The organism is Enteractinococcus helveticum (assembly GCF_001657475.1).
Classification (GTDB): Bacteria; Actinomycetota; Actinomycetes; order Actinomycetales; family Micrococcaceae; genus Yaniella; species Yaniella helvetica.
The window spans coordinates 57672-115342 of the sequence record NZ_LXEY01000012.1 but is presented as its reverse complement, the minus strand read 5'-3'; the positions used below and the strand labels follow the sequence as shown (position 1 = coordinate 115342).

General features: G+C 55.7%; 53 protein-coding genes (2 of these 53 cut by a window edge). 24 read left to right on the top strand and 29 right to left on the bottom strand.

Translation table 11 applies throughout. The features are described from left to right. The 5 genes in view from A6F49_RS17245 to A6F49_RS04185 are tightly spaced (at most 53 nt apart) and all read right to left on the bottom strand, a layout consistent with a single transcriptional unit that may run on beyond the window. A protein-coding gene (locus A6F49_RS17245; protein ID WP_161485766.1) for a nuclear transport factor 2 family protein crosses the window boundary here: on the bottom strand, nt 1-340 show its 5' portion. Its footprint begins 92 nt before the window's first position; only the first 340 of its 432 coding nucleotides appear in the window; the start codon lies at nt 338-340; the stop codon falls past the left edge of the window. Nucleotides 341-376: 36 nt separating this feature from the next. After that, nucleotides 377-1477 carry an ABC transporter substrate-binding protein gene (locus A6F49_RS04200; protein ID WP_082911581.1) on the bottom strand — a complete coding sequence of 367 codons (1101 nt, stop codon included), beginning with the start codon at nt 1475-1477 and terminating at the stop codon, nt 377-379. 26 nt (nt 1478-1503) lie between these two features. Beyond that, on the bottom strand, nt 1504-2637 hold the full coding sequence (locus A6F49_RS04195) for an ABC transporter ATP-binding protein (RefSeq protein ID WP_052504722.1): 1134 nt from the start codon (nt 2635-2637) through the stop codon (nt 1504-1506). 12 nt (nt 2638-2649) lie between these two features. Continuing rightward, the gene (locus tag A6F49_RS04190) at nt 2650-4407 is read right to left on the bottom strand and encodes an ABC transporter permease (RefSeq protein WP_043057142.1); all 1758 of its coding nucleotides are present in this window, start codon (nt 4405-4407) and stop codon (nt 2650-2652) included. A gap of 53 nt (nt 4408-4460) precedes the next feature. Then, nucleotides 4461-6176, bottom strand: coding sequence for a thiamine pyrophosphate-dependent enzyme (locus A6F49_RS04185; protein ID WP_043057141.1), 1716 nt, complete (start codon nt 6174-6176; stop codon nt 4461-4463). A gap of 803 nt (nt 6177-6979) precedes the next feature. On the opposite strand from A6F49_RS04185, the gene A6F49_RS04180 reads away from it, so the two are divergent. Further along, the gene (locus tag A6F49_RS04180; RefSeq protein ID WP_052504721.1) at nt 6980-7492 is read left to right on the top strand and encodes a flavin reductase family protein; all 513 of its coding nucleotides are present in this window, start codon (nt 6980-6982) and stop codon (nt 7490-7492) included. A gap of 48 nt (nt 7493-7540) precedes the next feature. After that, a complete protein-coding gene (locus tag A6F49_RS04175; RefSeq protein WP_052504720.1) occupies nt 7541-9058 on the top strand; it encodes an aldehyde dehydrogenase family protein in 1518 nt (505 codons plus the stop codon). Between the two features lies 1 nt (nt 9059). Here A6F49_RS04175 and A6F49_RS04170 read toward each other — a convergent pair whose 3' ends face one another. Then, the gene (locus tag A6F49_RS04170; RefSeq protein WP_201120234.1) at nt 9060-10118 is read right to left on the bottom strand and encodes an Lrp/AsnC family transcriptional regulator; all 1059 of its coding nucleotides are present in this window, start codon (nt 10116-10118) and stop codon (nt 9060-9062) included. Nucleotides 10119-10220: 102 nt separating this feature from the next. On the opposite strand from A6F49_RS04170, the gene A6F49_RS04165 reads away from it, so the two are divergent. The 9 genes from A6F49_RS04165 (at nt 10221) to A6F49_RS18575 (ending at nt 18975) form a co-directional block, all read left to right on the top strand. After that, complete coding sequence (locus tag A6F49_RS04165; RefSeq protein ID WP_235604855.1) at nt 10221-11297, top strand: LLM class flavin-dependent oxidoreductase; 1077 nt, start codon at nt 10221-10223, stop codon at nt 11295-11297. A 229-nt stretch (nt 11298-11526) separates the two neighbouring features. Further along, on the top strand, nt 11527-12978 hold the full coding sequence (locus tag A6F49_RS04160) for a purine-cytosine permease family protein (RefSeq protein WP_082911579.1): 1452 nt from the start codon (nt 11527-11529) through the stop codon (nt 12976-12978). Between the two features lie 28 nt (nt 12979-13006). Further along, nucleotides 13007-13312, top strand: a complete 306-nt coding sequence (locus tag A6F49_RS04155; protein ID WP_043057137.1) for an EthD family reductase — start codon at nt 13007-13009, stop codon at nt 13310-13312. After that, a complete protein-coding gene (locus A6F49_RS04150) occupies nt 13309-14967 on the top strand; it encodes an amidohydrolase (RefSeq protein ID WP_043057136.1) in 1659 nt (552 codons plus the stop codon). The genes A6F49_RS04155 and A6F49_RS04150 overlap by 4 nt, the downstream gene beginning before the upstream one ends. A gap of 337 nt (nt 14968-15304) precedes the next feature. After that, a complete protein-coding gene (locus A6F49_RS04145; protein WP_268751166.1) occupies nt 15305-15859 on the top strand; it encodes a flavin reductase family protein in 555 nt (184 codons plus the stop codon). Between the two features lie 159 nt (nt 15860-16018). Next, nucleotides 16019-16354: an NAD(P)H-dependent oxidoreductase gene (locus A6F49_RS04140; protein ID WP_268751169.1), complete on the top strand. Its 336-nt coding sequence runs from the start codon at nt 16019-16021 to the stop codon at nt 16352-16354. A 27-nt stretch (nt 16355-16381) separates the two neighbouring features. Further along, nucleotides 16382-16795, top strand: coding sequence for a hypothetical protein (locus A6F49_RS04135; RefSeq protein WP_150119382.1), 414 nt, complete (start codon nt 16382-16384; stop codon nt 16793-16795). Nucleotides 16796-17430: 635 nt separating this feature from the next. Next, on the top strand, nt 17431-18678 hold the full coding sequence (gene ltrA / locus A6F49_RS04130) for a group II intron reverse transcriptase/maturase (protein ID WP_052504717.1): 1248 nt from the start codon (nt 17431-17433) through the stop codon (nt 18676-18678). 162 nt (nt 18679-18840) lie between these two features. Next, nucleotides 18841-18975, top strand: a complete 135-nt coding sequence (locus tag A6F49_RS18575) for a hypothetical protein (protein WP_268751165.1) — start codon at nt 18841-18843, stop codon at nt 18973-18975. A 242-nt stretch (nt 18976-19217) separates the two neighbouring features. On the opposite strand, the gene A6F49_RS04125 is transcribed toward A6F49_RS18575, so the two are convergent. The 3 genes from A6F49_RS04125 to A6F49_RS04115 all read right to left on the bottom strand — a co-directional run bounded on the left by A6F49_RS04125 (nt 19218) and on the right by A6F49_RS04115 (nt 21362). Continuing rightward, nucleotides 19218-19520: a hypothetical protein gene (locus A6F49_RS04125; RefSeq protein ID WP_043057134.1), complete on the bottom strand. Its 303-nt coding sequence runs from the start codon at nt 19518-19520 to the stop codon at nt 19218-19220. Nucleotides 19521-19681: 161 nt separating this feature from the next. Next, on the bottom strand, nt 19682-20065 hold the full coding sequence (locus tag A6F49_RS04120) for a LexA family protein (RefSeq protein WP_043057175.1): 384 nt from the start codon (nt 20063-20065) through the stop codon (nt 19682-19684). 508 nt (nt 20066-20573) lie between these two features. Continuing rightward, the gene (locus A6F49_RS04115) at nt 20574-21362 is read right to left on the bottom strand and encodes a sulfite exporter TauE/SafE family protein (protein ID WP_043057133.1); all 789 of its coding nucleotides are present in this window, start codon (nt 21360-21362) and stop codon (nt 20574-20576) included. A gap of 173 nt (nt 21363-21535) precedes the next feature. Between A6F49_RS04115 and A6F49_RS04110 the strand changes: the two genes are divergently transcribed. Together A6F49_RS04110 and A6F49_RS04105 are read left to right on the top strand one after the other, a co-directional pair. Then, nucleotides 21536-22600 carry an MBL fold metallo-hydrolase gene (locus A6F49_RS04110; RefSeq protein ID WP_043057132.1) on the top strand — a complete coding sequence of 355 codons (1065 nt, stop codon included), beginning with the start codon at nt 21536-21538 and terminating at the stop codon, nt 22598-22600. Between the two features lies 1 nt (nt 22601). Further along, the gene (locus A6F49_RS04105; RefSeq protein ID WP_043057131.1) at nt 22602-23939 is read left to right on the top strand and encodes an MFS transporter; all 1338 of its coding nucleotides are present in this window, start codon (nt 22602-22604) and stop codon (nt 23937-23939) included. 1 nt (nt 23940) lies between these two features. Here A6F49_RS04105 and A6F49_RS04100 read toward each other — a convergent pair whose 3' ends face one another. The 3 genes from A6F49_RS04100 to A6F49_RS04090 all read right to left on the bottom strand — a co-directional run bounded on the left by A6F49_RS04100 (nt 23941) and on the right by A6F49_RS04090 (nt 26904). After that, nucleotides 23941-24888 (bottom strand): LysR family transcriptional regulator, encoded by a 948-nt coding sequence (locus tag A6F49_RS04100; protein ID WP_052504716.1) that lies wholly within the window; start codon nt 24886-24888, stop codon nt 23941-23943. A gap of 38 nt (nt 24889-24926) precedes the next feature. Next, nucleotides 24927-25331, bottom strand: a complete 405-nt coding sequence (locus tag A6F49_RS04095; RefSeq protein WP_150119381.1) for a hypothetical protein — start codon at nt 25329-25331, stop codon at nt 24927-24929. Nucleotides 25332-25422: 91 nt separating this feature from the next. Beyond that, nucleotides 25423-26904, bottom strand: a complete 1482-nt coding sequence (locus A6F49_RS04090; RefSeq protein ID WP_043057129.1) for a lipase maturation factor family protein — start codon at nt 26902-26904, stop codon at nt 25423-25425. A 144-nt stretch (nt 26905-27048) separates the two neighbouring features. Here A6F49_RS04090 and A6F49_RS04085 point away from each other — a divergent pair, with 144 nt between their 5' ends. The 3 genes from A6F49_RS04085 (at nt 27049) to A6F49_RS04075 (ending at nt 28999) form a co-directional block, all read left to right on the top strand. Further along, a complete protein-coding gene (locus A6F49_RS04085; RefSeq protein ID WP_043057128.1) occupies nt 27049-27459 on the top strand; it encodes a VOC family protein in 411 nt (136 codons plus the stop codon). Between the two features lie 19 nt (nt 27460-27478). Continuing rightward, on the top strand, nt 27479-28312 hold the full coding sequence (locus tag A6F49_RS04080) for a CoA transferase (protein ID WP_201120233.1): 834 nt from the start codon (nt 27479-27481) through the stop codon (nt 28310-28312). An 87-nt stretch (nt 28313-28399) separates the two neighbouring features. After that, on the top strand, nt 28400-28999 hold the full coding sequence (locus A6F49_RS04075) for a cadmium resistance transporter (protein ID WP_043057126.1): 600 nt from the start codon (nt 28400-28402) through the stop codon (nt 28997-28999). A gap of 30 nt (nt 29000-29029) precedes the next feature. Here the strand turns inward: A6F49_RS04075 and A6F49_RS04070 are convergent, their stop codons facing one another. Both A6F49_RS04070 and arsB read right to left on the bottom strand, forming a co-directional pair. Beyond that, on the bottom strand, nt 29030-29464 hold the full coding sequence (locus tag A6F49_RS04070) for an arsenate reductase ArsC (RefSeq protein WP_043057125.1): 435 nt from the start codon (nt 29462-29464) through the stop codon (nt 29030-29032). Between the two features lie 5 nt (nt 29465-29469). Further along, entirely contained in the window at nt 29470-30609 is a 1140-nt protein-coding gene (gene arsB, locus A6F49_RS04065) for an ACR3 family arsenite efflux transporter (RefSeq protein ID WP_043057173.1), read from the bottom strand. A gap of 92 nt (nt 30610-30701) precedes the next feature. Here arsB and A6F49_RS04060 point away from each other — a divergent pair, with 92 nt between their 5' ends. Together A6F49_RS04060 and A6F49_RS04055 are read left to right on the top strand one after the other, a co-directional pair. After that, nucleotides 30702-31055, top strand: a complete 354-nt coding sequence (locus A6F49_RS04060; protein WP_043057124.1) for an ArsR/SmtB family transcription factor — start codon at nt 30702-30704, stop codon at nt 31053-31055. A 41-nt stretch (nt 31056-31096) separates the two neighbouring features. Beyond that, on the top strand, nt 31097-32269 hold the full coding sequence (locus A6F49_RS04055) for an FAD-binding domain (protein WP_043057123.1): 1173 nt from the start codon (nt 31097-31099) through the stop codon (nt 32267-32269). A 10-nt stretch (nt 32270-32279) separates the two neighbouring features. Here A6F49_RS04055 and A6F49_RS04050 read toward each other — a convergent pair whose 3' ends face one another. The 3 genes from A6F49_RS04050 to A6F49_RS04040 are packed head-to-tail and all read right to left on the bottom strand — an operon-like array spanning nt 32280 to nt 35162. After that, nucleotides 32280-33536, bottom strand: a complete 1257-nt coding sequence (locus A6F49_RS04050) for a hypothetical protein (RefSeq protein ID WP_043057122.1) — start codon at nt 33534-33536, stop codon at nt 32280-32282. Beyond that, nucleotides 33536-34399 carry a cytochrome c biogenesis CcdA family protein gene (locus A6F49_RS04045; protein WP_043057121.1) on the bottom strand — a complete coding sequence of 288 codons (864 nt, stop codon included), beginning with the start codon at nt 34397-34399 and terminating at the stop codon, nt 33536-33538. Before A6F49_RS04045 ends, A6F49_RS04050 begins: the two co-directional genes overlap by 1 nt. A 7-nt stretch (nt 34400-34406) precedes the next feature. Further along, nucleotides 34407-35162, bottom strand: coding sequence for a DsbA family protein (locus A6F49_RS04040; RefSeq protein WP_043057120.1), 756 nt, complete (start codon nt 35160-35162; stop codon nt 34407-34409). Nucleotides 35163-35282: 120 nt separating this feature from the next. On the opposite strand from A6F49_RS04040, the gene A6F49_RS04035 reads away from it, so the two are divergent. The 4 genes from A6F49_RS04035 to A6F49_RS04020 are packed head-to-tail and all read left to right on the top strand — an operon-like array spanning nt 35283 to nt 38517. Continuing rightward, nucleotides 35283-35846: a hypothetical protein gene (locus A6F49_RS04035; RefSeq protein ID WP_043057119.1), complete on the top strand. Its 564-nt coding sequence runs from the start codon at nt 35283-35285 to the stop codon at nt 35844-35846. Continuing rightward, complete coding sequence (locus tag A6F49_RS04030) at nt 35843-36208, top strand: BlaI/MecI/CopY family transcriptional regulator (protein WP_043057118.1); 366 nt, start codon at nt 35843-35845, stop codon at nt 36206-36208. Before A6F49_RS04035 ends, A6F49_RS04030 begins: the two co-directional genes overlap by 4 nt. Further along, on the top strand, nt 36205-37197 hold the full coding sequence (locus A6F49_RS04025) for a M56 family metallopeptidase (protein WP_043057117.1): 993 nt from the start codon (nt 36205-36207) through the stop codon (nt 37195-37197). Before A6F49_RS04030 ends, A6F49_RS04025 begins: the two co-directional genes overlap by 4 nt. Before the next feature lie 48 nt (nt 37198-37245). Next, nucleotides 37246-38517, top strand: coding sequence for an MFS transporter (locus A6F49_RS04020; RefSeq protein ID WP_043057116.1), 1272 nt, complete (start codon nt 37246-37248; stop codon nt 38515-38517). Here the strand turns inward: A6F49_RS04020 and A6F49_RS04015 are convergent. Continuing rightward, nucleotides 38501-38932: a hypothetical protein gene (locus A6F49_RS04015; protein WP_150119379.1), complete on the bottom strand. Its 432-nt coding sequence runs from the start codon at nt 38930-38932 to the stop codon at nt 38501-38503. The two genes, A6F49_RS04020 and A6F49_RS04015, sit on opposite strands and share 17 nt — an antisense overlap. Further along, a complete protein-coding gene (locus A6F49_RS04010) occupies nt 38929-40887 on the bottom strand; it encodes a hypothetical protein (RefSeq protein ID WP_043057114.1) in 1959 nt (652 codons plus the stop codon). The genes A6F49_RS04015 and A6F49_RS04010 overlap by 4 nt, the downstream gene beginning before the upstream one ends. A gap of 112 nt (nt 40888-40999) precedes the next feature. Between A6F49_RS04010 and A6F49_RS04005 the strand changes: the two genes are divergently transcribed. Then, nucleotides 41000-41425, top strand: a complete 426-nt coding sequence (locus tag A6F49_RS04005) for a hypothetical protein (RefSeq protein ID WP_043057113.1) — start codon at nt 41000-41002, stop codon at nt 41423-41425. A 22-nt stretch (nt 41426-41447) separates the two neighbouring features. Here the strand turns inward: A6F49_RS04005 and A6F49_RS04000 are convergent, their stop codons facing one another. From A6F49_RS04000 to A6F49_RS03975, 6 genes are all read right to left on the bottom strand, one after another. After that, nucleotides 41448-42821, bottom strand: a complete 1374-nt coding sequence (locus tag A6F49_RS04000; protein WP_043057112.1) for an NtaA/DmoA family FMN-dependent monooxygenase — start codon at nt 42819-42821, stop codon at nt 41448-41450. Between the two features lie 291 nt (nt 42822-43112). Continuing rightward, complete coding sequence (locus A6F49_RS03995; RefSeq protein ID WP_052504714.1) at nt 43113-43790, bottom strand: hypothetical protein; 678 nt, start codon at nt 43788-43790, stop codon at nt 43113-43115. 67 nt (nt 43791-43857) lie between these two features. Further along, nucleotides 43858-44640 (bottom strand): hypothetical protein, encoded by a 783-nt coding sequence (locus A6F49_RS03990; protein WP_043057111.1) that lies wholly within the window; start codon nt 44638-44640, stop codon nt 43858-43860. 160 nt (nt 44641-44800) lie between these two features. Beyond that, a complete protein-coding gene (locus A6F49_RS03985) occupies nt 44801-45211 on the bottom strand; it encodes a hypothetical protein (RefSeq protein ID WP_043057110.1) in 411 nt (136 codons plus the stop codon). A gap of 8 nt (nt 45212-45219) precedes the next feature. Then, the gene (locus A6F49_RS03980) at nt 45220-50646 is read right to left on the bottom strand and encodes a DUF6531 domain-containing protein (protein WP_043057109.1); all 5427 of its coding nucleotides are present in this window, start codon (nt 50644-50646) and stop codon (nt 45220-45222) included. A 132-nt stretch (nt 50647-50778) separates the two neighbouring features. Next, entirely contained in the window at nt 50779-51063 is a 285-nt protein-coding gene (locus A6F49_RS03975) for a pyrophosphorylase (RefSeq protein ID WP_043057108.1), read from the bottom strand. Between the two features lie 458 nt (nt 51064-51521). Between A6F49_RS03975 and A6F49_RS03970 the strand changes: the two genes are divergently transcribed. Then, complete coding sequence (locus A6F49_RS03970; RefSeq protein ID WP_043057107.1) at nt 51522-53498, top strand: serine/threonine-protein kinase; 1977 nt, start codon at nt 51522-51524, stop codon at nt 53496-53498. Between the two features lie 147 nt (nt 53499-53645). On the opposite strand, the gene A6F49_RS03965 is transcribed toward A6F49_RS03970, so the two are convergent. The 4 genes from A6F49_RS03965 to A6F49_RS03950 form a co-directional block, all read right to left on the bottom strand. After that, a complete protein-coding gene (locus A6F49_RS03965; RefSeq protein ID WP_043057106.1) occupies nt 53646-54212 on the bottom strand; it encodes a hypothetical protein in 567 nt (188 codons plus the stop codon). Between the two features lie 251 nt (nt 54213-54463). After that, a complete protein-coding gene (locus A6F49_RS03960; protein WP_052504713.1) occupies nt 54464-55057 on the bottom strand; it encodes a YehR family lipoprotein in 594 nt (197 codons plus the stop codon). A 165-nt stretch (nt 55058-55222) separates the two neighbouring features. Beyond that, entirely contained in the window at nt 55223-55702 is a 480-nt protein-coding gene (locus tag A6F49_RS03955; protein ID WP_043057105.1) for a YehR family lipoprotein, read from the bottom strand. A gap of 43 nt (nt 55703-55745) precedes the next feature. Next, nucleotides 55746-57671: the final stretch of an FtsK/SpoIIIE domain-containing protein gene (locus A6F49_RS03950; protein WP_043057104.1), read on the bottom strand. It continues 2406 nt past the right edge of the window; the window shows 1926 of its 4332 coding nt (coding positions 2407-4332); the start codon falls outside the window, past its right edge; its stop codon occupies nt 55746-55748.

The window sequence follows — 57671 nt, the reverse complement described above, 5'->3', positions numbered from 1 at the left end:
GATCTAAACACCTACGTACCCCTACGAATTCAGAGTCTGTATCTGGTCGAACTTGAAAAACGAGTAGTGAGTAATGTGCTTCTGCGCATACGCCAGGAATGACGGGAATATGAGCATAATTAACCACCGCGTGACACGTGATTCTTTCGGTTTCGCGCTCTCTCTCACCAAAAAGATTGAGCAATTCATCTCGGCCAACGCTGATATCCCCATAGCGGTCAAGTACCGCATCATCGGCAAAACACTCAGCAGCTGCAGAAGCTGTGCCATAATCCACGACCCGATAGCTCCTCAACGTGACATCTTGGCATCCAGCCGATTCGCTCTTATCTTCGAGCATGACAAACATTCCTTATCTTACGAAGTTATTATTTGATCAACCTAATAATGAGTTGAGTTGGCGCCGCAGGGAGACCATCTCGTTAGGGTCAGTAAGTACGGAATCATCGGTTGGTAATAGCTTTACGTCTTGGAGGTCGGGCATACCTTCACCTGCAAATCCTGGACGTATGGGGTAGGTGTAGTTTTTAGCGTATTGGTCCATGACAGCATCGCTGTAGAGAAAATTTTCAAACAAACGGGCTGCATTGGGGTGTGGCGCATCAGCATTTATGCCCATAGCTCCGGGGGTGGCTATTGCACCTTCTTCGGGAAGAACTAGTTCTATTGGGTGGCCCTCAGCCATATCAGCATATGTGCGGAAATCGGTGACGGTTCCAACTGGTGATGAACCCGACAGAATCGCGGCTTCTGTATCTCCGAAGCTTGACAAGATCACTGGGTTGTTGTCTCCGAGTTGCTCTATATAGTCTTCTCCGAAGTTCTGCATCCACGAGGCTGCGGCTTGTGTGGCAACAGTCAGGCTTGCAGGGTCACCAAGAGCAATGTTGTTCTTCCATTTTTCTTCGGTGAGGTCTTCCCAGGAAGCGGGAGCTTCGTCTTTAGTTACTTCGTTGGTGTTGTATGCGATAGCGACTAAAGGTGTGTAACCTGTACTCACCCAGTTCCCGTTAGGATCCTTGTATTTATCATCAACTTCATCTATGTTCTCCGGATAGTAAGGAGCGAAAGCTCCATTCTCCGCGAGACGCTGCACCGTGTAGCCTGGTGTGACGTAAGCAACATCACCTTCAAGGCCTGCTCCAGAGAATTCGGCTTCGAGTTTGGCGGCTATTTTTTCGCCGGGGAGTCGCAATATTTCTACGTCGATTTCAGGATATTCCTGCATGAAGAGGTCAGCAATAGCTGTAGCGTTCTCGCGAGGCTCATTTGTATACCACACGACTTTACCTTCCTCTTTCGCTTCAGCTTCTAAGCTTGCTGAAGTAGCCGTAGGGACAGGCCCATTGCTCTCGTGTTGTGCAGTCCCTGAGGTATCTTGTGTTGCTTCAGTGGAGCAGCCCGCAAGTAGAACGGTGCAGCTAGCGAAGGCGACAACAGCGGTAATTTTGATGCGAGATGTAAATTTCTTTCTCATGGTGGTTCCCTCTTTAGATGAATGAATTATGCGCTAACAAGAGAAGAACACTGATTTACTGTTCTTCCATTTGCAGGCAAAACGACAAGATGCTGTTCTGAGATATTCAGGACTACTTCCTCGTCAGCTTCAGCAGGACGCAGCCGAGAATCAACAAGCGACACTCTTATATCGTTAGCAAGCCGGACCCACAATTTAACTGCTCCATCAGTGAATTCAGTATGCTCGACAACCCCGCTTACTTGGGGTCCCTGATTTCCTACATTGTCAGCGATAGTGAGACCTTGAGTGCGGACGAAAATAGAGACTGGTTCTCCTGACGTCGTCTCGGATGAAAGCCAGTGTTGTTTGATCTGAACAACCGTGTTGGTGCCTGCGATTCGCATGCTTCCGGCTGACGCATCCTCAACAATTGCCGGAAGTTCACCAGACCAATGGCTCAGTATCTCCGCGGCTGAACGATTAGGAGGAAATTCGTACAGTTCACGAGGTGCCCCTGAGCAAAGTAGGCGTCCTTTTTCAAGCACCACGAGTTGGTCTGCAAGCGTCATTGCTTCATCTCGATCATGAGTTACATAGATGAAGGTGATACCTGTAGTACGTTGCATTTCTTTGAGTTGGAGGCGAAGGCGACCACGCAAGGCTGCATCCAGGTTACTCAGCGGTTCATCAAATAATATTAATCCCGGACGAAGAGCAATACTACGAGCCAAGGCCACGCGCTGCTGTTGGCCCCCGCTGAGTTCTGCGGGTGCACGGTGACGCAGTTCAGTCAGGCCGGTGAGCGATAGAGCCTCTGTAACTTGTTGCTGCCGTTCTTCTCGGTTCAGTTTTTTAGACTTCAGAGGCAACTCTATGTTTTGCTCGACCGACAGATGTGGCCAAAGCGCATAGCTTTGGAATACCACTGCAAGGTTACGCTCTTGGGGGGCCACGTATTTGGAGCCAGCTACGACTTGGTCGTCGATAAGGATCTCGCCGTGCGATGGGCGGATAAATCCAGCAATCAACCGCAACAAGGTCGTCTTGCCGCTTCCACTTGCGCCCAGGATAGCCGTGACTCCTCCATCCTGGATGTGTAGTGAAACGTTGCGCAAGCCACCTGATCCGTCGGTGTTGGAGTATGTGAAGTTGAGATCTTTAAGAGTAATAGACGACATGGTTTTTCCTATCTAGTCGATATCCGCGAAGGCCTTGCGTCCGGCGAGCTTGATAACCACAAGGTAGGCAATAACACTTAGAACGAAGAGCACTGAAGACAATGCATACATCTGCCCAATCAGTCCCTCCTCCTTGTAGCTCAATAAGACAGTCGCAGACACGACAGTTTCGCTGGTAATAAGCAAGATCGAAGATGACAGTTCGTTGAATGCAAAGAAAAAGCAGATGATCGCTCCGGCCAGCAGGGCCCTCTTAGAGAGCGGGAACATCACTCGTGAAAAAGTGCGCCCCCCGGACACGCCATGGCTATATGCTGCCAGTTCCAAGTCTCGGTCAATTTCGCCGATCGCTCCGTGAAGATTTCTCCTACCGAACGGCAGGAATCTGCCGATATAAGCAATAACGATAATTGCAGCCGTATTGTATAAAACTAAGGGCCCAGTGCTGTACGCCGTAATGAGACCGAACGACAATACGATGCCAGGAATCACGAACGAAAGATCCGAGATGGAGTTCATCACTTTTCCGAACCGGAATCCATGACGCTCGAAATATACCAGCGCTAAGGAGATAGCTAAAACGGTTAAGGTCGCAATGAGTGCAAATACGGCACTGTTCCACAAGGCCAAAACCGTCTGACCAAGTTCAAAGAGAGCTTCATAAGATGCGAACCCAAGATTGTCGAAAGACAATGTGTAACTTCCCGTGTTGGAGAGACTTCCAAGTAACAGAATGATTCCAGGCACGATCAGAATGATTAACATAGCCAAACTGCTCCAAGCGATGAGGAAGATATTCGCCCAGCGAGACAAGATGAGCTTCGCGCTACCACCGGATTTCCCCACGACCATGGGGTGGGTATGTCGGCCAACGTACCAGTTAGTCAGTACTGTTAAGACGATGGACACCACTAATAAAATGACAGACATGGTCGCTGCATGCACGAAATCCACGGGGTAACCGAAGTCTTGGTAAATTGCAGTAGTGAGCAAAGGAATGCCGCCAGGGATTGCGAGGGTAGCCTGAACCCCAAAAACATTGATACCCGCCACGAAGCCCAAAAATGAGGCCGAAATTAAGGCTGGTCTCATTAAGGGGAAAGTGATTTTTCGAAGCACTCCAACAGGAGAAATCCCATGCGAATACCCTGCATCTTCTAGATCACTGCTCATGCTCGACAAAGCCACTGCCAAGCTAATGAAAATTATGGGGAACTCGTGAAAGGCCGTGATTATGGCAAGCCCCCAGAAGCTGTACAGCGACGTCGTGGTACCAAACAGATTTGAGAGAAATGCTGCACCTGTCATGTTCGGACCAAACGGAATCAAATACGCTAGAGCGATGAGCATTCCTGGTGTTAGGAAGCTCATGAAGCTCAGGTGCATAAAGAGGCGACGCCCTCGCATATTGGTGCGGACTACAGCCCAGGCCATAGGCGCAGCAAAGATTAAAGCCAGTACGGTAGCTACCAAGCCCATACCTAAAGTGGTAGCAGTCGCCTCCCAAGTATAGGGATCTTGCAAGATCTGAATAAAACTTCTAGCGTCAAACGCGCCAGTATTTGGATCAAGTACTGCTGTTAGAACCACTCGGAAAGTCGGGTATACTACCGCAACAACCACTGCCGCGATGACTGCTATCCAAGCGATACGGGCCCAGGTACCGTGTACATTACGTCCGATTGGTGTACGAAAGGCACGGTGAGCCCCCGTTAAATCCAGTTTCTCAGCTAACTCTTTGCTTTCCTCAGCGAGAGTAGAATTTTTCATATTAGTTACCCGTTTCAGTCATAAAACTGCATCTCGGAAGATCTGGCTATGAATTAATTACTGTCTTCGACATATCGCGGATGCAAGCGTCGTCGCTCCTGGAGAGCATCTTTGCGTCGGGGCGGCGCCAATACCGCAAGGTCAACATGCATATCAAGCACGACAGGCTTATCAGAACTAAGTGCTTCAGAGTAGGCCGATTCCAGGTCTTCAAGAGTTCGCACGCTTCGACCGAGTGCTCCCATTTCTTCCGCAATTACAGCAAAGTCAGGATTATCTAAATCACAAGCAAAGAAACGTCCCTCTAAGAACCCCATTTGGTTTGCTCTTTCGGCAGCTAAGGAGCCGTTATTGAGCACTATAGAAATAACGGGAGCATCTTCGGCCACTGCTGTCAGCACTTCTTGAAGGCCAGTTCCCCATGCGCCGTCTCCGCTGATTGCAATTACAGGGCGGTCAGGTGATGAAATCTTTGCACCGATGGCGTTCGAAAAGGCTCCGCCCATCGATCCAAAAGTCCCGGGCATCATGAGGCTACGGCCTTGGGTGAATTGGAAATATGTTGTCACGAAGCTAGTGGCATTTCCTGCGTCTGCAGTCACGATTGCATCCTCAGGCGTCATTTCAGCAATCTTTTTCAAAGCCAACTTCGGGGATAATGGTGTCTGGGCGCTTCCTGCTTCATTATGCAGTTGATCCCACCACTGTGACTTGCCCTCTCGAATCTCAGCGAGAGTTTCTTCAGAAGACTTCACGGGTGCCGAACGTGAAGTCAGCTCAGTTTCTAGCGCGCGGGCTGTTTCAGCACAATCCCCCACAAGTCCTACATCGAAAGGCGTGTCCGCACCCAAGGCAAGAGGGTTGTTATCATTCATAATGAGTGTTGCTGAACGCGGCCAAAAATCTAGGTCGTATTGAGGCATGATTCCAGTCATGTTAAGTCTAGTGCCTAACGCCAGTATCACGTCCGCTTGTGCAACATATTCCATGGCAAAACGTGATCCACAGTAACCCAGTGGACCGATATAGCGAGGATGAGAGTTATCGAAGGCATCGTTGTGGTTGTAAATGGTCGCAATTGCAGCATCCACTGAATCCGCGATAGCCGCGATAGCTCCCATGTCACCGCTCTGACTTACTCCGAGCCCACACAAAATCACGGGCCGTTCGGCGTTCTGCAAGGCATCTGCAGCAGCGCGAATATCACTTTCAACTGGGCGAGTCAGACCCGAGTGCCTATACCGTTCCGGGGCGATCTCTTCATACTCGAATTCCTCATAAAAAAGATCACGCGGGATATCGACCTGTGCTGGCCCACGCTTAATGCGCGCCGCACGGAACGCTGCTCGCATGGCCCACGGAATACGTTCTGCAGTAGATACTTGATGTTGAGAAACCGTGATCGAAGACATCAGAGACATCTGATCGACTTCTTGAACGATATGACTACCACGTTGCTTCGTCGTTACGGATGGTGTCACTACAACCATGGGCGTGTGATTGGCATATGCCATGGCAACGCCACTGACGAGGTTAGTGATCCCTGGTCCGTTTTGTCCGATACATACGCCAATTTTTCCAGACGCCTGAGTGTACCCATCTGCCATCCCACCCGCATTTTGCTCGTTACGAACCTGGACAAATGAGATCCCAGCCGTATCAAAGAGATCAAGCGGATCAACGATAGCTGAGCCATTGATCCCAAAAACAACCTCGACACCTTCGATACGGAGGGCCTCCACGAAAGCCTCACTACCGCGAACTCGCACTGTTCTTCTCCTTCTTAATTCCCCTGATGCCCTCGGTGGGCAGTTCCTGGAAACCTCATATTGTCAGAATTGCTAAATGTAGCCTACGTCACATTGTGTCGCCAGTCAACATAAGTACGTCGAAAAAAATCATAAGTAAGGCTTCATTGCATCACGGTCGCCACAGATCGCTTGCTTCTCAGTCGTCGTCTACCCTGTCTTACTCCTACTCAATTCCAAGTTGATCTTTCCAATTAACGCTGGACGCCGACATCACTTACTGATCTTGACGCCTGGCATCCGAGGAGACCCTGGATAACTTCGACAAATACTCACCGCGCTACTGACTACGCACGCGGAAGCTCTGTAGATCAGTGCCGAGGTGGTCATCGTCCTGGACCAACTGATCGTCACCTAAAGCCCTGGCGGTCTCGCGCACGATAACGAAAAGGTGCTCACTATTCGTCTTGGGTCACAGGCGGCTTTGAGAAACTGCTCGCACCTCACCAGGTCCAACAGTGCAACGGAGCAACTGAAGTGGCTCCCGCTTTTACAGGAAACATGCCTATGTCGGCCTTTACCCCCGTCCACAACCGGGGTGGGTCGCCACTACAAAAAGTGAATCTGGAAAAGCATTCTTGTGGTGCTAAGCGAAGAGCCCGGCCTCTATCTCCAAATAAGCGAAAAGGACGGGAGGGAGGAATCAACTCCTGTCATCGATCATGATGCCTCGTCACCTAGTTGCATATAACTGCTCTAAAATTCCAACATATTGTGAATTACGGTCTTGCAATCCAAAATATATGTGATGTATGGTTCATAGCATGACAATAATTAGTGACCGCAATCACAGCAATGTCCTGGAAGAAGGAACTCTCCGCGATATCAGAGCGGAGCTACCCGCCGTAGTGTCAATCGTGACTACCGCAGACAATCAGGGGACGCCTTATGGCGCAACAGTCTCCTCGATGGTGTCGTTGTCATTAGAGCCTCCACTCCTGCTAGTCTGCCTCGAGTCAAACTCAGATACGTTAGCAGCACTTGAGGTTGGCGGAGGTTTTGTAGTGAACGTTGCGTCAGAGGAACAGCAGAAGACTGCATTCGCATTTTCAAAAAAGGGTCCAGAAAAATTCGAGACCACAAACTGGGTATTAAATAGTTCTGGCTTACCTAAACTTGTCGACTCTGCAATTGTTTTTGACTGTGTGGTAACGAGCCTCATCCAAGAGGGTGATCACACCATCGTCGTCGGCCACATTTCGAATCTTGAGCAAAGCAATGAACCCAGGCCTTTAATCTACCGACATAGAAAAATGCACACATCGCCTACGGCTTGAGTGCTGAGAAAAGTTTCATCATCGATACACCTAAGAGGTAAAAATATTATGTCAATAACAACTGATACAACTAATTATTTATCCAACCTACTCATCCCGTCAGCATACAAGTTTGCCACCCAGAAACATGGCAGTTTTATTGAAGGAACTAAACACTCGATCAATGAAACAAGCATCGATATCATCGATCCTTCTACTGGACGAGTGATCACTCAAGTAAGTGAAACAGACGAAGAAACCGTCGATAGAGCGGTCCTATCTGCAAAACGAGCCTTCGACGAATCCTGGGGTCACATGGCGGCCTCTCAACGTGAGGCGTCATTGCACCGCCTAGCTGACTTGATTGAGGAGAATGCGGCTGAACTCGCACAGTATGACGCCCTCGAAGGTGGAAAACCCGTAAGTCAAGTGGAAACTGTTGACCTGCCACTCGCTATTGAGCAGTTTCGATACTATGCTGGCTGGCCCACCAAGTTACGTGGCGACACAGTACCTGCAGCCTCAGCCTCAACCGCTCATGTTTTTACGCATAAAAAACCTCGCGGCGTCGTAGCTGCCATCACACCGTGGAATTTTCCACTATGTCAAGCCGCTATCAAGATTGCTCCAGCGCTAGCAGCGGGAAATACTGTCGTGCTAAAACCATCAGAGCTTACATCCCTATCTTCTTTGAGGTTAGCGGAGTTAGCTATGGAGGCTGGTCTACCTGCAGGAACCTTAAACGTGGTTACCGGTACTGGAGCAAATACTGGACACCATCTTGTCTCTCACCCGGCAGTCAACATGATCTCTTTTACGGGTTCAGAAAAGGTAGGGCGTCACATTGCAGGCCAAGCGGGACAAGATCTCAAACCAGTGGCCCTTGAACTCGGCGGCAAGAATCCTAACATTATTTTGCCAGACGCCGACATCGCAAAAGCAGCACAATATGCCGCAACGACTGCCTACTTTTATTCTGGTCAAGTATGCTTCAGCGGTTCACGTCTGATGGTTGACCGCAGTGTTCTAGACGAGGTGCTAGAAGCAATTCAAACGCATGCTGAGGACTTAGTCCTTGGCCATGGCCTTGATCGGTCCACAACAATGGGACCACTTTCATCGGACACTCACAGAAATAAGGTTGAAGGATACCTGGAAGAAGTCACCATAAACGGCGGCGAGATCGCTTTCGGAGGACTACGCCCAGAAAAAGGAAACAGCGATGGGTTTTTCCTCCAACCTACGGCGATAGTAGGCCCCCCGGATATCACCCCAGCAGTAGAAGAAGAGATTTTTGGGCCTGTCCTGATCGTGCAGCCCTTCGATGACATAGAGGAAGTGATCACACGCGCAAATAAGGGTAAATATGGTCTATCAGCTGGCCTCTGGACCAACGACGTGCGCAATGCACATCGCATTAGCCAAAGATTAGAAGCAGGGACAGTCTGGGTAAATACGTACTCCGACTGGCACGCCACAGCACCATTCGGCGGGTTCAAGAACTCCGGGATGGGAGGAAAAGACAACGGGGCGGAGGGAATAGAAAAGTTCCTCGATACTCAAACCATCTGGATGTCCTTAGAGTAAGTCAGCTTCTAGGCAGCTTTCGAGGTTTCAACGCTTTATAATACAAGTCAATATAAGTCCATGTATCACTGACTTGGACTCCTGGAATAGCGCGGATGCGCTCATCAAGAATACGAATGAGGTCTTCTCGAGTAGAAGCGATGACTTCCGCTAGGACATGGAATCTCCCGCTAGTAATAGCGACGTAGGACACTTCGTTCAAGTTAGTCAACGCCTCTGCGACTTCAGTACTTTTCGTTCCAGGACCAATCTTGAGTCCAACCCAACTTGTAGCTGTGTAGCCCAGGCGCAACGGGTTGATGATACACATAACTTTCACCGCACCAGATTCCGAGAGTTTCCCGTATCTAAGACGAACAGTGGCTATAGGAATCTGCAACGTCGCAGCGATATCGCTGAAGGAGGTGCGACCGTTATCTGCCATCTGAGAAATAATTTTACGATCAAGATCGTCAATCTGCATCGGCCTAACGCCTAGCTCCGTGATCTTGCTTTGAGCAGGAAAGAATCTCGCTTGCTGGTAGTGGAGTCGCAGATAGCTCAACACTTCAACCGATTGGACGCCGATGAGTGCACCAATTTTGTCGAAAGCTACTGTATACAGCTCTTGTCGGTCGATGCATACAATTTCTGCTTGCAAAGGGAAAGTGCCAGTTGTGACAGTTACATAATCAACCTCGGGCAACACAGCAACCGCTTCTGCTATCTGTGCGGGATTCTTGGTACCGTCCAGCGAAATCAGCACTAGAGCCAGTTCCTCAAACCCTAACAATGAAGGGTCAGTCACAGCAGATATCTGCATGAAGTTACTCTCCAACAAAGAAGTGACCCGTCGGCGAACTGTCTTCTCCGTCACTCGAGTTTGTCGTGCGAGTTCTGCATATGGCATTCGCCCATCATTTTGGAGGTGGCTAATTAGATCTAAGTCGAGAGCTGAGAGCTCTTCCTGGCGATCTGTTCCCGAATCCATAGGTCGAGATACTTCTAGAGCTGCAAAGGGGCGTTCCCCGCCTGCTGGCGTAGAGACGACAGCACCAGTGCCTCCGAACTCATTACGCATGGGGTTCACTATACAGGAAAGATCACAAGCTTAGGGCTAGAACCAAACCCAATTGCCCTACTTATAAGCAGATATAAGTTTACTTAAATACAAAAGGATAGAATGATGAAAATTGGATTACTTCAAGAAGGCGACATCACCGGGACCACGGTCTACAAGCGCTACCACGAACTAATTGATGAAGTAGCACTGGCAGATCAACTGGGATTTTCGACCTGGGGCACCTCCGAGCAGCACTTTAGTCCGCCTAGTTTCTCAGTGTCTGCTCCCGAAGTCTTATATGCGGCTATTGCAATGCGGACATCGAATATTAAATTACGCACCATGGCGTCGATCATGCTGAAGTGGAACCATCCAATTACGGTGGCTGAACGCTTAGCAACCCTAGATATTGTCTCTCAAGGACGCGCAGAAATTACTACCGGCCGATCGAATAACCTTACAACGCTCGAAGCTTTCGGTGTCGACCCGAAAGAGACACGCGATCAGTGGGAAGACTCGATGGACGTACTAATGAAAATCTTCGCGCAAGACCGGCTAGAACACGATGGCCCGTTCTGGAAGATTCCGTCTGTCGAAGTTGTCCCGAAGCCCATCACCAATCCCCATCCACCGGTTTCAGTCGCCGCCTCGAGCGTGCAGTCCCACATCAACGCAGCGGAACGCGGTATAGGTGTCATTTCTTTCGAAAGCTATTTTGGCTTTGAATATTTACAAGAATTGTTAGATGCATATCGTGAAGCATTCGATTCAGCGGATCACTCACGAGTAGTCGCTCCAAATGATTACCGCGGTTTGTACGTCGCTACTGCATATTGTGCAGAAACCAAAGAAGAAGCGCGAGAAGTAGCTCGGAACGTTGCGATGGAATACTTCAAGTTCATGCTGGATTTGGCTATTCCTTTGGCCAAAAACCCAAATTATGCCTATCTCGATTCCATAGAGCAGCTAATTGAACACCAAAACGACCTCGATTGGCTGATGGAATTTACTCCGTCTGTCATGATCGGCACCCCTGATGACTTCATTAAACGTATTGAACGTCTCGAGAATATGGGAATTGACGAAGTCCTTCTCCGTATCGATGGAGTCGGACATGAGAATATTAAGAGATCGCTTGAACTCATCGGTCGTGAAGTAATCCCCGCAGTGTCAACTAAGCAGGTCTTATCAAGATGAGTACTAATAGTCGAACCTCAACATCAACAGATCCCCTTCTCTACCCTGCGTCCGATCAAAACAATCGGCAATGTGAAAAAGATCCCTTCAGTCCGCACCTGCGATACCTTATCAACTCCATCCAGATGCCTGAAAACCAAGGCGAGACCTTAAAAAATAGGGATTACGTAGTTCTATTGGTAGTTACGCTCCTCATCCCCATTATTGTGAATGTGATCGGTCGTTTGCTATGACTCAGACTAAATTGGATGTTACCTACTCGGAAGACACAGCAAGTGAAAATGGTTGGCCCAACCTGAAACGACAGCGCTCCTGGGGACCCTTTGCTGTGTTTTCCAGCTCGGTTTCAACTGCTATCGCCACTTGGTGCTTTATCATCGGGGGCTTCGCTGCATATTATTTACCCGCCGTGCCCGGAACCATGGCAGTTTTGGCCGGGTCACTCATTGGCATCTTATTTATTGTATTGGCCTGCCTACCCCCGAGTTCTAAGTACGGGATAGATGGCGTAGCGTCGTCCGTACCACAACTAGGAACCCGAGGATCAGTCCTATCAGTGGTACTCATTTATCTCACCACTTTAGGCTGGAATATATACCTTTTCGTACTACTGGGTCGAGCTGTGGAATCCATTGGAGGCGCCTTCTTTTCGGACTTGCCATCATGGATTGTTGGTGCTGCTGCAATAACAGCTGTTTTACTAGTCACAGCAATTATCCGGACAGGGACTCCAGCAGTTCGAAAAGTAAGCCAGCTAATCGCTGTTTCCGTCTTAATTTTGTCTTTCGTGATCATGGGACTTTTGCTTTATAGCGTTGGTTTGGACACTTTGCTCAGCGCTCCAGCAATTGCGCCTAATGAGAGCGTTCACGTGAACTGGTCGAGTGCTATGGAAGTACTGATTGCCTCCAACCTTTCCTGGTGGGCCTATACGGGGGCCATTGTCCGTAATTCCCCAAGCGCGCGGCAGTCTCTTTGGCCAGTGGTCCTTGGTTTGGGCCTTGCTGTAGGTGTGGGATCCCTCACTGGGTTCTACGGAGGATTAGTCATACCTGAATCTGGTGGTGACCCTACCCAATATCTCGTCGAGATTGGCGGACCCGTGGTGGGCATTATCTCACTTGCTTTTATTATCCTGGCAAATATCGGTACAGCAGTTATAGGGGTATATGCGTCTACAATCGCTACTCGTCAACTGCCATTGATGAGCAAGATGAAATGGGTTCCTTCCACTCTCGTCGCCACAGTTCCTGCGTTGATCCTAGCGGGCTTCTTCCCCGATATCGCCTTTGCCAACTTCAGCGTTTTTCTATCTTTCTTAGGGATAGCCTTTGCCCCTATGTGCGGGATTCAGATCATGGACTACTTCTTGCTGCGTCGTCAAACCTTGAACGTAGCCGCGATCTATGACCGTCGCCCCACATCTGCTTATTACTATTGGCGAGGGTTCAATCCAGTGGGTTTCATTGCATTCTTTTCTGGGGTTTTAGTTTATCTGTATCTCCTCGATCCGATAACTTACGAATCGAGGACTCCATTTGAGTTTATGACTGCGACCATACCGACAGTGATTGTCGCAGGTCTCATCTATTGGTTAGGAACCAAACTTCTCCTTGTTCCCCAAGGAAAAGGTGAATACAAGACTGTAAAAAAAATTAACAGCAACCCAGTCAAGCAATAACTAATTCAATTCAATACAGGAGCCCTCTATGCATGATATTTATATTTTCTATCGTCCGCCCAAGGACCCATCAAAATTCGACTACCACTATGAGAACATCCATGTTCCACTAGTGCAGCAACTTCCTGAACTGCAGAACTTCACCTGGGGCAAGGTCCAAGGAGATGACGACGCAGAGTACTACTTAATTGCGTGTTTGACGTACGAAAACCAAACAGCAGCTGTTCAATCACTCGCGTCCGAACCAGGCGAAGCTTCAGTACAAGATTTGGACAACTTCGCTCAAGCCGGCGTCTCGGTTCTGCACGTCCCACGCCTGGGAGGTGCTCAATGAATACATCGGTATATGCAGCCCCCGCCGACAGTATCTTCGTGGCAAAAGAAATCCTCACACTTGCTCCAGGGGCCAAAAGCGGACCCGCGGCGCTATGCGTCAGGGATGGCATGGTTCAGGCTGTCATCCCAGTCGATGATATTTCTAAGTGGGCAGGGAAACACACCAGTATCTTTGATTTCTCAGGTCGAACGATCATGCCAGGTTTCGTAGACCCGCACGCACACGCAGAAGTAGCCGCTAAAGCTACTTATCAGATGGTTGACTGTCGGGCCCCGAAAAACCCTGATATCGCAGCGGTTCTTAACACGCTTCGGGAACATCTGGACCAAGCCCGCGATGGTTGGTTAATCGGTCAAGCCAATCTATTTTTTGACAAAAAGCTCACCGATCAACGCCTTCCCACCAGAGAAGAACTCGATAGCGTAAGTACCGATGTGGCAATCGCCATCCGGGCGGGGGGCCACCTAAGCATCCTGAATAGTCGAGCTATGGAAATCGCCGGCATAGATGAGTCATTCGAAGCTGTAAATCACAGCATCACGGGAAAACCTTCTGTCCATCGAGACGAAAACGGACGTCCGACTGGCGTCGTTACCGAAATGGACAAATTACTGCCCTTCCCCTCACTTTCACCCGAAGAAACACATTTTGCAATTGAAAAGGGTATTAATGAACTCTTCACATCCAATGGTGTAACTACTATTGGTGAAATTACAGATACGCTCGAAGCTACTAAAATATTCGATCAAGCATTAATTGAAGAACGCATTCATGCTCGCATACATCTTTACCTCTGGACTCCGGGCACAGTAAGTTTAGAAGAGGCTTGCAACTTCCGTAACTGGGCCTTCTTTGAATCTGACGAATCTTTTCTACGCATCCAAGGCGTGAAGGCCTTCTCTGATGGGGGATATTCAGCAAAAAAAGCTGCGCTGAATCATCCTTATGCTCAGGAAGAGCACAATTGCGGCGAAATAGCCCTGTCGAACGACGAAATCATCGAATTAGCCACCCGCACACAAGAGGCTGGTTTGCAGCTAGCCATCCATGCCAACGGAGACCGTGCGCAACTCGAAGTGTGTCACGCGCTTGAACAAATACCGCGAGACGCCAATACGCCGAAAATTCGCATCGAGCATGCCGGCAACTTTATGCCCAACTATGAAGAACTTACTACAGCGTGGAAATCTGCGGATATTATTCCTGTTCCGCAACCAGTTTTCATCTACAATTTTGGTGAATTCGTTCCCGACTATGTTGGCGAATACGCTCGTGAGCGGCAATTCCCCTTCAAACGCCTCCTAGAAGACGGTTGGAATATTTCCGGCAGTTCTGATGTATGGGTCGGTTCAGAAGTTGGTCAGACGAATCCTTTTCTGAGCGTATACTCAACGATTGCCCGACGTACCTTTCATAACCAGGAACTCCCTCTCAACGAAAATATTACGATTTTGGAAGCCCTGCGCATGCATACCATAGGAGGCGCAGCGGCTCTAGGAATGGAACATACGCGAGGCTCACTCGAGCCGGGTAAATTTGCTGATTTCATCACATTAGATATGAATCCTATGCACGTGAAACCTGAAGACCTCCTAAATATCAAAGTTGAAGATGTATTTATAGGCGGAAAACAGGTTCACACTCGCGAGTGACTACACAACTTGGTCTCTACAACTTTTGCCCAGTGCAAGCGTTGGAGCCACTGAGATGCTGCACGTAACGTTTCATCAGCTTCGCATTTTCCCATAGCTCTAGTCTGGGCAGTACGTGGTGAATCAACACTTACCAGGGCGCCCGCGCCAATATTTCGGAATAACATCGGGGCGTCCCGATTCTCTACCACTTTTGAGTCTCCTCTCTTCGAGTCCGTGCTTATGTCCTTTCAATTTGGATGGTGACCCTACTAGACAACATTAAAAATCTAAAGCAATATAACGTGAATAGAACCACAGCTTCACGCAATAACATCCAAGCAGAGGATCTTACAAAGTGATAAACCAAGATACGAAGGCATTGAGGTCACGGCCCGAACTACGAGAATTTCACGATGATCAACAAATAGTACGTAAAGCGTTTGCGCATTTTCCCTCTGGGCTCTCACTCCTGGCTGTGCACCAAGACAGTGAAAAATATGCCATGGTAGCTTCTTCATTCATGGTGGGAGTTTCCCTTAATCCATGTTTGGTCGCAGTGGCAGTACAGAAGGACTCTGTGACTTGGCCCAAAATACGCCAAGCTGACCTGATAGGTATCTCAATATTTGGACACAGTCAGGGGGCGTTGGTACGCCAGCTTGCCAGCAAAGAACGGTCAAAACGTTTCGAAAACGTTGTTGTGGAAACGTCCGAATCTGGAGGTGTTTACCTCCCTGACGCCGCAATGTGGCTCGAGACCACTATCTATCAAGAGACCGACGCAGGTGACCACTGGATGATCCTCTTAGAAGTAACACGCTTGGGAGTCGACGAGAATACCGAACCGCTGGTATGGCATGGATCACGCCTGCGGAATTTTGCGCCTGAACCCCCATCCAAGATTCGTTGATCTCACTTTATGCACCCTCTGGGTCACAAGGAGAAAGGTAATTCCTTGAAAGTACTTGTCTTTACGGCCCACCCTCGAAGCGATTCACTGACAGCAAGCGCCACAAAGCACTTCGTCGACGGCTTATCCAAGGCTGGTCACGAGTAGGAAGTAGTTGACCTGTATGCTGAAGAGTTCATGCCATTAGTATTCCCAAAGGACGAACCTGCTTGGGACGATCCGAACAAAACATATTCTGAAACGGTAATGCGAGAGCAAAAGCGTATCGAAGAACACCATGCCTTGGTCTACACCTTCCCGGTCTGGTGGTACAGTATGCCTGCCGTGATGAAGGGATGCATTGATCGAGTCTGGAACCATGGATTTGCTTACAGCCCAGCAAAGCTGCCTGTTCAGAAGGTGCAGTGGATTGCTCTCGTTGGCGTCACAGAAGAGCAGTTCCCTAACTGTCAGGATGGGATGAGACCAGCGGCTCTTAGCAAGTTCACTTTTTGATAGGGCCTATTTGAAAGAGATGTTCCTGTGACTACATCTTCGTATTCCATCCCGTCCGGTCGTGTTTCGGGTTTAGCCTCGGTGTCGGATAATGGGGTCATGAGCACTGACGATCCTGCCGAGAAGCCCCGCCGCCGGGTGATCAGCGTTGCTGAGAAATTGGCGCATTTGGAAGCTTATGATCACGCCATCCAAACCCACCAAGGTGGCGCGTATTTACGCGCCAATGGGTTATATTCATCCCAGATTGCCCAATGGCGCAAGCAACGCGATGCCGGCCTGTTCGATCGTAAACAGCCTGGGGAGGCTATTGGCAAGCCGTCAAAGGAACAAGCCGAGATTGCCCGGTTGAAACGCCAACTGGCCGATCGAGAACGGGAACTCGAGACCACGCAAACTGCGCTGGATATCAGGGGAAAAGCGCATGCGCGTGCGACGTGAGGTCGCACATTTTCAGTGATTACATGAAAAGGAGGTGACGTCTTTTTGGGATGTTGCATGTGATCCGGGTTAGTGTCCAGTAGACCCGTCCCCACCGTGGCGTGCGTTGTTGGTAACGACGAGGTGCGAAGCCTGCGGGAAAGCCGAAGTCGTGGCATCAACTTGCCGATGTACGACGGGCGAGGGGAAAGTCCGGATGGGTGAACGTAAGTGAACCGTTGATGAGCTCTCGTTAGCTTTAGGCCCCCTTATGGCAAGTATCGGGGGTTTCAGGAACACACCGGTGCGATTCCGGTAGGTGGCATCCGTGGCGTGCGAAGCGGATGTGAGGACACCACCGTTCCCGGGGGAAAGACGGCACCCTGCCAGACTGCAACTGGAATGTGTGGAACACGGAAACCCCGTGGCACGCCGGTGACACCGGTGGGCTGTCTTGTAAAGGATGCTGATGTGTGCGGCGGGAACAGGAAGGCTCAAAAAGCAAACGCCAGGACATCGAAAGATACTGGGAAACACGCGGTATAGGACTGCTCCTGCTGCGGTCACCGTATGCTAACCACCTGGATACCAGATCGTGTGTCTGGACGCGAAAGCGGGCTGACGTGGGCCGGGTGAGTCGTGAAAGGAAGACCCCAATGCGCACGGAACTGCGGAGGATGTTAGACGCTACGGCGAACAGATCCACAGACGCCAGCTTTGATTGGTGGGCTGATATCAATTGGCCCCAGATCGAAGCAGACGTACGTGCGTTGAGGCAACGGATTTTCACGGCGGCGCAGGATGCCAACCCCAAGCGGGTTCGCAGTCTGCAACGCCTGATGCTGCGGTCGTGGGCCAACGTGCTGGTGACGGTGCGCAGGGTGACGCAGACAAATACGGGACGCCACACCGCGGGGGTGGATGGCGTGGTCGTGTTGGATGACCAGTCACGGGCTGCGATGGCGGTGTGGCTTGCAGACAATGCGATCACGACCAAGCCCTCGCCGGTACGGCGGGTGTATATCCCAAAGGCCAATGGCAAACGCCGACCACTGGGTATTCCGACGTTAATCGACCGTGCCATCCAAGCGATGGTGGTCAATGCGTCAGAACCCGAGTGGGAGGCCCGTTTTGAACCGAATGTCTATGGCTTCCGGCCAGGACGCGGCTGCCATGACGCTATTGAGGCAATCTATCTGACGTGTGCAGGAAAGACCCGGTACCGTATGTGGGTACTGGACGCTGACCTGGCAGCAGCGTTTGACAACATTAACCATGACCATCTGTTGTCCATGCTTGATGGGTTTCCTGCGAAGGGACATATCGCAGCGTGGCTGACGGCCGGCATCATGGAAGACGGTCAGTATCATGCCACCAAAGCGGGAGCACCCCAAGGCGGATTGATATCACCGTTGTTATTAAACATCGCTATGCACGGCATGGAAGAAGCCGCTGGGGTACGCCGACACGCTGCGCACAAAGCGGCACTTGGTGACCGAGTGATCAAGTGCGCGCCAGTGCTCATTCGCTACGCGGATGACCTGGTCGCGCTGTGTCATTCGGAACAGGAGGCTCTTGCAGTCAAACAACGACTGGCAGTCTGGTTACGGCCCCGGGGGCTGTCGTTCAACGAGGATAAGACACACATCGTGCACCTGTCCGAGGGGTTCGACTTCTTGGGGTTCAATATCCGCCGTTATCCCAACGGGAAGCTGCTGACCAAGCCGTCCAAGGCTGCGATGCTTCGGATACGTGCGCGCCTGGGCCAAGAGGTCACCAGACTCAATGGTGCAAACGCCCAGGCGGTGATCGGAACGCTCAATCCTATTCTTCGAGGGTGGGCGAGCTATTACCGTACTGGAGTCTCGCAACGGTCCTACAACCAACTCGATAGTTGGTTGTAGGACCGACTCTGGCGCTGGGCACTACGACGCCACCAGAATAAGGGCCGACGCTGGATCAAAAACCGCTACTGGGATCGTTACCGCGCTTCGCGCAACGACCGCTGGGTTTTTGGTGACCGGGACACCGGCCAGCACCTGACCAAGACCGCCTGGACGCCGATCGTGCGCCACATTAAAGTCAAAGGCAGGGCATCACCTGATGATCCTACTCTGACCGAATACTGGCAACAACGACGTCGACGGCCACCACTTCCCACACCTGCAGCTGCCCTGGGCTTGCTTGAGCCGGATGAATAGAAACTATTCACGTCCGGTTCTGAGGGGGCCCCGGCGCAGCAATGCGCCAGGGCTACCCGACTCTTGGAACAGCTCTCCAAGAGCGCGGACTCCCAAGAGCTCAAGCGCAACAACCCCTAAGACACGCTTACCTGCAGTTGGTGGACGCCAACGTGACTACCCGTCAGGCCGAAACACTCACACCGGGATATCGCGGTCCCTTATCTGTCAGGATGGGAAGAGACCAGCGGCTCTTAGCAAGTTCACTTTTGATAGGGCAGCCCAGTCGTCGAGGGCGCAAGGTGTCTAATAGCCACGAGATGGGTCATCCATTCATCAAAACCTGCAGCACTCCAATTCCACGGCCAGTCGTTGGTGAACTGCTGAAAATTGCTCACGATATTCAGCGACGTGCGAACGGTAGATTCCTTGAGGTATCTGCCACCACGCTGTTGGTCACTCCACCCCTCGAGCATGGCATTGAAAACAGATTCTTCCTCGTCCAAGAAGGCGACACCAGCGACCAAGAACAACGAGGCAGCTCCCGGCGGCTTCTGAATTGTCACGAAAACCCCTCTCGTTTAATGCACGATTCGTGCATTAAACGAGAGGGGTTTATCGCCTTTATTCCAGTCCCACAACCCTCTTTAACGCGTAGAGGAAGGTACCATTTTCGGAATATCAGCCCTTTTCAACAGGCCTTTCGACGGTTTCAGAGGAATATCAACTAGTTCAGCTGGTGCAGACATGTGGTGGCCACACCCCAGATCAACAGATCCGATAGTTCGGCAACGGTGACGTCGGGGTACTCCGCATTTTCGGCTTGCAGTACGACGCCGCTGGGCGTGATCCGTAGGCGTTTGACGGTCATTTCGCCGTCGACCACCGCGACGACGACGTGCCCGTCGCGGGCTTCAATGCCCCGGTCGACGATGAGATTATCGCCGTCGTAAATGCCAGCACCTTGCATCGAATCACCCGAGACTCGCACGATAAACGTGGATAGCTCATCGCGGATGAGCATCTGGGTCAGATCGATTTTGGTATCCGAATAGTCTTGCGACGGTGATGGGAATCCGGCTGGTACTCGGCCGACACCAGCGGCGACCATTCGACCGTTGGTCGGCACATGCGTGTAGATCTGGTCTATTTTCATCCCGAACACTCCCTCGCTCGGTTATCAGTCTAATCGGTTTGGGGAGCTCTACGATCGATAGTTGATGTAGGACATGGGTGGCTGAACGAGCCCGTTGAGCCGATCAAGTTCTTCAAAGCGAGCATCGTAGAACCCTCAATGGCTGCGGTGTACTTTCGCCGAAAATGTATTGAGAAGCCTTGCGCCGTCTCGTCCCTGTCCGGCTCATCAACGCCCACACCTTGCAGTTCAAAACGTGGGTACTGCAGCTCTTCATGCAACCAGATATACGCCAGCGAATTATCGAACCGGTCCTAGACCAAATTCACCAGAGTCTCGCCGTTGCCGTAGCAAACCCAGCACCACGACCAAACTGCTGTGGTTCAACCGTCAGGCATCCGGCTTTTTCAAAAATTCTGAGAAGGCATCAGACAATCCCTTGCCCTGCTTAGCGCTGATCAAATTAACGTAGAATACAAGCGCTTCACTTCGCGCGGCGAGATAGCACGTCTACCAGCATCCGAATAATGACGAGCGCGAGGAAGACCGCGAATACGATATTGGCAATCTCCGGGCTCAGTGCGTGCGCCGTCCACACTCCTAGGGGCGTTGCCAATGCGGCGGCAGCACCGATGGTCAGGGCGGCTGGCGGGTCGACATTTCGACGTCGCACATTGGCAATCGTGCCGGACATGCCGGTGGCAATCACCACGAGCAAAGATGTGCCTTTCGCGACGAGGTCACTGGCACCAAACAACACGACGAGCAGCGGCACGATGATCACTCCCCCACCGATGCCCAACAGCCCGGACATCACGCCGGTGAAGAGCCCTAGGGCGACCAGTCCGGCGCCGAGCAACCAGTCCATCTCGACGACGGCGTCGCGGGATGGGATGACCACGAACAGCGAAGCGATCACGAGCAACATAAACACGATAAATCCCCACCGGACGGCCCGCTGTGGCAGAACGGTCAACAACCACGAACCAATCGGCGCACCAACAATTGACCCGGTGGCCAACAGTACGGCCATCAGCAGATCCAGGTTGCCTTCGATCGCGTAGGAGATGACACCGACGATCGCCGGCAGGACGACGGCAAGCAGTGAGGTTCCCGCGGCGATGCGCGTGTAGTACCCGAAAAGATATACCAGCGCTGGCAACACGATAATCCCACCACCGATACCAAACAGCCCAGATGAGACACCCACGGCCAGACCCAACAGGATGAGTCCGAACCAATTGCGTTGTGCTGGGATGGTGTATGCCGTCACGGGCCCTCCGCTCGATGAGATGTTGCTACCGGGACTGAGAGTAGCACCATCCCGTCATCGGTTTTACCTATGAGTCTGATCGGAACAATTCGTTTTACTTTTTATGAAACTTAACACAAAGTAGAGGGAATCAGATCACATGATGTAAATCACGAAGCCTTGAAGGAGTTTGAGTGCAACAGGAACTCGATCTTGCACCACGCATCATCACCCTGGGGACTGCCGGTGGGCCACGCTGGTGGTCCTCGCGTACCGGACAGCACCGCCATGGGATTGCCACGGCCGTCGTCGTCGGCGATCAGTACTACTTGGTCGACGTCGGTCTCGGCGTTGGACGGCAGTTGGAACGCGCGGATTTATCATTCGATGACATGCGCGCCATGTTCATTACCCACCTGCATTCCGACCACACGGTGGACTTGCCCAGCCTGCTGACCATGGGGCTGTATGCTCGCGATATCGAGGCCAACGGACCGATTAAAATTTTCGGTCCCGGCGACCGCGGCATGCTGCCCCCGGTATCCGAACGCGCCGAAGTCGCCCCGCAACCGGTGTGTCCCGACAATCCGACGCCGGGCACCTACGGCATGGTGCATTCGATCGTCCAGGCCTACGCGACTGATCTTAATGACCGGATCTTGGATGCGCTGCGCCCTTCACCGCTGGATTGCTTTACTGTCCAAGATATTGAGATCCCTGAGGACATTGGTTATCACCCGAATGACAATCCAACCCCGGCGGGCATGGCACCGTTTGAGGTCTACCGCGATGATCTGGTCACGGTGACCGCGATTCTGGTCGAGCACCCACCGGTGGCCCCGGCCTTTGCCTTCCGCTTCGACACGGTGGCCGGCTCGGTGACCATTTCGGGCGATACCACCGCCACCGACAACCTGGTGACCCTGGCGCGCGGCACCGACCTGCTGCTACACGAAGCCATCGACTTCGACTGGGTCGAACGCGCCTATGGCGGCGGCAAAACCCAGACCGATCAGGCCTCGATCGATCATCACCGCAAGTCACATACGTCTCCGGAACAGGCCATCGAACTGGCCGAACGCGCCGGTGCCGCCCGCTTGGCGCTGCACCACCTGGTCCCGGGCAATACGCCGGCCGAACGCTGGGAAGCCCTGGGTGAAACTTTCGCCGGAGAATTCTTTATTCCACACGATCTTGATTCAATTTCTTTTGCGCACCAGGATGCCCTGGCTGTGCCAGACCTGAAGGTAGGTGTCTAACATGACCCAGACGCTTGACTCCCAGGACACCTCGAACCACGAGCTGTCCGAATCGCTAAACACCACCACGATGCGCCGCATCCTAGCCTCGAGCTTCTTGGGCTCGATGATCGAGTTCTACGACTTCATCCTGTTCGCCACCGCGGCATCCGTGGTCTTTTCTCAGGTCTTCTTCGTTGACCTGGATCCGGGTCTGGGCCTGTTCCTATCCTTCACCATTCTGGCGGTCGGCTACGTTGCCCGCCCAATCGGCGGCATCCTGTTTGGGCACTTCGGCGACAAGATCGGCCGCAAGGGCGTGCTGGTCACCTCGATGATGCTCATGGGTGGCACCACCGTAGCCATCGGTTTGCTCCCGACGACGGCGGCAATCGGCGTTGCCGCTCCTGTCATGCTCACCCTCTTCCGCGTCATCCAGGGCCTGGCCGTGGGCGGCGAATGGGGTGGCGCAATGCTCATCGCGCTGGAACACGCTCCGGATAAACGCCGTGGCTTTGCCGCAAGCTTCGCCAACATGGGCGGCCCAGCCGGCGCGGTCCTAGCGACCATCGTCATGAGTATCTTCACCATGCTGCCCGACGAACAGTTCCTCGCCTGGGGCTGGCGTGTACCATTCCTGCTGTCCGCCGTCCTGGTCTTCATTGGCCTGGTCATTCGCATGAAGGTCCACGAATCTCCGATCTTCCAGAAACTCCAGGACGAAGCCGACGAGCGCAAAGTCCCACTGCTAGAAGTCATCTCCAAATACCCCAAGAACCTCATCCTGGGCATCATCTCGGGCATGAGCTCCTACACCGTGCAGGGTCTGATGACCGTGTGGGGTATCGCCTACGTCATCGACAGCGGCCTGGACTCCACCCACGTGCTGTGGGTCAAAGCCCTCGGCGCAGCCTCAACCGTGGTGGTCGTCTGGTTCGCCTCGCAACTGTCGGATAAATTCGGCCGTCGTCCGGTCATGATGGGCGGCATGCTGCTGGGTGCGGTCTTCGCCTTCCCTGTCATGTTCATGCTGGATATGACCAACCTGTGGATGTTCGCGTTCGCATTGCTGCTCACCCAGGGTCTGGTCCAGGGCAGCATCTTCGGACCATTCGGCGCATTCTGTGCCGAAATGTTCCCAACCCATATCCGCTACACCGGTGCCTCGCTGGTCTACCAGACCTCATCCACCCTGGGCGCTGGCTTCACCCCGATGATCGCATCATCTCTGGTGGCCTTCGCCGGCGGTGAGCTGTGGCTGATCGCCGTGGTCTGGATCGCCGTCTTCGTCGTCGCCATTGGCGCCACCATGTTAGTCAAAGAAGGTCGCACCGCCGACCTTGAAGGAACCAAGTTCTAACCTACGACGACGCCGTATTGGGTGCGCGATTGGATGCCGTTTGAGCATCGAGTCGCGCACCTTCTGCTGTGCACACCGCAATGAGCTCGGTCAGGCGTCGACTGTGCCGCTGCTGCACAAACGCAATACAAATGTCACTGGGTTCGAAATTTTCCAACGGGATCGTCACCAACGGCAACCCGTCATAGGAGACATCCACCGGTGGACGCTGCACCAGCACACTCCACCCCAGGCCCCGGGCCACCAGCCCACGAACGGCTTCAAAACTGGTCGAGCGCCACTGGATATTGGGTTCGATCCCACCGGCACGCAGCTTGGGCAACTGGTTCTCACTGACCGCCGGCACATCCAATAACACATACGGGTCATCACCAAACTCAGCAATCGTGGCACTGGTGCGTCCGGCCAACCGATGCGACGGCGCCACCAGAGCATAGCCCTGACCCTTACGGATCACCTGGTGGCGCACCCCATCAATGAGGTGACCGGTATGGGTGAAGACCGCATCGAAACGGCCCTCGAGCATCTGGCGCTGCAATGCCTTGCCATCGCCCTCAACAATCCGCACCGAAACCTGCGGGTTGGGCACAATGAAATGTTCGGCCAGAAACGGCACCCAAAACGGGGCGACGGCCGAATAAATCCCGATGTCCAGTGGTCCCACAAGTTCTTCGGAACGGTCGATCATCTCCTGCTGGACATCGGCGGCGCGAGCCACGAGTTCTCGAGCGTCCGCTAAAAACCTTCTGCCCGACGACGTCAACTGAATTCCGTGACTGCGGGTGCGCACCATCAACTGCTGCCCGACAGCGCGTTCCAGTTCATTGAGTGACTGCGACATCGCCGCCTGAGAAATATGCACTTGGGCGGCAGCAGCCGTCACCGTCCCGACCTCGGCTGCGGCAATGAAATGCTGCAGCTGTCGCAGAGTAAAACGAAACGGATCCACGGGTTTCTCCCTATTGAAATTTGAACATCAGCAACATCTTAGAGCGGCAGGTCTGTCCCGCAAGTTTCTTCAATATACGTGGCAGCATCCTGGATCTCAGGTTCTTGAAGTTGTTCTTCAAGCCCGGAACGCACCGCTTCCAAGTCCCCGCCGGACGAGGCAATCGCAGAGTTCAGTGTTTCACTCATCGTATCGATGGAGTGTGCCAGTTCGTCGTCCTGGGCTTCGTCCGCGATCGTTTCGATCTCGGAGAAGCCGTCACTGACATGTGCAAGGATCTCGCCAAAACCCATGGTGTTTGCGTCGATATCACTAAATTGTTCGATGACGCCGTGGAATCGTTCGCAGGTGACTTCCGGTGGATCGCCGGCTTCCTCAAGATTGTCCTGGCCACCGCACCCGCTGAGCACTGCGAGCGCTAGGACAGCGCAGAGGGTGGACAAGGTCTTTTTCAGTCGCACGGCGTTTCGCCAATCTCTTCGGGATCGGTTGAAGTCAAAAATTACTCTATTGCTCGCATTGGCAAGCTGTCTATTACCCGGTGGGTGGCACGAGGACCCCGAGTTCTGTGCGCCACCAGAACTGACCGGTCTCCCGGCGCTCTGCGGCAGTGGCATACCGGTATTCATAGATTTTCACCCGGATAAGCACCGGCGGCTGACCGTCAAACGGATCATGGCGCAGTAGCTTTCGGATGGCCGGGTCGCCGTCCAAGATCTTGTCCAGGAGGCAGCGGAACCAAGGCTGATTTGGGGATCCCAGCGCCAAGAACCACATCATCCAGTCCAGGCGCAGATGATACGGGGCGACTTGCGGTGGCCTCCTGAACGGGTCACCGGGTTTGCCTTTGAATTCATAGGCCTGCCACCCGTTGTCCTCCGAGGGGTTGGTGTGCAGTGTGCCTTCGATGATAATCTCGCGTCGGGTGTGGGTCATTGCCCCGAATGCTCCGTAGGCGTTGACCAGGTGCCAACGGTTGAAACTGGCATTCATCAACTGATGAGGAGAAAAGAGGTTGCGCAGTGGTTGCCAGCTCAGCGCACACAGGCCAATGAACACGACCCCGGTGAGCACCAGCCACCAGACCGGAGACTGGACCGTCACCTCGCCGTTGAGCACTGCGGCAACATACTCCCAGCCCCAGTCCGGCCAACCACCACCGACAAGGGCATAAAGAAACGAGTCGCTGATGGCAGAAAAAGCGATCAGAATGGTCAGCCAGTTCAGCCACGCGTAATTGCCGGTGATCACCAGCACCAACTGACTCAAAATAATCACGACGGCAGCAATCGAGGCCACCGGCTGCGGGAAGAACAGCAACCAGGGCATGACCAATTGGATTACGTGGCTGCCCAACGTCTCGGATTTATGCCACCACTGCGGCTTCTGGTGCGCCCATCGACTCACCGGATTGGGCATCGGCTGGGTTTGATGGTGATAGTTCATCGCGGTCAAGTTCCGCCAGGACTTATCGCCACGCATTTTGATCATCCCGGCACCGAACTCGACGCGGAACAGCGTCCAGCGCAGAAAAAGCAGAACCAGAAACGGTGGTGCGCCGTCGGGGGTTCCAAGAAATGCGACGACGAAACCGACTTCTAACAGCAGCGATTCCCACCCGAAACCGTAGTAGTACTGACCGATATTGACAATTGATTGATACAGCCACCACATGAGCAAAAAGACCGGGATGGTGGTCCACGCTGGTCCCAACTGCACCAACCCGGCGACGACGCTCAGGCTGAGCACCATGCCGATGACACATACGATGCGCAGCAGCCGGTCACTATATGGAGTGAAGCGCCAGCGGAACAGGCTGGGCTTATCGCGCGAGCTGGTGCGGGCAATGTATTCGGGGGCTGGAGTGAGTCCGTTTTCGCCCAGAAGGGCTGGGAATTGATTGAAGGCCGCCAGAAATGCGGTGCAGTAGATCGCGGCCACCCCGCGTAAGAGCACTTCGCGTGCGATGGTGTAATCGGTGGCCTCCAACAGCGGAAGCCAAGTGTTCCAATCCATTGTCTTTCACCCGCTACATGTACGCTCGCATGTTCTGCGCGTTGAATCCCGGTATGTGATCACCTTACTCCGATCGGTCTATCCCGTGATCACCTGACCACCTACACTTGAGGTCAGACAGCACATCGAGCCGAAGGGTTAGTCATGACCGATACGCAACAACTCTTACCCCATCTGATGTTTCAGAATGGGCGCGCTGAGGAAGCAATGAACTTCTATGTCGAACTGTTCGACGGCGAGGTCCTGATGTTGCAGCGTTACGGCGACGAAACGCCCGATATGAACGGCAAAGTACAAATTGCCACACTTCGTATCGCGGGCGTAGAGCTCAACGTTATGGACAGCCCGGTCCCCCACGAGTTTGATTTCACGCCGTCGATGTCCCTGTCTTTCCGATGCGAATCCGAAGACGAACTCGATCGAATGTATCAAGCGCTCCTAGAGGGCGGCCAGGCAATGATGCCGAAAAACGATTACGGCTTTGCCCCGTTTGCGTGGCTCAACGACCGCTACGGGGTGTCCTGGCAGCTCAACGTTACCCCTCACCACGAGTAAAAGCGCAACCGGGATGCCCGTGCATGATTCAGGAAGCCTGGCCGGGGTGCACGTCGTCACCATTGCACCCAATCTGCCCGGCCCGCTCGCCGCACGACACCTGGTGCAACTGGGTGCTTCCGTCACGAAAATCGAAGCCCCGCATGGCGATCCGGCCCAGGCGTTTCCGCAATGGTTCCAAGCACTCAACGCGGGACAGATCCGCAAAACCCTAGATTTGAAAGTGCCCGAGGACAGGGAGCAGTTCTTCGAGCTGCTGAGCGGTGCTGATCTACTGCTCTCGTCGATGCGGCCGAGCGCAGCTGACCGACTCGGTCTTTACGAGATGGTGGCCCGCGCACAGGTTGCCCACATCGAAATTGTCGGCGATGTCGAAGCACCCGATGAGCCTGGTCATGATCTGACCTATCAAGCCGCAGCCGGATTATTAAACCCACCGGAGATGCCACGCGTCCCCTGGGCCGATGTACTCGGCGGCTACGAGGCCACGATTGCAGCGCTGGACGCACTCCGCGAGCGCGAACACGCCCAAAAGATAGGTAATGACCAGGCCGTTCATCGCAGAGTGGGGCTTAAGCAGGGAGTCGACGACGCCGCGGAAGCGTTTCAGATCGGCGCGACCGCACCGGGCCAGATCCTCTCTGGTACTCACCCGCAATATGGAATGTATCAAACCCAAGACGGATGGATCGCGGTGGCCGCCATCGAACCGCACTTTCATGCAACGCTCACCGCACTGCTAGGTGATAGCCGCTCGACCCTTACAGAACATTTTTCCAAACGTTCGACCGCCCAATGGTTGCAGTTCGCCAAGCAACACGATCTACCGCTCGCTGCGGTCGAGAAAAGGTAAGTCGTAGTCTCTATGCCGAGCTCCACTGCAGGAATCTTCGGCTGCCATGAGTGCCTCGGGGCAGTGAGATATCTTTAGAGGAGACGCGTGGTTCTGACATCCATGCTGCAGGCGATTGGGCTGTTCCTCGCCACGAATATTGACGACGTCGTCATTCTGTCACTGTTCTTCGGTCGTGGCCAGGGCCAACCCGGAACCACCGGCCGCACTCTGCTGGGACAGTATCTGGGATTCATCGGCATTCTTGGGGCTGCCGCGCTAGCGGCTTTCGGTGCGCAAGCTCTGTTACCTGCAGCAGTGCTCCCCTACTTCGGGCTCATTCCGTTAGCCATCGGTCTGTGGGCAGCGTGGCAGGCCTGGCAGCACAGAGGTCTAGACGGTGACGACGCGCAGCTGGGAACCCAGCGAGTGTCAGCCTGGACCGTTGCCGCCATGACATTTGCCAACGGCGGCGACAACATCGGCGTCTATGTCCCAGTTTTTGTGAGCGTCAGCTGGCACACCATCCTGACCTATTGCATCGTCTTTTTATTGCTGGTCGGAATCCTGGTGTTTCTTGCCAAATGGATCGCTTCCAGAAAACCTATCGCCGAAGCGCTAGAACGCTGGGAACATGTTCTCTTTCCGACCGTACTCATTGGTCTGGGGATCATCATTCTCGTAGGCGGAGGGGCCTTTGGGTTGTAAATAAGGACGGCGGTTCCGGTGACACTCGCTTCAGGGTCTCTGCGACGTGCCGGAGGCGGGCAGGAGTTCGGAAATTAGCCGCTGTACTCGGGCTTTGATGTCGTCGCGAATCCGCCGGACCGCCGCGATCCCTTGGCCTGCTGGGTCGTCGAGTTCCCAGTCTTCGTAGCGTTTACCAGGATAGATCGGGCAGACATCCCCGCAGCCCATGGTGATGACAACGTCAGAAGTCTGAACGGTTTCGGGCGCGAGGATCTTCGGGATCGCTGCGGTAATGTCGATGCCTTCTTCTGCCATGGCCTCCACAGCTATGGGGTTGAGTTGCTCGGCTGGTGCGGAACCGGCGGAGCGAACCTCGACCCGGCCATGACCGAACTCTCGAAGGTAGCCTGCTGCCATCTGAGAACGTCCCGCATTGTGGACACAGACGAACAGCACACCGGGAATATTTTCTGACACAGACATGATTTCTAGGCTCCTGTCGTGGTGACGGCTGTGTTTTCTTCTCGGCGGAAAGTGGGCACGGTGGGATCTCCGGGAAAGAGACGACGCCCTAACCATAAGGCGACATACACCAGCCCGACGAGAACCGGCACCTCGATCAGTGGCCCGACCACGCCGGCGAGAGCCTGGCCCGAGGTGACGCCGAAAGTCCCAATTGCCACTGCAATGGCCAGTTCGAAGTTATTACCCGATGCGGTAAAGGCCACCGAAGTGGATTTCGCATAATTCAGTCCCACCATCTTGGACGCAAAGAAACTGACCAAGAACATCAATACGAAATACAACAGCAGTGGGACTGCCATCCTGGCGACATCCAGCGGCTGCGATGTGATGGCATCGCCTTGGAACGAGAATAACAACACGATGGTAAATAGCACTCCGTAGAGTGACCAGGGCCCAATCTTGGGCAGGAAGGTCTCTTCGTACCACTGGCGACCTTTGGCACGCTCACCGAACGTGCGGGTGAGGAATCCGGCGAGCAACGGAATACCCAAAAACACCAGCACCGATACCACGATGGCGCCAATAGAAAATTCCGCCGACGTCGTCGCTAGCCCCAGCCAGGAGGGTAGTGCTTGGAGGTAGAACCATCCCAGTGCGCCGTAAGCGACGACTTGGAATACCGAGTTGATTGCGACTAAGACAGCTGCGGCCTCGCGATCACCGCAGGCCATGTCATTCCAGATGAACACCATGGCAATACACCGAGCCAGGCCCGCGATAATCAATCCGGTGCGATATTCCGGGAGATCCGGCAAGAATGTCCAGGCCAGGATGAACATGAATAGCGGTCCCAGCACCCAATTCAATACCAAGGACAAGATCAGCAGCTTGCGGTCCCCGGTCACCCGCTGGGTCTCGTTATACCGAACCTTAGCCAAGACCGGATACATCATGGCCAACAGGCCGACGGCGATCGGCACCGAGATCCCGCCGATCGTCATAGAATCCAGGATCGCATTCAGGCCCGGCACGAAACGGCCCAGCCCCAACCCGATTCCCATAGCCAGGAGAATCCAGACCGCTAACCACCGATCCAGAAACGACATCTCTTGTACCACCGGCGATTCCGTCGTCGCAGCGGTATTTTGCACAGCAGTGCTCATCATTTACACGAATCTCTCATATTGACGTTCATCAATGCATCGGATCTGAGACTACCCTGACACATTGATGACCGTCAATGTAAGATGGCGTCATGAGCACGACCATCGATGAAGCAACAGCCGCCGCCTCCACTACCCCGTGTTGCTCCCTGACAGCAGGACCCATAGGCGCCGCACAAGCCGAGCGCCTCGCCGAGATGCTCAAAGCGTTAGCGGATCCCACCCGACTCCGATTGCTTTCCCACATCACGGCACAGGGTTGCCAGGAAGTCTGCGATTGTGATCTCACCGAAGAACTTGGGATCACCCAACCCACCGTGAGCCACCATATGAAAAAGCTCGTCGACGCCGGCCTGATTACCCGCGAGCAACGCGGTCGATGGGCACACTATAGCGTCGTCCCAGAAGCCTTCGACCAACTGCGCAATTTTCTAGACCTCAGCTAACCCTAAGGGCGGCCGGGCAAGCTCTGCATGGAAGGAGACTCATGCGAATCCTAATTGTCGGGGCGGGTATCGCTGGGCCAACTCTGGCCTACTGGCTGCGTCGCGACGGGCACCAGGTGACGCTGGTTGAGTCTGCTCCGCAGTTGCGCAAGGGCGGGTACGTCGTCGATTTCTGGGGTGCGGGGTCTGAAGTCGCCGAACGCATAGGGCTCATTCCGCGCCTGATGCGCGAGGGCTACGTGATCAAAGAGCTCCGCGAAGTCTCAGCCGGCGGTTGGACGCTGGCGCGCGTCAACCCAGCAAAAATGATCGACGCCGCTGGCGGCCGGTATGTTTCGATTGCCCGGGCTGATCTGGCCGCGGCGATCTACGATTGCCTCGACGACGACGTGGAGACCATTTTCGGTGACACCGTGGCGGCGCTTGATGACGACGGCCAGCGGGTTCGAGTCGACTTTGCGCACTCTGAGTCCCGCGAATTCGACTTGGTGTTCGGAGCGGACGGTCTGCATTCAAAAGTTCGGTCGCTGGTCTTTGGTCCAGAGGCCGATTTCGAACGCCACGTGGGGCTGGTCGTCTGTGCCCTGGAGCTCGAGGGCTACCGGCCGCGCAATGAGCTGGTCGCCGTCACCCACACAACTATCGGTGTGCAAACCATGCGATCGTCGTTGCACCATGACGCGACCCTGGTGCTGTTTACCTTCCGCGACGATCGCCCCATCCCATTCCACGATGTGGCGGCACAACAAGAGCTGCTGCGCACCAGATTGCACGGCATCGGTGGTGAAGTCCCGAACATCCTCGAATACTTACCAAAAGCCAAGTCATTTTATATGGACCGGGCCAGCCAGATTCGCATGCCCACATGGTCTCGCGGCCGCGTTGCACTCCTGGGCGATGCCGCAGCGGCGCCCTCCTTGTTGGCGGGGCAAGGTTCAGCGCTCGCCATGGTGGGTGCCTACGTCTTGGCGGCACAGCTACGCCGTACCCAGGGCAACCACCAACAGGCTTTTGCGGCCTATCAGCGGCAGCTGCAACCCATGATTCAAGATAAACAGGATGCTGCCCTGCAATTAGACATCGCGTTTGCGCCAAAGGATCGCAAGCAGCTGTACATGCGCAATGCGACCATCCGCCTTATGGGGCTGCCATTCGTGTCGAAACTCGTCATGGCACGCAGCCTGCGCGATCCCATTGAACTCCCCAGCTGGTAACGACGACTAACTATCCCTCATGGTCTTCGGCCGAGGCTGCGGGTACCAGATAGTATTCGTCATCGGCTTCGAGGATGCCGGCACCGGTTGCAGTGATCACGCTGGGCACTGTGAGCACTCCTGCATCTTGCGGATCATAGGACCGCCCAATCGCACCGGTCAAAACATTGCGCGCTTCGACATTGCCCTCGGCGTTTCGCAGATATGCAATCGCCGCTCCGACACCGATCAGATCCGCGCCGTTGTGGGACTCTTCGTAAAGTTTGTGCTCCTCGACGTCATAGCCGACGATATTTTTGCCAATGGTCACCCAGGTTTGGCTCGACGGGTCCTGACCTGCCGCAGAAAGCTGGTCAGCGATCACCTGTCCATCAGTAAGTGTGACCAGGATCCGGTCCGTATCGTCGGTGCCAATGAGCACACCCCCGGACTGCTCTTCGGCGATCGGGTTCGGCGTCGGAGCCTTCGCAGTCAGCCGCTGTGTGTCCCAGGCGTAGTCATCCAGCGGGATGCTCCACTTGGGCTGTCCGGTGAGTCCGTCTTGGGCTAGGCCACTTGCGCTATGTGCTTGCACCTGCTCGTCGACAACTAACAGCACGATGCCGTGGAATTCCCCGAGGATCGCCACTTCGGGCGTCTCGCGCTCGTCGATGAGGACGTCGCCGGTAGCTGGATCCAGCACGACTTGTGGTCCGGACTCCCCCATGGCTTCTTCCGACGGTGCAGCAAACACGATCCCCGGACCGTGATGCGGGCCGGGGACCTCGACTGGGCCCCAGGATTGGTCGCCCGTCTGCAGGTCATAGGCGGCCGCAACGGTATGCCCAAAGGTCTGGACATCGGCGTCAATGTCGGTGAGGACCGCATAGCTTTGCTCGTCGTCGGCGGTGGTGAGGGTGAAGCCGGTGCAACTGAGCGGTCGTTGTGCTTCCCAGAGGATCGTCCCAGTGTCATCAACGGCTCGGAATGTCAGGATGTCGTCGTTATGTCCTGCGGACAAAAATACGTCATCGGCGCCGTGCGGTGGGGTCTGCCAGCCGGGTGCGACCAGGGCTTGGTGGGTGAACTGCAGCGGTACGCGCAGTTCGTCTTTCTTTACTTCGGTCGCCGGGCTGTTGACCTGGGCTGGTGCGGGATCATAGTCCGGTAAGGTTTGGCCTTGCGAGCTGTCGCCCCCGGAACCGCACGCGCTCAGGAGGACTGCGGCAGCCAGTGCCGCCCCGAAGCGCCACCGTCTCCGCGGCAGGATAGAGTGCAGCAAGACCATTAGAGCACTTCCTCTTCAGAGGGTTGCTGGACCTTCACCTGGTTGCGACTTCGTCGCACGGCCCAGATGGTGATCACCACAACGACGACTGCTGCAAGCAATATGGCGTCGACCAGTGGGTTCGCCAAGACACCGCTGTAGGACTGCAGGCCGCGTTGGATACCGGTAGGCAGCAGAGATGGCGCACTGACCAGGCCGTTAGTTGTCCAGAAGACGACACCCAGCGCGACGATCAACAGACCCGTGACGACCGAGGTGGTGTGGAGATCGCGACCCAGAAATCGGAATCCGCGACCGCGTAGCACCGAGAGTGCCCGAGGGCTGAGTTTGTGCCACACTGCGGCCAGGATCGTGAGCGGCACGACCATTCCCAGGCCATAGACAGCCAGCATGACTCCGGCGTTCCACGTATTGCCCTGGGCCACGGCCAGCGTGAGGATTGCACCGAGAATTGGGCCGGAGCAGAATCCAGCCACACCACTGGCGGCTCCTAAGAGTACGGTGCGGACGAAGCCGCCGCGGCTGTGAGCACGCTGCTGTAGCGATCCGGCACCCGGCAGTGCTTTCGACAAATCGAAACCAAACCCTGCGGCTTGCACCAGTCCTAAGAGAATCAGGATCACAGAGGTCGTCACGATGAGCGCACCCCGGTATTCGGTTAGCAGACTACCCACCGCGCCGAGTCCTAGCCCGAGCGGTACCAGTGTCACCACGAGTCCGAGGTAGAACACCCCGCCGTGTAAGAGCAGGCGCATGCGTTGGCCGATGACCGAGGCAAAGAATGCGGGTAACAGCAGCGCACCGCAGGGGCTCAATAGGGCGAGCACGCCACCGAGAAACGCTGTGACTAGACTGATTTCCATAGTCTATTCACTCCGACGCGTCGGTGAGTGCTTGATCCACGGCGTCAACAAACACGTCGGTGGGTTGTGCCCCGACCATTGGCTGGCCACCCACTATGAATGACGGCGTCGAGTATGCTCCGAGGTCAGTACCCAGGCGCTGATTTTCCAAGATCTGTTCCTGGACTGCTTCTGAGTGCATATCTTCGAGGAATTGGTCTGTGTCCAGTCCGAGCTCTGCGGCCAGGTCTAGGAGAGCTTCTTCGCTGAGCTCAGCGGGCTGCCTGATCTCGCCGTCGGCCAATAAGGCCTGATGGTATTCCATGTAGGAATCTTGTAACGCTGCGGCGTAGGCGGCATGTGAGGCGCGCACGGATTCTGGACCAAAGACATTCAGATCACGAAACTCGATGCGCAGCTGCTCGTCGTCGACGTAGTCCATCATGACCGGTAGCGTTTCATCCATCCAGGATGCACAGAACGGGCATTGATAGTCCGAGAACATCACCATCGTCACTGGAGCATCCACCGTGCCAATGCTCAACGGGTCCTCGCTGTCGCGTCGCTCGACGTGGCTCAGATCAATCTCGTCTTCTTCGCCCTGCGGGACAACATCAACGACCCCGCCCCCTTCACCTTCGGGCCTGTTTGCGACGTCGGAATCATTGGAACTCCCCGAACCGAAGAAGAGAAAATATGCCGCGGCAATCACGACAAGGGCGGCGATACCAACGATGACTGGGAGAAGCCACGGTGGTTTCGAACTGGAGGGTTGTTGCGGCAAAACGATTCCTTCATATACTTTACGTTTTCGATTTCCAGAGGACCATAGTTACTATGCGAGATAGTAACAACTCCGGCAGGCAACTATACATCATCATTACTATCAGGCATAGTAGATGCCATGCTCACAACCCTTGGATACGCCAAACAAGCCCTGGGTCAATGGACGGCGCGCCAAATTCTCATGGCGGCACTGGCCGCCATTGCCGTTGGTTTGCTCATCGGAATAGCGACAGTCCTAATCCCCAATCCCGTGTTCGCACGTGACATTCCACCAGTGTGGTGGAATTATCCTGTTTGGATTGTCACGTCTATTATCAGCGGAATGCTGATAGCCACCTATATCCAACCGGTCTCATCGGTGGACGAAGATGCCATAGCCCTTGACCCCAAAGGACGCCAAGGAAAACTCGGCATGCTCGGTGGTTTCCTATCATGGTTCGCTGTCGGCTGCCCAGTCTGCAATAAACTGGCGCTGATCGCGTTCGGTTACTCTGGTGCTATTACCTATTTCGCTCCGATCCAACCGTTTTTGGGGGTTGCGGCACTTCTGCTCACCAGCGTCGCCCTGCTGTGGCGGCTCAAAGGGCAGATCGTGTGCAGGGTGGCACCAACCCCACCTGCGAATCAGTCTTTCACTCAGGAGCACGTCAGCACACAGGAGCACGTCAGCACACGCCTATGACCACCGCACGAAACCACCCGGCGCCTCAGCTGGGAGAACTAGAACAACAAGTCATGAATCTCTTGTGGGACTCTAGTCCTCGCAGCGTCCGCGACGTCATGGATGTTCTGCCCAGCAATCCGGCCTACACCACCATCGCCACGGTCATGCAGAACCTCAAAACCAAACACATGGTGCGCTCCGAACGCAAGGGGCGATTTGTCCATTACCTCCCGCAGCTGAGTCGTGAAGAATACGTCGCACGACAGATGCATCAAGCGTTGGATTCCAGCCAGGATAAAGCCGCTTCGATCCTGCATTTTGTCCAAGACATGCCAGAAGAAGGACTACAAATGCTGCGCAATTACCTGGAGCAATCATGACTGCGTTACTCATCGCCGCGGTGTTGACCGTCACCGTCATCACCAGCGGGTTAACGAGCGGGATACTCGTCCGCAAGGCAGCACCCGCGTTGATGTTGAAACCCCGTGTGGCGGTAGTCGCGCTGTTGGCAACAGCCAGCGTCTGGATCGCCAGTTTCGCCGCGCTGGGCCCTATGCTTGCTTGGGGTCTGTCTGGACCCAGCCATGTCATGCCGGGAAACACCGGAGTGGTCTGTCAACGGTGTCTCAATGCGGCAAACCCGCTGCCATCGGGGTTAACAGTTGACACGTTCATCCCAATCATTGTCCTGCTGGCAGTGCCGGTCTTCCTCTGGCTGTTGATGGTCGTGAGCGGTTACCGGTACTTCCGCCGAAGCGTCAAACAACGTCGACGTCTCGAACAAGCCCTGCGGCACACGGCCTATCGAACACGGCTTGCTGGACATGATGTCACCGTGATTGAACATTCGCACCCTACGGCCTTTGCGCTAGCAAATCGTGGCTGGGGCATCGTCGTCTCTACCGCACTCCTCGAGCTGCTCACTCCAGATGAGTTGACCGCCGTTGTCACCCACGAAGCCGCACACCTGCGGCAACGACACCACCTCATCTTGGGCCTATTTCAGGGTGCAATTGCTCCGTTGCGTTGGGTTCCGCTGATTGCTGCCATAAACTCCGCGGTGCCGCACTACCTGGAAATGGCTGCCGACAATACCGCGCGTTACCGCACGAGTACACCGGTTTTGGCCAGTGCGCTATTGAAGTTGGGCGAAAGGTCTGGTCCGGGCGTCGCCCATCATGCGTGTGGAGCCATCGCGTTGCATGCGGCCGGGATTGACCGGATCCGGCACCTTGTCGCACCGCCCAACGGCAAACGCGGCCTAGTGTCTATTTCTACGATGGTACCTGTCACTGGGATTCTTCTTGCCGGTAGCCTCGTAGTCCACCTGCCGTACCTGAATGCCATCTTAGATGGCTGTTTGATGTAACCCTCACGTGATATCGCACCGCAACCATCTTCACAGGAGCCAGCCGATTTGACCACGTCCGTTGACACGATCACACCGCAACAGCGCCAACGACTCCACCGTCGCACCTTGCTCACGGTGGTGATGAGTCAAGCCTTCGGTGGTGCGGGACTGGCTGCCGGCATTTCCGTGGGCGCACTGATCGCCCAGGACCTGCTCGGCACCGAGGCGCTCTCCGGTGTACCGACCGCATTATTCACGCTGGGGGCCGCGCTGACCGCATTTCTGATCGGTCGTGCTACCCAACGAACGGGACGACGGCGCGCTCTGGGTTTCGGCTTTATTGCCGGCGGCATCGGCGCCATCGGGGTGGTCATCGCTACGCAAATTTCCAGCCCAGTATTCCTCTTCGCTTCGTTATTTATCTATGGTGCGGGGACGGCAACCAACATGCAAACCCGCTATGCGGGCACGGATTTAGCACCGGCACACCGCAAGGGCACCGCGGTGAGCATCGCCATGGTCGCCACCACCATCGGCGCGGTCGCAGGCCCCAACCTCATCGAACCACTCGGCGACCTCGCCGAACGCTTCGGCCTGCCATCACTGACGGGGCCCTTCCTGCTGGCAGCAGTCGCCTACCTCGTCGCGGGCAGCATTCTGGTAACCATGCTGCGACCCGACCCCTATGTGGTTGCCAAACAACTTCAGGCCCAAGACAGCGCGCAAGGCGTCGAGGTCACCGCCCCACCAGTCGTAGAGAAACCGTCGCGACTCGTTCGAGTCGGGGCACTCGTGCTCGTCATTTCGCAGATGGTCATGGTGGGCATTATGACGATGACCCCGGTGCACATGCGCGCTCATGATCATTCGCTGGGTGCCGTCGGACTGGTCATTGGACTCCACGTCGCGGCCATGTGGTTGCCCTCCTTAATCACCGGACCGTTAGTCGACAGGGTCGGTCCCCGGCGCATGGCGATTTCCGGGGGTATCGTCCTCCTAGCCACTGGACTGCTGGCTGCTTTTGCACCCGCTGAGAATCTGGTCGCACTGGTGGTTGCCCTGATGTTGTTGGGCATCGGCTGGAATATTGGACTGGTCTCTGGCACCACGCTGATTGTGCACGGGACCCAGCCCGACACCCGTGCCGCCACGCAAGGCAGCATCGACGTGTGGTATCAAATTTTCGGTGCGGGTGCCGGGGTATTTTCTGGAGTGCTCATGAGCGCGGCAGGATTCGGCATCCTCACGGTGGTCGGTGGGATCTTGGCGCTGATCATTGTTCCTGCGGCCGTATTAGCGCCGAAAACCCACGCCGATGCGGTTACTGAACGTCGCTGACAGCTCTATTCTCCTCAGTGGGTAGCCGCCGGAAATCTTTGGCATCTGCGGCATGGCCCAATAAGGTCCCACCCTGGGCTCGTCGCTGCGAGACCGCACCGAATTTGAATTCATATGGACCCGGCTCAAACTGCGCGGCCACGCCCTCGACGTTGTCTTGGCTCGTGCCGACCCGGTAGACAACGGTTCCGCAGTCACGGGTCTCCACCGCGACATACCAGGGTACCGAGGAGTTTCTACCACCGCGCTGGGTCTTAGCGCTCATGACCTCGCACTCGACCCACGTGAGGTTCTGGGCATCTCGCCAAGGATCAGTGAAAGCCCAGGTCATGAAGAGCAACCCACCGAACATGATCAACAAGGTCACAACGGTTTGAGTCCGGGTCGGGGTCTTGTTTCGACGACGTGCCATCACGACCCCGAGGAGATGTCCTCAACCACCCAGGTCACCCGACCCGGATAGTCGTAGCTATAAGACACCTGCATATTCGTAGCTTCGTCACCCATGACGAAGTATCCCAGCTGGCCGGTCGCGCACTGTCCGGCCTCCAGCTCGCGTGGTTGCAGCGGATCCTCAACGTCCTCCACGTCGTGTGCGAATTGTGACGGCTCACCGTGAGTCATGGAGAACAGCTCCGGGTCCACGAAGTCCTCGTCCTCGGCGGCGCAATATTCGATATCCGCCACCAGATGCACGCCCGTGAATGCTGCGAACTCGCTATCCTCGCCCGGTTCAAACTCGGCCACGTCAACGGTGACGCGCGACCAGTTCGCCAACGTCGCAGTCTCTCCCGCTGCCGTTTTGACCTGCTCTGCAGCACGTTCCGGCTCATCTTGTCGAGCCTGCGGCGGGTCCATGTGCTCGGGTGCCGGTTCGCCAACCTCGCGCAACCCTTCCGCCCAGGACATCAACACCGCAAACATGATGATGGCCACCGGCGCTAACCCAACCGCCCACTTGAGCATCCGCGACTTGCCAACCTGCCGTCGGACCTGCGCTGTCGGGATCAGGTCGCCGGCGGTAATCCGCGGCACGCCCTGGGTACGCTGGGTGATCAACTCGCGCAGCTGATTTTGTTTGCGATACACATCGAAAATGACGTCCACCGTGCGGTACTGGTCATCGATGAGCACCACGGCATCAGATGGGTCCTCGATCACCAGCGCCAGGTTGTGTACGTCCACCACATCGACCGTCACCGCGCCGTGGCCACCAGCATAACGATGCTCGATGACGCCGGTGCCGATCACCAGGTGGTCGCGGCCAGCTTTTCGCTTGAATTTCGGACCATCCGCGGCGGGCAAGGCCTGGTCAATCGGTTCGTACCCGGCCGGAAGGTGCGAGAAGGGGTCTGTGTAGAACCGCATCGTTGCCCGGGCCTGCGCTACCGCCTGGTGCGTGGCATCCAACGAAGCGAATTCGTCATCCAGACCGTGGACCCGACGGGCTAGAATTCTACTGAGCGGCCGGTTGTCGACCTCGAACTCCACGGCGTCGGCAATCCGGTGATCCGGAATCGGTTTGGAGACAATCAACTGCTGGATCTGCGAGCGCTGTTGCCCATGCAAAATAGCATCCACGACCATCAGGGTCGCCAACGTATCCGGACCCACGGACACCAGAGAAACTTCGATGCCCAGATCGCGCCGGGTCACGTCATGAATATGCTGGACCGTTTGTTGGGCCAGCACTCGCACGGCGGCGGCACCATCGGCCGAACTGGGCACCATGACCGAGATCAACGGATAACCCGCACGAAATTCCATCCCGCCCGGGCGCGCATCGGCACGATACCGCGAACGCTCCACACCCGCCAATCCCCCGGTAGGTGCCGCAAATGCGTTGGAGATCAGCTGCTCGGTATTCGTGCACATCACCGCCCGAACCTGGCCCGCAGCGGGATTCAGGTGTCCTAACAACATAAACGGGTCACCCGCAGCCTGTGGTTGCACCACCTGCGAGGCGGCTAACGTCAACGAGGTCAACCCAAACCGGGTCGTGATATCCCGCGGGGCTGCTGAGATCCGTACATCCACCGGATCGGAGATGTCCACCGTCTGGCGGCCTGCCAAAACGTCAGCCAACCGCTGCCACGCCGCCGACAGGGTCGCTACATCCCCGCGCATGCCAATGGTTGTCGTATCAGAACCCACCGTCACCGACACTTCCGGCACCGAAGCTCGCCCAAAACCGGTCTCGACGGGGCGCGACAGCTCCGTCTGCAACATGCCCGCAGCCAACTGCAGGGTCCCAAACTCCTCGACTGGCTCATGCACCAACCCGTAACCGAGCACTAAGCTCAGGTACGGTCCGGTCTCCGGGGTCTCAAGTACGTACCAGTCATAACCATCAACTTCGCGCCACTGCATCCTTCGATACTAACCATTGCTTCCACCTTGCAGCGTGCATGACCGACGACGACACCACCGTCGTAGAATCGACTCGATCCTACCCCTGCCCCAACCGTTTGAGGAGGCACCCGTGAGCCACGCGCAGCCCGTTGAACCCAAGGCACCCAAGACGGTGGGCCAACGCCTGGTGGGATTAGCATTTCTACTCATGGTCTTGTGGTTCCTGGTGTTGATTCCCTTTGGTTTCATATCGATGGGCGCCGGCTATCCCAGCGATCTGCGCTGGGGCGTCTGCAATGTCACGCAGGCCACCGCAGAAGAAACCCGCGACGACGAGCTCCCCTGGCGCATCGTCCTCGAATCCACCAACTGTCCCACCTTGATCTATACCGATGGGCTCACATATGACAACGCCCACGGCCTGGCCAGCACGTTCGAGCAGGCACCGTATGAGGTGCGCGTGCACGAGTCCGCGATCGACGTCGACGGCAGCATCCGCTATGCCAAGGAACTGAAAATCCACTCTTACCGGCCAGCGCCACAGGAAGGAACGTGATCCCATGCCACGGACCGGGCTTTTACAGGGATCTTTTAGATCCTCGATAGGCACCCCCGGTGGAGTCTTGTGGCAACCAATCTGTCCCGAATATGCGACCACGAAGCGTTTGAGAGTGAGCCTCGTCCTGTAATGCCGCCCCAAGGTGTCCACGTGCTCGCAGTTCCGGCGTGACAAACTGCGCGAACGCCGTCATATCCGGGCCACGGAGAGCGTAGTCGATGTTGAAGCCGTCAACACCAGCTTCTCTTACCCACCGTTCCAGTTCGTCGACGACGGTCTTGCCGGATCCTACAATGACGGGACCGCGAGCGCCGATGGACATATATGCTGCCAGATCGGCGATGGTCCATGCTCGGTCTGGGTCCATTGAGGTAAAGGATTGCAGTGCAGAACGGTTGCCTTCAATATGCACCTCTTGCAATACGTCGTCTGGCTGATATTTCGATAAGTCCAGGCCCGTCCAGCCAGCAAAGAGGGCAAGGGCCGCGTCTTGATCAACGTATTGGCTGTAATCGCGGTAACGCTGATAGGCTGCTTCATCTGTCTGGGCTGCGATAACTGTTACTGAGGTGATCAGACGCGCCGTTTCCCGGCGGCGTCGGGCAGCCTGGAGTTGTTGTTCTACCTGGTCAACTAACTGGCGCACGTTGTCCGGTGAGGTACCCGAGAAGAAAAGTGCCTCGGCATGTTTCACGGCAAACTCGATACCGCGAGGCGATGACCCTGCTTGGAAGAGTAACGGTGTGCGCTGTGGGCCCGGTGTCACCAGAGCCGGACCCGGGACAGTGAACCAGTCACCGGAGTGATCAATCGGATGGACTTTCTTCGGATCGATATAGGTGTTACTGGTGACATCACCAATAATCGCATCAGGCTCGACGGAAGCTTCCCATAAGCCGTAGACGACTTCCATGTACTCATCGGCGCGGTCATAGCGTTGGTCATGTGGCAGCAGGTCTTCACCACCGAGGTTGCGCAGTGCAGAGCGCTGGTACCCGGTAACGATGTTCCAACCGACCCGCCCATTGGTTAGGTGGTCCAAGGTGGCAAACGTACGGGCTAATAAATATGGCGGCAGATACGAGACATTGGCCGTGACCCCAAAACCGATGGTCGAAGTTTCGGCTGCCAGGGCACTGATCAACAGTAATGGATCAAGTGCCGGGTATTGCATGCCAGCACGAATTGCCGTTGTGCCGGTGCCTTCATAGACGTCGTACAGTCCCGAGACATCCGCGAAAAACATGGTGTCAAAGCCTGCTTCTTCCAGCATGGCCGCATGTTTCTTCCAAAAATGCAGATCAGAGTACTGGGCGTGCTGCGCCTCTGGGTGACGCCACAATCCTGAAGTTTGATGAGTTGGGACCAACATGTCCAAAGCACTGAGAAACATGCGTATAGTATCCCACGACGTCCGAAGCGAATCAGATTATAAGACTCCACATCCACGATGTCGCAACTCACCTACTATTTGCTACGGTTATCCACACATATGTCCCGCACTTGAGCTTCGTTAAAGAAATCGCCCCGGTGCTACACACGCGGCACTCCCAGCCAGGTGGCCTCACAGCCTGATATCTCAGCCGAAGCGTGCCTGCCCTTTAACACTGGGGCTGCCAGCACGCCAAGCGGCAACGGCCGTGCCCCATCGGAGTCGAAACAGCGCATCTGTAGCAAACAGCACTTAGTTGACATAGGTCTGTGGAGGCTGCGCCAACGCTTGGAGGCGATCCAGCTCTTCGGGATGAGCATCATAGAAAGCGCGGTGATTGGCATAAACATCGGCGGCGAGCATATTGCGATGTGCCTGCGCGGTATCTTCCCACTCTGGATCATCAACGCCGACTTTTTGGAGTCGAAACCGCCGGTATTGCAGCTCTTCCAGTAACCGGATAAACACTAGCGAGTAATCAAACCGGTTGTAATCAATATTGATCATCGTATCCCCGGCATAGAGCTTGTACCGTTGCATACCGACACCAAATCGATCAATGTCTTCAAACCGAACCTGTCGGTAGAACAGTTTGCCGAATCGAGTCCAGGCTTTCTCTCGGTTCACCCCAAAACGACGGAACAGCCCCATCAGCAACAACAGATAGCAAAACAAGGTGAATAATCCAGGCAGGATGATTGAGAAGATATCGTCACTCGTGCCGTCGAGATACTCGCTGATTGGTATCGGCATAATCAGCGTCATGAGCAGACTCAGTAACAACCCGAGCGGGACCCAGATCTTTGCTTGCGAAAAGACGCGAGGATCTTCAGGGTGCGTGCTCATCTTGCGCAATCGCCTCTGCACCGGGCCGCCTGCTGCTCCGGTGGCAAAAGCCGCACCGTGGCCGAGATGGTTCGATTCAACCATAAAAATCCTAACTCCCCTCACATACACCAGCTCAAGATACTGGAGTGTTCGTCGTCGATTCTATTGCTTAACTTTCTGTGGGTAAGCTTGCTCGAATACCACCCGCCATGGAACCTGCGTTTATCCAGTGATCATCCCGTCTGAGGTCGATACGACCGTTTTTGACGAACTGAGCCACCAGCATCTGAGCTCGAGTACGGGTGCACCAAAAACTCTCAGGGATCAGACCTTCCACGTCCCCAATAAACATGGGCTGTGCTTTCATATCATCCTGATTCTTAGCACTGTGCTCTGTGTAGACAGACCACGACTCATCGTCGATCTGGTCATCCGCATAGTAGATCACGACATGATCGTTCAGACCACCCGCAATTTCTAGGCTTCGACGATCGTCGATGAACTGCAACAGGGTCAGATGGTAGTCATCAAGTTGCTTGGCTAACTCATCAGGAGCCAACAGTGGTGTCTCAATTTTGCCAGCCGACGACCAAGCCTGTACCGCGAGGCCGTCAGTGCGATAGCCCTGCGTTTTCGTTGCCCGAGACAGCTCTGGTTTCCCGAACCCAAGAGCTCCCATCACATACCCCATGGGACTCATAAAAAACCAAAACTGGTCGGGCCGAAAATCACCCTCTCTGAAAGCAAACAGTGCTAGATACACAATGCCGAAGACCAGCAGGACGCCCCACCAGCGCAGCCGTATCCGTGAACCGAGGTGTATCCCGCCAAGGACCACAAACGTCACAAACGCCAGGACACTGACCAAAATTTGTTTGCCCAGATGCTCAGGTTGAGAGAAGAAGACTGGCCCCACGATCGCCAGCACAATAAAAATGCACAAGACCAGCATCGCGAGGATGGTATTCGATAAACCGTCTCACTGTTGTTTTTTCAACGCAATATCACTGTCCAATCTCGCAGGACCGATTCATCTCATTCAATACCGGATCGCCTTGTTGAGTGCGCCGATTTCTCTGACGCTGTCAATATCTCAATTCCGAATACAAAACTTACTCAGCCCATCGGAACTCCTGGACCGATGGGGCGATCGTGGGCCACCAGCCATCGGCCAGACGACGCGACACCCAACTCATTTTCAGTTCGTATGCGCCAGGTTTAATGGAGCGAGCTATCTGTTCCACGTTGTCTTCGGTCACGCCCTCAGAATAGATCACATCTTGGCAATCGGTCGTACGAATCTGCACCTTCCACGGCTGCATACTGGTGTTATCACCCTGAAACGGGGTGGCCTCGATGACTTCGCACGTCGTCCACCGCTGATCCAAAGAATCCAACCACGGAAACGACAACGCAACGGCCCCGACCACAACGCACACACCCAAGATCACCGTGGCGATGATCTTAGATCGACGTGTGACACCAGGCCGTCCGGGCTGATCGTCAGGCTGAAAATCGCTCATGCCGGTCCTTATTTCGCATGTAAGCCGACGGTTGGGTCACTACCCCCGGTCGCCACACCCTGCCAGAAGGATCTTGGCAGGTTGCCGCCGTCTTGGCCTGTGTCGCGCAGGCCTTCATTGATTGCGTTTGTTGCGCCACCAACGAGACGATCGCCGATCTGATCACCGGCGAAATGGCCCCAGGTATAAGGGCCGGTAGATCGTGGCCCAGCCGTACTGCCAAACATTGGTCTCGATACTACGCTGTTGCCCATCTGCGAGGAAACCGGCGAGAGTCGGGACGTTCCATAAGAGCCAACAGCACCCGTACCAAAACCGACTAGACCATTTTGCACGTAACCCTGCCAGGTGCGATTATCACCGCCGTAGACGTGGTAGTTCGCCACATTCGTGGTCGCTCCGCCGGTACCAGCCGAGATGGCGCCACGAGTAGTAGAGCTACGCAGGGCGGCGTATGTGGTCCGGGCAGTGGTACTTGCGTTCGGGTTCAATAAAACATCGGGGCGCACAACGCGCGCTGCTTGAGTCAGACCACGGGCTGCTAAACCGCTCGCACCGCCGCCGATACCACCGATCAGAGCGTCAGTGCCGACCTGACCCCAGTCGATTTCACCATTGGGGTGAGATGCCTGTTGGGAAATCACGGAGACACCGCCACCAATTGCAGCACCACCGGCGGCCATCAGCGCGATACCCGCGGGACCGCCAACGCCAGTCATCGTCAGGGCGACACCGCCAACGATGACGCCGACGGCAACGATGGACTCCCAGTTATCCTTGGTCCAGTCGACTGCCGCGTTAAAACCGGTGGCCAAAGGTCCCTGCAGACCATCTGCGTAGGCTTGGAGTTCTTCGTCGGTGATCGGTGCTAGCCCGTGCGGATCGATGGCATGTAGCGGATCGTTACCCGCATAAGAGTATGGGTTTGCAGCCCAGGCGGCACCCAGTGGCGCGGCCAGCGGGTCCTGCGACAAGAAGCCTGCCGAGGAAGGATCATAAGCGCGAGCTCCCATCCATTCCAGGCCAGCTATGCGCAGGCTGCCGTCGGTACCGAGGCCCACACCAGGGTGAGCAGAGACTTCGGCCAGGGTTTGCCACGGGTCCTGGTAGTGCGTGCCGCGTGCGGCGCGCCAGGTCGGTTTCTGCCAGGTAGTGCTGACGCCTGTCACACCAGCTGGGCCGGTGAACACGGACGTGCCATCAACCTCCAACAAGGATGGCACACCGGCGGCGATATCCCAGTGCAACCGGGTATCGTTGACATCAGTTAGCTCACCAAATGCATTGACCATCAGGTCAGTTTCGGTTGTGCCGTGTGGCGTTTGTTCGATGATGCCGCGCAACCAGCCGCGAGCATCCCAGGCGTATTTGGTTTCGGCACGGTCGGAACGTTCGTGGATCCGTTGACCCTGACCGTCGTATTCGAAAGTCGTCGTTTCACCATCAGGGTGTTTGACCATAAGTAATTGGCTTGCCTGGTCATAGACGTATGACGTCGTGCCGGCAGGCGTAGTGTGGGCGGTCATGCGTCCGGCGGCATCGTAGCTCCAGGTGGTTTCTGCCCCATCAGTGACGGCGGATGTGAGCTGTTGGCCGTCGTCGTAGGTATACATTGTGGTGCCGTGTTCACCGGTGAGTTCGGTGATACGACCGGTTTCATCGCGGCCCATATGAGTCACCGCCACACCCTCGGTAGAGGTATGGGTGTGGGCGACTGGGAAGCCGTCGCCGTAGGCCCACGTTTGCAGCTGGTCGGCAGCCCGGGCCTGAATGATACGGCCGTCGGCGTCGTAGTCGTAGAAGGCTTCACCAAAGGTGCCATGTTTGATGCGGGTGACCCGACCGGTCTGATCGCGGTGATACGAGATGCGCGTACCATCCTGGGTGGTCATGGCCTTCCGGTAGCCATCGGCGTCGTATTCCCAGCGGGCTTCTTCGCTGGACGCACCGCGGGTGGTGACCCGGGCGATGAGTTGGCCCAATCGGTTGTAGGTCAACAGGTGTTCGACTGGTTCATCGTAGGTGCCATCGGTGATGGTTGCGGTGCGCTGAGCGGTATCGCGGATTATCTGTGAGACTAATTGGCCGTTGGTGAAGACGGCGGATTCGCGGCCGGCGTCGTCGTAGGTGAATTCGGTGACATTGCCGTCGTGATCGGTTTGAGAGACCTTGCGACCGGCCGGGTCGTAGGTGGTTTTGATCGTGCGCTTGAGCGGATCGGTTACGACGGCGACGGCACCCAGGTGGGTGTGGTCGAACGTCGTGACGCCACCGGCAGGGTCGGTGACTTTCACGACGCGACCCAGGGCGTCGTACTCATAACGGGTGACGCCACCCAGGCCGTTGATCGCTTCGATCAGTTGGCCGGCGGCATCGTAGCGGAAACGGCGGTGGCCGTAGCGGGAGTCACGCACGGCGGTCAACCGTCCCAGTTTGTCGTAGCGGTAGGAGGCCACGCCCACGCCGGGGATGGTTTCGCTGATGATGCGACCAGCGGCGTCGTATTGAATGGTGCTGGTTTCACCCGACGGGCTGGTCCGAGCAGTGACGCGCGAGTCGGCGTCGTAGGTCAGTGTGGTGCGGGCCCCGGTGGGGTCGATGGCCACTGATGGGCGGCCACACGCGTCGTATTCGTAGCGCACGGTGCGGTGTTCTGGGGTGGTGATCGCGGTGATACGTCCGGCCAGATCGCGTTGGACTTTGGTCAGCCCGCCGTTAGCGTCGACGAATTCCACGGGGCGGCCAGCGGCGTCGTAGCTGATGAGTTCGGCGGCGTCGTCGTCGGTCTGCTGGGTTTTGATCAACCGACCATATTCATCGGTGTGTAAGGTCAGCTGTTCAAAAGCGTTTTGGATCGTGGCGACATTGGCGCTGCGCGAGCGGGTGATGTCGGTGCGCACGCCGGTGGGGTCAATGGCGGCGGTGACTTCGCCGGTGACGTCATAATTGTAGGTCCAGGCGGCACCGTTAGGGTCGGTGATTTTGCGCAGGCGGGACAAGGCGTCGTGGGTGTAGGCCCAGCGCGCGCCGTCGGGCAGGGTGAGTCCGGCGAGGTTGCCGAATTCATCAAAGTTTTGGGTGATGACCCGGCCCAGTGGATCCGTGAGGGTTTCAACTTCACCGTGGGAGCTATACGTGACCTCGGTGCGGTGGCCTTCAGGATCGATCGTTGCGGTCAACCGGTCGCCGGTACCGTATTCGTAGCGCCAGATTGCTCCGGTGGGATCTTGTCGCGCCGTGAGCAGGCCGGTGTCTGAATACGTAAACTGTGTGGTGTGACCTAATGCGCTGCTGGCCTGGGTAATGCGCCCGGCGGCATCGCGCACGTAGCGAGCGGTGTCACCGTTGGCGTTGGTCATGGCGATCAGCTCGCCGAAGCTGTTGTAGTCCAGCGAGACGGTGACACCCTCGGGGTCGACAACGCGCGTGAGCAACCCGTTGTCCCAGGTCAGTTCGCTGCGTCCGCCGAGTGGGTCGATAATAATCGATGGGTTGCGGTCAATGACGGTTTCATATTCGTATTCAACGACGCCGCCGGCAGCGGTGACCACGGTGGTCACGCGGTCGTGGTCGTCATAGCCGTAGGTCAGGTCCGCACCGTCGGGTGTGACGGTGCGGATCATTCGTCCGCGGTGATCATAAGCATGCACAGTGACTTGGCCGTCACGTTCGGTTGAGGAAACCACGTTGCCGTGTGGATCATAGGCCATCGACTGGCGATTGCCATCGGCATCGATAATGCCCACGACGCGGCCCTTGCGATCCGCTATCCAGGTGTTCGCGCCGGTGCCGTCATCGGTCGACACCGAGGTAACCTGACCACGCAAATATGCAAAGCGCACGCTACGGCCATACGGGGTCAGCTGGCTGATCACCCGACCCTTGGCATCGTAGGTATTGACAACTTCAACAACACCATCAGCCGCGACCACCTGGTCAATCAGCCCGGCATCATTCCAGCGATAGGTACGCGTGCCAGACGAGCTGGTCACCTCAGTCAGACGAAGCTGGTCGTCATACAGGTATTCGATGCGGCGGCCATCGGAGGCGCTCACGCTGGCTACTCGATCGGAAATATATTCGACGTCGATGAACCGGCCGCGCTCATGAGCCAGACGGGTGATCTGGCCAGTTTCGTCGCGCACGATACTCACGGTGGTACCCGGCCCACTTCCGGCAGCTAACCAGAGGCCCGCAGGACTAAATGCCCACCAGTTACCTTCGTTATCGGTCACGGTCAGAGCCCGATCCGGTAGTCCTGCCACGTACGTGAGACGCGTCGGCGGTGTATCACTCAGCCAGTAGTTTTCGCCAACCCCGCGGTCCCACCCCTCGGCTGCCCGGGGGAACGTAATCTGTCGGCCGTCGGCCTTGATGAACCGGGCACCTTCGTCATCGAGTTCTAAACGAACGTCAAGTACCGACGACCAACCATAACCGAATGCCCCGGTCCGGTCGTCTAGTGAGTTGTACATGCGCGAGAACTGCAGAGAACTCGCTGCAGTAGAAAAGTCGAGGTCGTACTCGGGTTCTAGGAAGTTCCCGGTTGACGTGTTGACCGGGTCATCGGCGAAACCGGTGGTCGGTTGCGATCCAACAGCCGAAAAAGGTTCAATCGTGAGGTTATCGCGATGTGAATCGACACCGGCGTTCGCCAGGGCAGCGGCAATCGACGCGTCGGCCATCGTAATGCGGCCTTCACCACCGGCGGCTTCAAAAGCTTCAGCAACAAGTCCTGCCCACTGAGCGTCGTTGGCGTTGTCCTCTAGCCACGAATTCATCGCGGTCAAAACCGGCTGACCGTTGAGGTAACCCCACGCGCTATTACAGCCGGCCTCGTAGTCGCTTAACGCGCTCTGGAATTGCGAGACAGCGGTCGCCAGTTCATCATCGAGTTCTCCGGTGCGCGTCTGGAAATGACGCAAATCAGCAGGCGCCGCAGACGATGTGCTCGAGCTACCGGCCGGAGGATCGATTTCACGTCCCTTCACTTGGACGACGTCACTGTGAAAGTTTGGTGGATCCTGAGCCGGCGGTGGCTGAGGATCATCGCCGCCACCAAACCAGGTGGTGACTTCATGCCATGCGCCAACTAATAAGTTATCCTCACGCTGGCGCTGACGTTCTGCCCATGCCCGGGCCTCTTCGCGGCGTTGATCTTCGGCTTCGGCGGCTTCTTTGAGCTCGACTACCCAACCAGCCAACTGACCCAGCGCATTGGCGACCTCGCGGCGACCGTCTGACGCGACCTCGGCGTTACGATCAAAGACCTCAGAGTAATAGCCACGGAATTCTTGCATCGCGGTCCATACTGCAGACGAGCGGGGTCCTTGTTGGCCATATAGCTTGCCCTGCAAGTTGCTTGCCTTGGCTTTGAGCGTGTCAGCTGCTGCGTAGTTATAGCCCGTTGGTTCGTTGCCGCCGATGCCTGACATGAATTTTCTCGCCTTCTGAATTCTTACAATGCCGCACAGTGAAAATGACGCCGCCCTGGCGTCGTGAAAGAACAGGGAACCGGTGTGCCGACGACGTCATACATCTCGGCACACCGGTAAAAATGGTGGCTGTTAGGCGCCGCCACCGGCGGTGAAGATGTCTTGGGAAATGCGGTCCAGCTGGTTGCGCAGTTCTTCCAGCTGCTGCTTGGCGTTGTCCAGAGCCGATTTGGTTTCTGGCCAGGTGCCATTGCGGAAGGTTTCGGCCAGTGGGCCATCCCAGACGTTTGGATCCGACAGGACACGACCCTGGGTGTCCAGCTGGGTGATCTGATCGGTAAAGCCACCATTAACGATGGACTGGATCTGACGAATCGCGGTTTTCGCTTCTTCTGTTGATAGTACGCGTGTAGCCATCGGAACACTCCTCATAAGAAAGACAACAAAGGACACCCAAAATTGGGCACCACCCTAGCGAAGCAAACATTTTCAACTAATTTCGGCCCATGTCACAACATGACGACTACCACCGAACCAGCATAAAAATAGTTCAAATATGAATGATCGGCATCCAAGTATCTGCGACCGACGTTTGTTGATTCGCCTAAAAACGGCTTGTTGACTTGGCTTAATACGTGAAGCTTCAAGATACTTCGTTGGCTAGGGTCGGCACGATTGGCACGACACCCCACACTCGAGGCATCAAAATGTTCACTCATTCATCAAGAATTCTTAACCAAAAATTGATCTAAAACATCGAGATTAACGTCAGCTCAGCAGCACAAAATCAGTCATGTACCCGTTGAAGAATCATCACGTTGGTACGATGCAACAGTCTGCATATCCCTGTCATAACAGCCCGGAAGGAGCGTGCTATGTCGACTCCTCAGCCTGGCGATGCACTCGGCGCGTCCTACCGGTTGGTCAAGCACATCGGTTCAGGTGCTGCCGGTGATGTGTGGTTGGCAGAGTCCACGCGCGATGAGGCGACCTATGCGGCGAAAATCCTCAAGTCCGAACACGCCAATGATGCCGACCTCGTAGAACGGTTTGTACGCGAGCGCTCCGTGCTCATCGGCTTGCGGCACCCAAGTATCGTGGCGGTACGCGACCTTGTCGTAGAAGGTGCGACCCTGGCGATCGTCATGGACTACATCGCCGGCGGAACCCTGCGGGATCTCCTGACAGCCCAGAAGACCCTGCCGGCGGCTGAAGCGCTGAACCTGACGGCACAAATCTTCGATGGTCTGACCGAAGCCCACCGACTGCAAGTGATTCACCGCGACATTAAACCTGACAACGTGTTGCTGTCTGCACCATGGCAACCAGGCCAGACTGAGACCGTTCGAGTCACCGACTTCGGCATCGCCTCGGTGGTTAGTGCACGCCAACGCCAAACCTCTGGCATGCTGGGCACCCCGCAGTACATGGCCCCGGAAATCATCAGCCACGGTCACTCCACTTCGGCCGCCGACGTCTATTCAACCGGTGTGCTGCTGTATGAATTACTCTCCGGTCGTACACCATTCGACGGTCCCGGCACCGACTTCACCATCGCGTATCGTCACGTCACCGCACTGCCGCCAGAATTAGATATTCCGCGTGAACTCTGGCGCGCAGTCAATGATCTCCTTGCTAAAGATCCGCGAGATCGGCCGAGTGCTGCCGAAGCCGCCGCAACCATGCGTCGTCTGGCACCAAAGTATCTTGACCTGGCCGCACTCGCGCCAGCGCCGGTTACCGAAGACTTCGTGGAAGCCGAGCGCCCCCGCACCATGCTGCGCAGCGATCTGCTGCACGAAACGAACCTCACCGGCGACGTCGAATCATCGGTTGCACAACACGCCCCCGAATTGGGTCCGGCCCCGCAGCATACGGTGCTGCGCCCCATGCCGATGGCCCGGATTCCCGAACCCGATGAGCCAGTTGAAGATGACACACCAGCAGATGAACAGCTGAGCTGGTTCACGAAGAAAAATATCTTGCTTGGCATTTCTGGGCTGGTGCTATTGGTCGCCCTGGTCGTCGGCGGCATTTGGCTATTCACCGGCAATGCCGACGACGCACAAACCGCCTCCGACACAGCCTTGCAGGCCAGCCAACAGGATCAACCGTTACCCACTGGGCTGTCAGTGTCTCGTCAAGCATCCTATGATCCTGAAGCTGAACAGATCACCGTGGATATCACGTACTCGGCTCAACGTGCACCGCTGTCTGGTCAGTTCCTGGAGGTCTTGCCAGCAACGGATGCTGAAGCCGAGGCATGCCCGGCTGTGAGCTGGGAGGGTGTCTCCGCGAAGCACCATCAGTCTTCCAACACTGGTTTGCGTGCAGAATGCGGGTGGCAGTTGGACGGCGTCGAAATTCCTGCCAACGATCAGCTCACCGTGACGGCGACCCTGCCGGGAAGTGTCGCGGACCAAGAAGAACTGAACGCTTGGCTAGAAGGTGCAGTTGAGGCAACGAACGCCGCTCTGCAGAATGCAGATGCTTCCTCAACGGCCTATCCGGTGCAGCGACTCCGCGATATTCACGTCGAGACGCCGTCGCGAACCGTCTCCCAGACCCCACTGCCGATCACTCTGGTTCCGGTGTGGCCAAGTGGTCCGGATGAGTTGAATCCGCTGTATCAAAGTCCTGCGTCCGGTTCGCCATCCCAGATGCTGCAGAATATCGCCGGCGATGAGTCGGGCGTGCGGTTCTCCGATAACTGCTCCGGTGCCGTGGCCATCTCGTCTGACGGGTTAACAGTGACGGCGCTGTCGGTGACGTCGCAATGCAGTATCCATGCATCGGTCGGGAACTTCACCAGCTTGCAAAGCTCCCCGTTGAGCATCACCACTCGAGATTAATCATTTCGTCGTAATATTTTCTCTACCTGCCCGATGGTGCTGACGCTAGGGTCGGTCATCGTCCTGGCGGGTTACACTCGAAGTACCGCTAACCGGACAACAATCTTATGAGCATTTCTGTCCTCCTGGATCCGGACCGATCTCTTATCAACTATCCCCCGCAGGGAAGTCGCGGTACTCCCCAGGCATACGACGCCCCACATCGTCATCGTCGCGATCAGTCGCATCCCACGTCACAGTCCCGGCAACATCTTCAGCTTCAAGACGCTGAACAACCGCATCTTGAAGCTCATCTAAGTTGGCCCAATAGACCGGGGACGACCCGGTCAACCGCAATTCATCATTGCCTTCTTTGAGTTGAAAGTAATACCCCTCTGGGGTGGCTGCTTGAACCCGCAGATTCCCGCTGAGCTCACTGCTGTACTCGCTTACATCCCAGTCCCAAGAATCCCACGCCTCGGCAGCTTTGACGATAACCGGGTCCAAATCTTCGGTAGTAGAATACCAACGCTCTGCAGTGAAGTAATGGCTATTTTCATTCGTCGCACCCGCCGGAGCACGACCTAGCGCCCCGCCCTGCATCGGAACAGCACCGGGAGATTTACTCGTATCGAGCCACTCGCCGTCGAAGATATCTCGTTGAACCTCACCGGAAAACCCATTGAGCTGCTCATAGTGTTCCCCAGCCAGGTGATATTGATCGGCTAAGCTCATGGCATCGGCGTACTGCGCGGTACGAGTATCGACGGATCTGCAACAAGTTGAGTTAGTTTTTCACTGCCTCCTGATGAGAAAATCTTTCAAGATTTTCTCATCAGGAGGCAGTCTTATGAAAGGACTTGCGTTTCCAGAGGCATCCGACGCGTGACTGGGACAGCTGAAATTGAAAATGGGGAGTCTTTGTTTCCTCACAAAAACTCCCCATCATCAGCACCATGCTTACCGTCGTAGGACGACAGCAAGCCCTATTCAACTTCGGTGAAACCCTGCTGTTCAAGCAATTTGCGGCTTTCCGACAGGCTAACGAAGTCGGCCGCGCCCATGTTTTCCGAACCTTCAAAGCCTGGGATATCGCTCAGCGCACTCATGTCCACGACTCGGTAGTCAATGCTGACTTCCTCCACTGCAGAGGTCTCGCCGTATTCCATGCTCTGGTCATAGCCTTCGACGCCGGCGGATTGCTCCATGAGCGGGTCGAATACTTCCTGGGCCTGTTCTTTACTGCCAAACCCAGCTGCCTGGTAGTCGATCACGTTGCGAGTCGTCTGTTTGACAACCCGGTCGCCGACTGCAGTGTAGGTGAGCGTCATTTCCACACCGTTTTGGTTTTGAGTAAAGGCGGTTTCGGTTGTTTCACCATCGGCCGCAGGTGACTCCGGCGTGGTCTCAACTGGCTCAATGTTAGTTTCACTCGGTGCTGCCTGGGATTCAACCGGCTCAATATTGACGTTCGAGGCGTCGTTCGTAGAATCGCCACAGGCCGATAGTGTCAGAGCCGCAGCAAAGGGCAGCACTGCCACGGCGGTGAATTTTTTCTTCAATGATGCAGTGATAGTCATGGGGAGTTCTCCTTGGAACACATGTGGGCGTCGCGGTTCTAGCACGACGCCCACTTGGTTTTCTTAAGAATTTGAAAGAGCTGTCAACAATGTGAAACGGGGAGCCCTCTGGTAAAGACTCCCCGCTATAAGTGACGACGTGTGGATCGTCAGCGTCACATCGTATTATTCGACTTCGGTGAACCCTTGTTGCTCCAGCAGTTCCCGGCTTTCTTCAAAACTGATGTAGTCGGCATCTTCCATGTCGGCGGAGCCTTCAAACCCAGGCACGTCACCCAACTGGCTCATATCAACGACTTCGTAGTCAATGCTGACTTCTTCAGTTGCTGAGGTTTCGCCATATTCGATGGACTGCTCGTAGCCTTCAATATCAGCAGCTTGTTCCACCATTGGGTCCAGCAGGGCTTGAGCTTCTTCTTTATCTGCCAAGCCGGCTGCTTCGTAGTCAATGACGTTGCTGGTGGTCTGTTTAATGACCTCATCACCCTTGTGGGTGTACGTCATAGTCATCTCGACACCGTTTTGTTCCTGGGTGAACGAGGTTTCGGTGGCTTCTTCTTCCCCACATCCCGACAGGGTCAGCACTGCGGCAAATGGCAGAACCGCCAGGGCTGCGAGTTTCTTCGAAGAGGCAGTGATGGTCATGAGTTCTCCTTAGAACACTTTTTGAGCCGCGGACTTTCCACGACTAAGACTTGGCTTGTGCCTCAACCGATGGTTGAGATGATTCGACCTGGTCGGTTGGACTCATCGACTGGATCAGCGCCACTGATCCGCCGACACCGGCATAGCCGCGTCCGGTGGTCATGGCGACCGGGGCACGGCGCGGGAGCTTGACGTTGAGTAGGTCGCCGTCGAAATCAACCTCGGGTTGCAACAGGACACCGCACCGGGCTTTGGACAGTTTCTTGGTCCAGTGGCCGTATTGCGAGCGCAGATCGCCAGCTCGCCCGGCGGCAACCACACAGACTCGGGGCTTGGTAGAGGTCAGTAGTCCGGTGATGGACTGGTCGGCATCATCAATGCGTTCGGCGTCGTCAATGAGCAGGAAGACCGGGCCGGTTTCCAGACGCAACAGGGCCAGCATGCCGGGGATGTCGTCGGGGGTTTCGGCGATCTTATCCAATGGCAGGTCGCCCAGCGGGGAACGTCGGTTAGAAATGCCCCAGACGGCAGGGCGCTGGTCGGCCGGGGCATTGAGCAGCAGCTCAGCGATGGCACACAGCAGCGTGGATTTCCCGCTGCGGGCAGGCCCAGCGAGCAGAATATGTTCTTCTTCGAAGACTTCTAATACGCTGGGTTGCAGGGTGTCTTCGCTGATGCCCACCGGGATACGCAGCGGCTCCCGGGTGAGATCCAGGTGCGAGGCCAGGGCACTGACGGCAATGTTTTCGGGTAGGACCCCGATGACATCGGTTTTGGCGGGCGCATCGGCCCAGCGTGCAGCGGCTTCGGTCACTGCTGCTTCGAAGCCCTCATCCGGGGTGGCGATATGCATTTGCAGCAGCGTGTTGATTTCAACACAGCGGCCCGGCACATCGGCGGGCACGTTTTTGCCTTTGACCCCGAGTGCTGAGTAATCGTAGGCATCGGCCAGGCGGTAGACCCAGCGCTGGGTGGTGACTTCATCCATGGCCGGTGGCACGGCCTTGGCGCGCGTGGTGGTGACCACAAAGTGCATGCCAACCGCGGGCCCATCGGCGTAGACACGGTAGAGAGTTTCGAGGTGTTCTTGGCCCTCGAAGTCAGTGAATTCGTCTTTGAACGTGGCCAGTCCGTCGAGCAGGATGACCATATCGCGTTGTTTCACGCCGGTTTCACGACGACGGTTGAACTCCGTGCGCAAAAACCGCATGAAGCGAACCTGTTGTTCCTTAGCCCCCGGCCCGGCACCCACGTAGGCAACCGTGTGCGGGAGGCGCTCAAGCTCGGCGAGCCCGCGCGAGCCCACATCCAGGCACAGCAGGTCTAGTTCTTGAGGCGACCTGGTTGCGGCAAGTGCCAGCCCGATGCTGGCCAGGGTCGTCGTCGTACCACTGCCGCGCACGCCCATGAGCATCAGGTTGCCTTCGTGCATGTCCCAGCCGGTGGGCGACTGGCGTTGCAGATCGGGTTCATCAGCCAGCGCGACGCACACCACGCCGCGGTGCACACCGCCCACGGCCGGAGCCGGGCGGTCCTGTGGATCGTTTTCGGTGTCGGCCGCATACCCGTCGAGGCGGACGCGTTCGCCCAGTGCCTCGGGCCAGACCTGGCGCGGTGGCGCAATCCCGGCGGCGTCATTGGCGGCAATGACGGCGTCGATGAGCAGGTCAAAATCGTTCTCGTCGCTGCTGGAGACTTTCGGTGCTGCGGTTTTGCGCGGCACGAGCTGACCAAATAGCCCCACGTCTTGGATCTCGACCTTTTCGGACACGTGCTCCTGGGCCTTGCCGGTCACCAGGGCGGTCTGGACGGGGGTAATGTCGTCCTGGCCCAGTTTGATGTAGGCGCGTCCCATTTGGGAGCGCTCAATGCTGGCCGCATCCGGCACCCCGATCACATTCGAGGAGTCTTCACGGCTTTGCACACGCAACGCAACACGCAGGTTCGTATTGGCCAGGATGTCTTCGTT

Coding starts and splice junctions, on each gene's coding strand:
- A6F49_RS04200 (WP_082911581.1), bottom strand. CDS start 1,477: ATGAGAAAGAAATTTACATCTCGCATCAAAATTACCGCTGTTGTCGCC.
- A6F49_RS04195 (WP_052504722.1), bottom strand. CDS start 2,637: ATGTCGTCTATTACTCTTAAAGATCTCAACTTCACATACTCCAACACC.
- A6F49_RS04190 (WP_043057142.1), bottom strand. CDS start 4,407: ATGAAAAATTCTACTCTCGCTGAGGAAAGCAAAGAGTTAGCTGAGAAA.
- A6F49_RS04180 (WP_052504721.1), top strand. CDS start 6,980: ATGACAATAATTAGTGACCGCAATCACAGCAATGTCCTGGAAGAAGGA.
- A6F49_RS04175 (WP_052504720.1), top strand. CDS start 7,541: ATGTCAATAACAACTGATACAACTAATTATTTATCCAACCTACTCATC.
- A6F49_RS04170 (WP_201120234.1), bottom strand. CDS start 10,118: ATGCGTAATGAGTTCGGAGGCACTGGTGCTGTCGTCTCTACGCCAGCA.
- A6F49_RS04165 (WP_235604855.1), top strand. CDS start 10,221: ATGATGAAAATTGGATTACTTCAAGAAGGCGACATCACCGGGACCACG.
- A6F49_RS04160 (WP_082911579.1), top strand. CDS start 11,527: ATGACTCAGACTAAATTGGATGTTACCTACTCGGAAGACACAGCAAGT.
- A6F49_RS04155 (WP_043057137.1), top strand. CDS start 13,007: ATGCATGATATTTATATTTTCTATCGTCCGCCCAAGGACCCATCAAAA.
- A6F49_RS04150 (WP_043057136.1), top strand. CDS start 13,309: ATGAATACATCGGTATATGCAGCCCCCGCCGACAGTATCTTCGTGGCA.
- ltrA (WP_052504717.1), top strand. CDS start 17,431: ATGCGCACGGAACTGCGGAGGATGTTAGACGCTACGGCGAACAGATCC.
- A6F49_RS04120 (WP_043057175.1), bottom strand. CDS start 20,065: ATGGTCGCCGCTGGTGTCGGCCGAGTACCAGCCGGATTCCCATCACCG.
- A6F49_RS04105 (WP_043057131.1), top strand. CDS start 22,602: ATGACCCAGACGCTTGACTCCCAGGACACCTCGAACCACGAGCTGTCC.
- A6F49_RS04090 (WP_043057129.1), bottom strand. CDS start 26,904: ATGGATTGGAACACTTGGCTTCCGCTGTTGGAGGCCACCGATTACACC.
- A6F49_RS04085 (WP_043057128.1), top strand. CDS start 27,049: ATGACCGATACGCAACAACTCTTACCCCATCTGATGTTTCAGAATGGG.
- A6F49_RS04070 (WP_043057125.1), bottom strand. CDS start 29,464: ATGTCTGTGTCAGAAAATATTCCCGGTGTGCTGTTCGTCTGTGTCCAC.
- arsB (WP_043057173.1), bottom strand. CDS start 30,609: ATGAGCACTGCTGTGCAAAATACCGCTGCGACGACGGAATCGCCGGTG.
- A6F49_RS04060 (WP_043057124.1), top strand. CDS start 30,702: ATGAGCACGACCATCGATGAAGCAACAGCCGCCGCCTCCACTACCCCG.
- A6F49_RS04055 (WP_043057123.1), top strand. CDS start 31,097: ATGCGAATCCTAATTGTCGGGGCGGGTATCGCTGGGCCAACTCTGGCC.
- A6F49_RS04050 (WP_043057122.1), bottom strand. CDS start 33,536: ATGGTCTTGCTGCACTCTATCCTGCCGCGGAGACGGTGGCGCTTCGGG.
- A6F49_RS04045 (WP_043057121.1), bottom strand. CDS start 34,399: ATGGAAATCAGTCTAGTCACAGCGTTTCTCGGTGGCGTGCTCGCCCTA.
- A6F49_RS04035 (WP_043057119.1), top strand. CDS start 35,283: ATGCTCACAACCCTTGGATACGCCAAACAAGCCCTGGGTCAATGGACG.
- A6F49_RS04030 (WP_043057118.1), top strand. CDS start 35,843: ATGACCACCGCACGAAACCACCCGGCGCCTCAGCTGGGAGAACTAGAA.
- A6F49_RS04025 (WP_043057117.1), top strand. CDS start 36,205: ATGACTGCGTTACTCATCGCCGCGGTGTTGACCGTCACCGTCATCACC.
- A6F49_RS04010 (WP_043057114.1), bottom strand. CDS start 40,887: ATGCAGTGGCGCGAAGTTGATGGTTATGACTGGTACGTACTTGAGACC.
- A6F49_RS04000 (WP_043057112.1), bottom strand. CDS start 42,821: ATGTTTCTCAGTGCTTTGGACATGTTGGTCCCAACTCATCAAACTTCA.
- A6F49_RS03995 (WP_052504714.1), bottom strand. CDS start 43,790: ATGGTTGAATCGAACCATCTCGGCCACGGTGCGGCTTTTGCCACCGGA.
- A6F49_RS03990 (WP_043057111.1), bottom strand. CDS start 44,640: ATGCTGGTCTTGTGCATTTTTATTGTGCTGGCGATCGTGGGGCCAGTC.
- A6F49_RS03985 (WP_043057110.1), bottom strand. CDS start 45,211: ATGAGCGATTTTCAGCCTGACGATCAGCCCGGACGGCCTGGTGTCACA.
- A6F49_RS03980 (WP_043057109.1), bottom strand. CDS start 50,646: ATGTCAGGCATCGGCGGCAACGAACCAACGGGCTATAACTACGCAGCA.
- A6F49_RS03975 (WP_043057108.1), bottom strand. CDS start 51,063: ATGGCTACACGCGTACTATCAACAGAAGAAGCGAAAACCGCGATTCGT.
- A6F49_RS03970 (WP_043057107.1), top strand. CDS start 51,522: ATGTCGACTCCTCAGCCTGGCGATGCACTCGGCGCGTCCTACCGGTTG.
- A6F49_RS03965 (WP_043057106.1), bottom strand. CDS start 54,212: ATGAGCTTAGCCGATCAATATCACCTGGCTGGGGAACACTATGAGCAG.
- A6F49_RS03960 (WP_052504713.1), bottom strand. CDS start 55,057: ATGACTATCACTGCATCATTGAAGAAAAAATTCACCGCCGTGGCAGTG.
- A6F49_RS03955 (WP_043057105.1), bottom strand. CDS start 55,702: ATGACCATCACTGCCTCTTCGAAGAAACTCGCAGCCCTGGCGGTTCTG.